The following is a 57671-nucleotide window of genomic DNA, read 5'->3' as shown; positions in this document are numbered from 1 at the left end:
CGCCTGGCGGACGGCGGCGACGCGCGCCCGGCCCACCCGAACGGGTTGCGCACGCGCGTGTGCGTGTCGACCGGGCGGGCCCGGCCACGGCGTGCGCACGCGCGTGTGCGTGACGGCAGCCGGCGGCGGGATGTCTCAGGAGGCCGAGGCGTGGTGCTGGGCCCGGCTCACGTCGTACACGCCGGGGACGTTGCGCATGGCGCGCATCAGGTGGGGGAGATGGGCCGCGTCGGGGAGCTGGAGGGTGTAGGTGTGCCGCACGCGCTGCTGGCTCGGGGGTTCCACGGTCGCGGCGACGATCTCGGCGCCCTCCAGTGCCATGGCCTCGGTGAGGTCGGCGAGCAGGTGCGGACGCCCGAACGACTCGGCGACCAGGGTGACCCGGCACTCGGTGGTGTCGCCCCAGCGCACGTCGACGGCCGGGCGCCCCGCGTCCGCCATGCGCGCCACCGCGGCGCACTCCACGCGGTGCACGGTCACCATTCCCCCGCGCACGGCGAAGCCGGTGACCTCGTCGGCGGGGACCGGGGTGCAGCACCCGGCGAGCCGGACGCCTGCGTCCGGCCGGCCGACGACGGTGATCGCGTCGCCGGACCGGGATGCCGGACCGTCGGCGGAGAAGTCCGGAGCGGGGGCGTCGGCCGCGGGCCGGGCGGTGGTCTCGGCCCCCCGGTCGGACCCGGCCGGAGCCTGGGTGTCGGTCCCCGGCCTCGGGGCGGGCCCGACGGCCTCCTCGGGCTCCGCCGGAGCCGGGTGCGCCGCCAGCCACCGCTGGATGGCGATCCGGGCGGCGGGGGTGTGGGCGTGCTCCAGCCACTCCCTGGAGGGCTCGGAGGCCGGGTCCTGGCCCATGAGGAGCTGGACGGTGTCGCCGTCGCGCAGGACGGTGCTCAGGGTCGCCAGCCGGCCGTTCACCCGGGCACCGATGCAGGCGTGCGCGTCCTCGCCGTACTGCGCGTAGGCGGCGTCCACGCAGGTGGCCCCCTCCGGGAGGCCGAGGGTGCCGCCGTCGGGGCGGAAGACGGTGATCTCGCGGTCCTGGGCGAGGTCCTCGCGCAGGGTGGACCAGAAGGTGTCCGGGTCCGGCGCGGCCTCCTGCCAGTCGAGGAGGCGGGAGAGCCAGCCGGGCCGTGTGGGGTCGACCCGCTCCCCGTCGGCCGCGGCGCCCGGGCCGGCGGCACCGCCGGTGCCGGCCGAGGTGCCGTCACCGCTGTGCTCCTCGGCGGGAGCGGCGTAGGGGTTGCCGAGCGCGACGACGCCCGCCTCGGCGACCTTGTGCATCTGGTGGGTGCGGATGAGGACCTCGGCGACCTGGCCGTCCTCGCGGGCGACCGCGGTGTGCAGCGACTGGTACAGGTTGAACTTGGGTACGGCGATGAAGTCCTTGAACTCCGAGACGACCGGAGTCATACAGGTGTGCAGTTCGCCGAGGACGGCGTAACAGTCCGCGTCCTCGTTGACGAGGACCAGCAGCCGGCCGAAGTCGCAGCCGCGCAGTCGGCCGCGTTTGCGGGAGACGCGGTGGACTGAGACGAAGTGCCTTGGCCGGATGAGGACTTCGGCCTGGATACCGGCGTCGCGCAGGACCACGCGCATCGCGTCGGCGAACTCCGCGAGGGGGTCGTCCGCGCGGGAGGCGTTGTCGACGATGAGCTCGCGCGTGCGCTCGTACTCCTCGGGGTGCAGGATCGCGAAGACGAGGTCTTCCAGCTCGGTCTTGAGGGCCTGGACGCCGAGGCGTTCGGCGAGCGGGATGAGGACGTCGCGGGTGACCTTGGCGATCCGCTCCTGTTTCTCGGGGCGCATCACGCCGAGGGTGCGCATGTTGTGCAGACGGTCGGCGAGTTTGATCGACATCACCCGGACGTCGCTGCCGGTGGCGACGAGCATCTTGCGGAACGTCTCCGGCTCGGCGGCGGCGCCGTAGTCGACCTTCTCCAGCTTGGTGACGCCGTCGACGAGATAGCGGACCTCCTCGCCGAACTGCTCGCGCACCTGGTCGAGGGTCACGTCGGTGTCCTCGACGGTGTCGTGGAGCAGAGAGGCCGTCAAGGTCGTGGTCTCGGCGCCGAGTTCGGCGAGAATCAGGGTCACGGCGAGGGGGTGCGTGATGTACGGCTCGCCGCTCTTGCGCATCTGGCCGCGGTGCGAGGACTCGGCGAGCACATAGGCGCGACGCAGGGGTTCGAGGTCGGCGTCGGGGTGGTGGGCGCGGTGGGCCTCCACCACATGGCTGATCGCGTCGGGCAGCCGGCCCCGGGAGGGCGAGCCGAGCAGGGCGGCGCGGCCCAGGCGGCGCAGGTCGATCCGGGGAAGGCTGCGCCTGCGGGGCGTGGCCGACACCGGGCCGGTCGCAGGGTTCGTGGCCTCCGCACTCATGGGCACCTCCGGCTGCGTGGACCGGCGGACGGGGTGTCCCAGGGCGGACACGGCTCAGGGGACAGGCAACGGTCCCCCGTCCGGGCCGGTGCTTGATGCTACCGAGCCCACCACGTGCGACTGACCGCCTCTCGCCGAGCGTGAAACGGATCACCCATTCGAGCGACGGTTCAGATGTTTACGGTTTTACGCCACCTGAGTTGGAGCGGATCCGCCCTTTCGCACCCGTGACCAGGTCCTGAGTACGTCACCGCACGCCCCAGGGGCCTTCCGGCCTCCGATACCAAGCCGACGCGGCATCAACGGACAGCGTTTTCCAGCCACTCGGCGTCGATCTCGCCTGTGGCGACGATCACTGCGGGTCCCGTCATCTCGATCTCGCCGTCGGGCCGCTCCGTGATCACCAGGCGTCCACCGGGGACGTCCACGGTGTACGTGGCCGGGGTGCCCGTCACGGCCGGGTCGGCGCCGTCCCTGCGGGCGGCGGCCACGGCGACGGCGCACGCGCCCGTGCCGCACGAGCGGGTCTCGCCGGCGCCCCGCTCGTGCACGCGCAGGGCGACGTGGCCGGGGCCGCGGTCCACGACGAACTCGACGTTGACGCCGTCCGGGTACACGGAGGCGGGGGTGAAGGGCGGCGGGGTGAGCAGGTCGCCCGCGTGCGCGAGGTCGTCGACGAAGGCGACGGCGTGCGGGTTGCCCATGTTCACGTTCCGCGCGGGCCAGCTGCGGTCGCCCACGTTCACCGTCACCTCCCCTTCAGGGAGGCGGGCCCTGCCCATGCCGACGGTGACGTCCCCGTCCTTGGCGATGTGCGCGGTCTTGACGCCCCCGCGCGTGGCGATGGCGAGGTCGCCCTCGGTGACCAGCCCCGCGTGCTGGAGGTAGCGCGCGAACACCCGCACTCCGTTGCCGCACATCTCCGCGACGGAGCCGTCGCCGTTGCGGTAGTCCATGAACCACTCGGCCTCGGCCGCCATGTGCCGCGCCTCGGGGTGCGCGGCGGACCGCACGACGTGCAGCAGGCCGTCGCCGCCGATGCCCGCGCGCCGGTCGCACAGGGCGGCCACGGCGGACGAGGGGAGGCCGATGACGTTCTCCGGGTCCGGGACGATCACGAAGTCGTTCTCGGTGCCGTGACCCTTGAGGAAGGCGATCCGCGTGCTCATTCCTCGATCGTACGGGGTGGATCCGGCCCACCCCGCACGCGTGACGTGCGGCTCAGGCCACCCCGCACACGCGCGTACGACGACTCGGCACGTCCCGCACGCTCGTACCGGCGGTCAGCGCAGCCGGGCCACGCGCCAGACGGCGAGGACGGCCACCACGGCGACCACGACGACGTACGCCAGGACGACCCGCCAGTCGGGGCGGCGGCCGGAGCCGCGCGCCGGAAGTCCAGGCCACGTGTAACCGACGCGACGCGCGGCCATCATGCCCCAGCCGGCCGCGCAGGAGCAGATCAGCAGCCCCAGCATGGCGATCACGGCCCCGCTGTCGCCGAAGTCGAAGGCGAGCGGGAACGCGAACATCAGGGAGCCGGTCGCGGACAGGGCCACGATGGGCGCGAGCTGCCAGATCCGCAGCCTGCGCTGCGGGCGCAGCTCGACCTCGACCTCGGGCCCGCTCGCGAACATCTCCTCGGGCTCGGGACCGTCGTCGGTCACGCCGCCGCCCAGGGTGTCGTCCACCACGTCGGGGAGCGCACTCTCCTGCGCGGGCTCCGGTCGCCCACACTCGGGGGTGAGGTCCTCGGTGCCTTGTGCGGTGTCACGAGGGCCGGCCTCCATCGCCACGCGCCCTCCCAACTCGGACTCCACTTGGTCGATCGAAGCTCGATGATGGCACGGCACCGGAGGCACGGATGACGGCCTGGGCGTCCCGATGCCATGACGTGATCAGGCTGTAACCGGTCGTTCCACCAACGCCAGCGCGAGCTCCGGAAGTTCTGTGAGATCCGCCGCAGCCCCACTCAACCAGTGCACCCGCGGATCGCGCCTGAACCACGAATCCTGACGGCGCGCGAAGCGCTTGGTGGCACGGACGGTCTCGGCCCGCGCGTCGGCCTCGGTGCACTCGCCGGCCAGGGCGGCGAGGACCTGCTGGTAGCCGAGCGCGCGCGACGCCGTACGCCCCTCGCGCAGGCCTTGCGCCTCCAGCGCGCGGACCTCGTCCACGAGCCCCGCGTCCCACATGCGGTCGACACGGCGGGCGATGCGCTCGTCGAGTTCGGGGCGCGCCACGTCGACACCGATCTGGACCGTGTCGTAGACCGAGTCATGGCCGGGCAGATTGGCGGTGAACGGCCGGCCGGTGATCTCGATGACCTCCAGGGCACGGACGATACGGCGGCCGTTGCCGGGCAGGATCGCCTGCGCGGCCTCGGGGTCGGCGGCCGCCAGACGGGCGTGCAGCGCGCCGGAGCCGCGCAGCGTGAGCTCCTCCTCCAGCCGGGCGCGGACCTCGGGGTCGGTGCCGGGGAACTCGAGGTTGTCGACGGCGCCGCGGACGTACAGCCCGGATCCGCCGACCAGGATCGGCCAGCGGCCCTCGGCGAGCAGTGCGTCGATACGGGCCCGGGCCAGTTTCTGGTACTCGGCGACCGAGGCGGTGACGGTGACGTCCCAGATGTCCAGGAGGTGATGGGGGACGCCGGCGCGCTCCTCGGGCGTCAGTTTGGCGGTGCCGATGTCCATCCCTCGGTAGAGCTGCATGGAGTCGGCGTTGACGACCTCGCCTCCGAGCCGCTGAGCCAGGAATACGCCCAGATCGGACTTTCCGGCTGCGGTCGGTCCGACGACGGCGATGACGCGGGGGGTGGGGGCTGCGCTGCTCACCGCACCAGTCTCCCAAACCTCCGGGGCCACCCTCGAACGAGTTACGTGACGGGGTCGGTCCGGGGTCGTTTCCCGTTGCGACATTCCCGTCACCCTTTCGCGGCGACGGTGATCCCTGTGGCGCGGACGGACGCACGGGGCAGCGCGGGATTCCGCCCGCACGAGTACCGTATGGAGTTGTTATGGGCGTTTTGGCGCGACTTTTCCGAAGGTCGAGGGCCACGGAGGAGGCGGTTGCGGACACGGCGGCGGAAGCGGCCACGGACACGGGCACCGCCGCCGGCGCGGACGCCGTCACCGGGGAGGTGACGACCGCGCCCGGCGAGGCACCGTCCGGTACGCCGGCGGACGGTGAAGCGGCGGCCGGCACGGCCGGGACCCCCGCCGCCGACGGCGTGGAGATCCCCAGGCAGCAGTCCGCCGGGGACGTGGCCGACAGCGAGGCCGGCGAAGGCGCCCACACGTAACGGATCCGGTAGGGAAGGTGACCCATGGGCCTCATGGACCATTTGAAGGCCAGGCTCGCCCCGGCCAAGGGCAAGGTCTCGCACCTCGCGCACGAGCACGGGGGCAAGATCACGCACGGCCTCGACAAGGCGGCGCAGGTCGTCGACGAGAAGACCAAGGGCAAGTACAGCGAGCGCATCCACACGGGCACCCACAAGGCCAAGGGCGCCATGGACCGGCTCGCGCACAAGGACGAGCCGCCGGCGGGCGGCGGCGACACGTTCACGCCGCCGCGCACACCCCCGCCGGCCTCCTGACCGCACCTCCGCACCGGCGCATCGATCGGCGGACGGCCGCGCAGCGGAAACGCTCGCGGCCGTCCGCCGTTTCGCCCGCTCCCGCCGAAGGACCGTCGGGGCCCGGGCCGCGCCCGCGGTGCCGGAACCGCGAACCGGCGACACCCGGGCCGGGCAACGGCCTTCCGAAAGCCCGGCTCGCGAACGCCCCTTCCGACGGGCCCAACGGCCGCTTCCGACGGGCCCGGACCGCCCAACGGCCCTTCGGCAGGCCCGGACCATGCACCCCCGGGACAGGCCACCGCCGGACCAGGCCGCGAGAAGTCCGGGCCGGGGAACCGCGAGAGCCGGACCGGGTACCGAGACGCCGACAGGACCAGGCCACCAGTCGGCGAGGCCCACCCGCGTCAGACGGCCGGGCCCGGCTTGCCGGAAGGCCGGCCCCAGGCGGGTCGGAAGGCGGGGCGCGGACCCGTCAGAAGGTCGGGCCCAGGCGCCCCAGAAAGCGAAACCCACCCCCATCAGAAAGCCGGCCCCGGCGCGCCGGAAGTCGAGGCACAAGCCCAATCAGGAGGCCGGCCCGGGCGCCCCAGAAGGCGGCCCACCCCATTGAGACGGCCGGCCGGACACGCCGGAAGGCGAGGCGCAGGCGTGTCGAAGGCGAGGCGCAGTCCCGTCGGACGGCCGGGCCCAGGCCCGTCAGGACGCGAAGCCCACCCCCTTGAGAAGGCCGGCCCGGACGCGCCGGAAGGCCGGCCCCAGGCGCGTCGGAAGGCGAGGCCCGGGCCCGTCAGAAGGGCGGGTCAGACGGCGAGGCTCAGGCGCCCGTCGCGCTAGGACCAGGTCGCGACCACGTATCCCACGCCGTACGGGGCGGCCTCGTAGAGCAGCGCGGCCTGCAGTCCCGCGCCCTCGGCGGCGCCCGCGAGGACCTGCCAGGGAGCCCGGCCCGCGGCCTTCAGCTCGCGCGCCAGCCCGGCGTCCAGCGCCTTGATCGCCTCCAGGTCCGCCGCGCCCAGCGCCCGAGCTACCTCCGCGTCGAAGGGAGCCGCGCGCTCGTCGAGGTAGCCGGGAGCCTTCAGGGTCCGGCAGGCGCTGGCGTCGCCCATGACGAGCAGCGCGACGCGCTCCGCCCGTGCGCCGATCTCCCCGCCGGTCTCGACGCACCGCTCGACCCCGAGCGGTTCTCCCACGCCGAGGCCTTCGACGGGGGCGGCCGACCAGCCGGTCCGCTCCAGCAGCCAGGCGGCGACGGCCAGCGAGGCCGGCAGCTCGCGCGCGGACGGGGCGTGCGTGCCGGCCCGGCCCAGCCGTACGGCCATGTCCACCCCGAAACCGCGGAACGAGCCGCGCGCGCCCTCCGGGTGCGCGCCGCGCCCGGCCTCCTCGGCCGGCCCGACCACGACGAGCCGGTCCGGCCGGGCGGCCGCCAGCACGGCGAGCGCGTCGGAGCAGGCCGCGCGCGCCGCGTCCAGCTCGGGTGCGGCGCCCGCGGCGACCTCGGGGACGAGGAGCGGCGGGCAGGGGCAGACTGCTGCGGCGACAAGCATGATCGGCAGGGTAACCCCGCGCGACGGCCGGGTGTCAGTCCCGGTCAGCGGGTCAGTCGCAGCCGCAGCCGCTCGCCGCTACCGGCAGCGGCGCGGGCACGCCGATCTTCGGCAGGCCCAGCATCACACCGGCGGCCCCGGCCGCCTTCTCCGCGGTGCGCTTCTCCCAGGCGTCCCCCGCGCGCGTGCGGCGCACGTCCAGGACGGCGCCCTCGGCGAGGAGGTGGTGCGGGGCGGCGTACGTGATCTCGACCGTGACGACGTCGCCGGGGCGCACCTCCTGCTCGGGCTTGGTGAAGTGGACCAGGCGGTTGTCGGGGGCGCGGCCGGAGAGGCGGTGGGTGGCGCCGTCCTTGCGGCCCTCGCCCTCGGCCACCATCAGCTCCAGGGTGCGGCCGACCTGCTTCTTGTTCTCCTCCCAGGAGATCTCCTCCTGGAGGGCGACGAGACGCTCGTAGCGCGCCTGGACGACCTCCTTGGGGATCTGGTTCTCCATGGTGGCGGCCGGGGTGCCCGGGCGCTTGGAGTACTGGAAGGTGAAGGCCTGCGCGAAACGGGCCTCGCGCACGACGTGCAGGGTCTGCTCGAAGTCCTCCTCGGTCTCGCCGGGGAAACCCACGATGATGTCGGTGGTGATCGCCGCGTGCGGGATGGCGGCGCGGACCTTCTCGATGATCCCGAGGTAGCGCTCCTGCCGGTAGGAGCGGCGCATCGCCTTCAGGACGGTGTCCGAGCCGGACTGCAGGGGCATGTGCAGCTGCGGCATGACGTTCGGGGTCTCCGCCATGGCGGCGATCACGTCGTCGGTGAAGTCGCGGGGGTGGGGCGAGGTGAAGCGGACGCGCTCCAGGCCGTCGATCGTGCCGCAGGCGCGCAGCAGCTTGCTGAACGCCTCGCGGTCACCGATGTCGGAGCCGTAGGCGTTGACGTTCTGGCCGAGCAGGGTGATCTCGCTGACGCCCTCGCCGACGAGGGCCTCGATCTCGGCGAGGATGTCGCCGGTGCGGCGGTCCTTCTCCTTGCCGCGCAGGGCCGGGACGATGCAGAAGGTGCAGGTGTTGTTGCAGCCGACCGAGATCGACACCCAGGCCGCGTACGCGCTCTCGCGGCGTGTGGGCAGCGTGGAGGGGAACGCCTCCAGCGACTCGGCGATCTCGACCTGCGCCTCCTCCTGCACGCGCGCGCGTTCCAGCAGGACCGGCAGCTTGCCGATGTTGTGCGTGCCGAAGACGACGTCCACCCAGGGCGCCCTCTTCACGATGGTGTCGCGGTCCTTCTGCGCGAGGCAGCCGCCGACCGCGATCTGCATCCCGGGCCGGCTCGCCTTCCTGGGCGCGAGGCGGCCGAGGTTGCCGTACAGCCGGTTGTCCGCGTTCTCCCGGACCGCGCAGGTGTTGAAGACGACGACGTCCGCGTCCCCGTCGGATCCCTCGGGGGCGCGCACGTATCCGGCCTCTTCGAGCAGCCCGGACAACCGCTCGGAGTCGTGGACGTTCATCTGGCACCCATAGGTGCGGATTTCATAGCTCTTGGGTGCGGGAACGTCCACTGCGAGGCTCCGGTCGCTGCTGCTGGTCATGCCTCAAGGGTAGGTGCTCGCGCGTGAGCCCCGCCCCGGCTCCCGCGTCACCGGTCAGGTCTCGATGACAGCCGCGCAGTCGGGGCAGACCGAGGACGCGTGTTCCTCCGGGTACCAGGCCGCTCCGGGGTGGTCCGCGGGCTGCCAGCGGGCCCGTGCCATGGCGAAGGTGTCCTTGCCGCAGAGTGTGCGCGGTCCGGTCTCGCCGGGTGTCCCGGGGGCGGCGGGCGCCGCGTGCACCGTGCGGACGCGGCTCTCCGCACCGCCCGGTGTTTCCGGGGCACCGGTGGTCACCGGCTGGTCGAGTTCGTAGACGACGATCTCAGTCATGTCTCTACAGGTACCTCGATGACGGAGAGCACATTGCCCGCAGGGTCGGTGAACCACGCGATCAGCGGGCCACCGCCACGGAAAATGCCCTTGTCGTCGGCTTCGAGGTGGTCGTAGCGCTCGAAGCGCACTCCCCGGCCGGCCAGCTCGTCGACCGCGGCCTCGATGTCGTCGACGGGGAAGTTGAGGATCGTGAACGTCGCCGGGGTGTGGTCGGGCTTGGGATAGACCAGGATGTCCCGGTCCCCGGCGATGTGCAGGGTGAGCATCCCGTTCGCCTCGGACACCCGCAGCCCCAGCGTCTCGCCGTAGAACTTCCTCGCCGCGTCGATGTCGTCCACCGAGAAGCCGCTGAACGCCTTCGTCGTACCGAACATGATCGCCTCCTGGCGTCTCCTGAGAGTGGCGTGGTTCCTTGGAGTCAGGACCCGGAGCCGGGCGGAGACTCATCGGTCCCGCCGTCGTCCGTGACGCGTACGACCGCCAGCGTGATGTTGTCGGGGCCGCCCGCGGCGATGGCGCACTTCCACAGTTCGAAGGCCGCCCGGACGTCGTCGTGCTCGCGCATCACGGCGTCGAGCACGTCCGTCGTCACGGGATCGCTCAGGCCGTCGGTGCAGATGAGGTAGCGCTCGCCGGGGGTCAGGGGCGCGGTCGTCACATGGGGGTGGACGGCGTGGTAGCCGACGGAGCCGCCCAGGCACTGGGTGACGAGAGAGGTGGTGCGCCGGCCCGGTTCGAGCGGTGGGCTGTCGTCCACGCTCACCTGGCGCAATCCGTCCCGGGTGGCCGCGTAGACCCGGCTGTCGCCGACGTTGAACACCAGCGCCGAGCCGGGCAGCACGACGACTCCGGCGACGGTCGTCCCCATGCCGGTGAGGTCGCCTCCCTCGTCGCCGGCGGCCTCGTGGACGGCGCGGTTGCAGGCGTTCAGGGCGTCGCGCACGAGGTCCTCGCCGGTCAGCAGGGAGCCCACGGACGCGATCCGGCGGGCGACGAGGGAACTGGCGACGTTGCCGCTGGGATGTCCGCCGAGTCCGTCGGCGACGGCGACCACGAGGGGTGTGCCGAGCGGGAACACCAGGGTCTGGGGGTTCTCGGTCACGGTGGCGCACAGCGTCCACGGCCCTGCGACGAGGCTGTCCTCGTTGCGCTCACGGAGCAGTCCGGGATGGCTGAGCGCGCTGACGGCGACGTACGGCATCACCCGTCACCGCCGGCTCCGGTCGCTACTGCCGGTCATGCCTCCAGCCTAGGCGGCCCTCCGGGGGTTTCCACCTGGCGTGCCCGCCGGCGAACCGCAGGCCGGTGCCGCTGGCCCGGCGGCGACGACGTCGCTGTGCCCGTCAGCCGGGCGCGGCGACAGCACGCGGTGGTCCATCCGCGTACCGCCCCTACCACCTTTGTTCAACGCACCCGCTTTCCAAGGTGGTTGAAGCGTGACACTGGCAGGAAACCGCCGGTGAGAATGTGTGAAACAGGTTTCGCACGAGAACGGGAACGATAGGTTCCCTGACATGAACGCACGGCTCGCTCTGCTCCACACAGTGGCCCCCGGTGTCACGGAGAGCGAGGTCTTCCGGCTCGCGCTGCAGCACGCGATGGGCGAGCTGGGCGCGCTCGGCGCCGCCATGCACCTGCGTGGCCCGATGTCCGCGTTGCGTCTGGTGTCCGCCGTCGGCCTGCCCCCCGCCCTCGCCCGCTCCTGGGAGATCGTCGACCAGGAGGGACCGCTGGCCCCGGCCCTCGCCCTCCACCGGGGCAGCGGCGTGTGGGTGCCCGGGCCCGCCACCGAACCGGTGCAGGAGTCCGAGCCGGTGCCCGGGGCCGGGTCCGGGCCCGGGCACGGGGTCATCCGGCCCGGTACCGGCCTCGCAGCGCTGCCGGTGTTCAGCGGGCGGCGCAGCATGGGCGTGCTGACCGTACTGGCCGGGGAGCGCGGCGAACCGGCCCCCGAGCACTGGGAGTTCCTGCGGGCCGTCGTCGCCTGGACCGAGGACCGCATGGCCCAGGCGCCGCCCCCGGCCGGGCCCGCGCAGACGGAGCTGAGCGGGGAGCGGCTGCGGCAGGCCCTGAAGGAGGTCCGGGTCGGCTCGTGGGACTGGGACATCCGCAGCGGCGAGCTGATCTGGGACGAGGCGGCGCTGGAGCTGTACGGCACCCGGCCGGCCGACTTCACCGGCAGGATCGACGACTGGATGCGGATCGTCCATCCCGACGACCTGGCGCCCACCCTCGCGGCGGCGCAGCGCGCGATCCTCGACCACTCCGTCTACGAGGCCGCGTACCGGGTACGACGCCTGGACGGCACGTACGGCTGGACGCAGGCGCGCGGCAAAGCCACGTACGACGAGCGCGGCGAGCCCCTGCGGATGATCGGGGTGGGCTGGGAGAGCGACGAGTCGCGGACCGCGCGGGACACGCTCAGCCGGGCCCTGCGGCACATGAGCGACGGCTTCCTGGCGGTGGACGGCGCATGGCGGATCACCTTCGCCAACCTGGAGGCGGAACGGTTCCTCGGCCTCCCGGAGGACGAGCTGTTCGGGCGGCTGCTGTGGGACCTGCCCGCCGCCCGGCAGGTGCCCGGCCTGGAGGGCCGTTGCCGGGAGGCCGCGGCCGAGGAGAAGCCCGCCGGTTTCGACGTGCGGCTGCCCGACTCCGGCTGCCGCTACCACCTGCGGCTGGTGCCGGGGCCGGACGGGCACACCCTGTACTTCACCGATGTCACCGAGAGACGGCGGCTCGCGGAGGAGCGGCAGGCGGACGAGCGCGCCGCGGCCGAGCGGTCGGCGCGGATAGCCGAGCTGACCACTGAGCTCGCCAAGGCCACCACCTCGCAGGACGTGGTGGACGCGGTCGCCCGGCGGGTGCTGCCGCCGTTCGCCGCCGCCGGGGTCCTGGTGCAGGTGATCGAGGACGAGCGGCTGCACTACGTCGGAGCCGTCGGCTACCCGGACGACTTCCTGGAACTCATCGAGGGCCGCCGCCGGCTGCCCGGCGATCCGGCCTGGGAGGCGATCGAGTCCGGCACGCCCCTGTTCTTCTCCTCACCGCTGGAGCTGACCTCGCACTCGCCCTGGCTGACCGGCCTGCCGGAACGTGCCCGCAAGCAGGCGTGGGCGTTCCTGCCGCTGACGGCGTCCGGCCACACCTTCGGGGTCTGCGTCGTGGCCTTCGACCGCAGGCGGCTGCTCACCGCCGAGGAGCGCGCCCTGCTGACCACGATCAGCGCCCTGGTCGCGCAGTCGCTGGAACGGGCCCGTCTGTACGACGCCGAGTACACCCGGTCCCGCGAACTCCAGCGCAGTCTGCTCCCCCAGGCGCTGCCGGACCTGCCCGCGTGCACGGCCGCCGCCCGCTATCTGCCGGCCGGCCTGGGCGCGGACGTGGGCGGCGACTGGTACGACATCATCCCGCTGTCCGGCGGGCAGGTGGCGCTCGTCGTCGGCGACGTCATGGGCCACGGACTGCCCGAGGCGGCCACCATGGGCCGGCTGCGCACCGCCGTCCACACCCTGGCCGACCTGGAACTGCCGCCCGGCGAGATCATGGGCCACCTCAACGACATCGTCGCCGGCATGGGCGAGGGGTCGTACGCCACCTGTCTGTACGCGCTGTACGACTCCACCACCCGGGTCTGCTCCCTGGTCCGCGCCGGACACCCGCCGCCCGCGCTGGTGCGTCCCGACGGCACCGTGCACTTCCCGGAGCCGGACGCCGACCCGCCCCTGGGCGCGGCGGAACCGCCGTTCGAGACGGTCGAGCTGGAAGTGCCGGACGGCAGTCTGCTCGTGCTGTACACGGACGGTCTGGTCGAGTCGGCGAAGCGGGAGATCGACGAGGGGATGGCGGAGCTGGCCCGGTTGCTGAAGGCGGCGCACGCGGGCGGCGCCGGCCCGGCCGTGGATCTCGAGCGGCTGTGCGACACGCTGACGGCCGGTCTCCTGCCCACCGAGGAGCAGGCCGACGACGCCGCGTTCCTCCTCGCCCGGCTGCACGCGCTGCCCGCCGACCGGATGGCCTCCTGGCCGCTGCCCGAGGACCCGAGAGCCGCCGGCCTGGCCCGCCGGCACGTCCGCGAGCAACTCGCCCTCTGGGACCTGGACCACCTGGCCCCCACCACGGAACTCCTGGTCAGCGAGCTCGTGGGCAATGTCGTCCGGCATGCCCGCGGCCCGGTGCGGCTGCGCCTGCTGCGCGGCGCCGAACTGATCTGCGAGGTCTACGACGCGAGCCAGACCATGCCCCGCATCCGTCGCGCCACGGAGACCGACGAGGGCGGCCGGGGCCTGCAGCTGATCACGGCGCTCTCCGGCCGGTGGGGGGCGCGGTACACGCCGAACGGCAAGTGCATCTGGACCGAACAGCCGTTGCGCGGCCCGGACGAGGGGCCGGACCAGCCGGCCGCGGCGCCGGAGCGGATGTTCCTGGCTTCGGCCGGCTTCGACGAGGACTGGGACGCGCTCCTGTGAGGTCCGGGACGTCGCTCAGGGGTCGATGAGCCCCGCGCGGATCGCGTAGCGGGTGAGTTCCAGGCGGTCGCGCATGCCGAGCTTGTGCAGGAGGTTGGCACGGTGACGTTCGACGGTCTTGGCGCTGATGAAGAGAGTCCGGGGTGATCGCCAAGGTGCTCGGCGACCTGGGCCGGGTCGGCAACCGGGAGACGCCGGTCATCCTCAGCGTCCTCGTCCTGGAGGCTGGCGATGGCCGTCTACCTGCCGATCATCACCGCGCTGGTGGCCGGCGCTGGTCTGGTGGCCGGCAGCGTGACCCTGGCGATCGCGCTGGGCGCCGCGGGGCTCGTGCTGTTCGCGGCGGTGCGCCACGGCCGGGTCATCTCCCGGTCCGTGTCGAGCGACGACCCGGAGAAGCTCCTGCTCGTCGTGCTGGGGCTGACGATCCTCGTCGCCGGTGTGGCGCAGCAGCTCCAGGTGTCGGCGGCGGTCGGCGCGTTCCTGGTGGGCATCGCGTTGTCGGGGGAGGCCGCGGAGGGCGCGCACACGTTGCTGAGCCCGCTGCGGGACCTGTTCGCGGCGATCTTCTTCGTCTTCTTCGGGCTGCACACCGACCCGGCGAGCATCCCTCCCGTCCTGCTCCCCGCGCTGCCGCTGGCCGTCGTCACCGCCGCGACGAAGATCGCCACCGGCTACTGGGCGGCCCGGCGCGCGGGCAGCTCCGTCAGGGGCCGCTGGCGCGCGGGCGGCGCGCTGGTCGCCCGCGGCGAGTTCTCGATCGTCATCGCCGGTCTCGCGGTCACCGCCGGGATCGAGCCGTCCCTGGGCCCCCTGGCCACGGCGTACGTCCTGCTGCTGGTGGTCCTGGGCCCGCTCACCGCGCGCTACGCGGAACCCCTGGCCCTGCGCTGGACCCGCCGCAGGGCACCCCGGGAGAACACGGCGGAGCAGTTGCCCGGGACGCGGGCGGCTCAGGAGCCGGTGCGCGACTGAGACGGAGCCGGCGGGCGACCGCGCCGGGATCGGCGGCGACGCAAGGATCACGCGGCGGCCGCGGCGACCACAGGCGCGGAGGGGGCGTCGCCGTGCTCCTCAGGACGCCGCGCCGCCCCCGGGTGTCCAGCCCTGGCGGCGCAGCACCGCCGACACGTCCGGCGCCGCGTAGTGCTCCCCCTTGAGCACCTTGCCGTCGGCCCGGCGGGCGACCTGGCCGTCGGGGCCCAGCTTGGTCATGTTGGAGCGGTGGATCTCGGCGATCACCGCGTCGAGGTCGATCCCGTGCACCAGGGCCGTGCCGTACGCGACGTAGACGACGTCCGCCAGCTCGTGCGCGAGCCGGTCCAGCGGCCCGCTCACCGACACCTCGGCGACCTCCGCCGCCTCCTCGGCGAGCAGCTCCCCACGGTGCGCGGCGAGGCCGGGCGACACCTCCGTCGGCGTACTGCGCGCGTCGAGCCCGAAGGCACGGTGGAACTCACGGACCAGGTCGGCGGGCGAGGAAGAGCTCATGCCCCGACTGTAACGACGCCCACCGACAGCGCCGTCCGCCACCGGCCCCGTGAGCCCCGCCCTGGCCATCGGCGTGCGTGGCCTGGCAGGATCGCCGCATGTCCAAGGTCCTCACCCGTATCGGCAGGCGCCGGGCCCTGCAGGGCGCGGCGGCCGGTCTCGTCGTCCTCGGGCTGCTGCTGTGGTGGCTGCTGCCGCTGGGCGATGAGCCGCCGAGCGGGTCGATCACCTTCAGCACGGGGACGTCTCGCGGCGTCTACCAGGAATACGGCACGCGGCTGCGCGACGAGCTCGCCCAGGACATGCCCGGTCTGAAGGTGACGCTGAAGACCAGCAACGGGTCGCCGGAGAACATCTCGCGGGTGGCGACGGGCGACGCCGACTTCACCATCGCCCAGGCCGACGCCGTGCAGACCTACGAGGAGCAGCACCCCGGCTCGAAGGCCCGGCTGCGCGGCGTGGCCCGCCTCTACGACGACTATGTGCAGCTGGTGGTGCCACGCGACTCGGACGTCCGTTCCGTCGCCGACCTCAGAGGCAGGACCGTGGGGACGGGGCTCCCCCGCTCGGGCGTGCGGCTGGTCGCCGAACGGCTGCTCAAGGCGGCGGGTCTGGATCCCGCGAGGGACATCAAGGCCGTGTCGGAGGGCATCGACAGCGGTCCCGAGCGGTTGAAGGAGGACAGGATCGACGCGTTCTTCTGGTCCGGCGGTGTACCGACGGCCGGTCTGGCGGATCTCGCCGACACCTTCGCCTTCCGGTTCGTGCCGATCGAGGCGGACCTCGTCGCCAAGATGCACGACCAGGACGACTCCACCAGCTACTACCGGGCCACCAACATGCCCGAGTCGGCCTACCCCACCATCCAGAACGGCGACACCGTGCCGACGATCGCGGTGTCCAACCTGCTGGTGACCCGCAGGGACGTGGACACCCGTGTCACCGAGTGGCTGACCCGCACAGTGATCAAGAGCCGCGACGAGATCGGCTCGCACGTGCACTCCGCGCAGCTCGTCGACCTGCGCACGGCCATCTACACCGACCCGCTCCCCCTGCACACCGGCGCCCGGCGCTACTACCGCTCGGTCAAGCCGTAGGCCTCGACCTCGGCACCGCCACCGTCACCGTCAGCCCGGTCGGCTCGTGGTGGGCGTACGAAATCGTGCCGCCGCCGGCGGCGAGCAGGGCCCGGGAGATGGACAGGCCCAGACCGGAGCCCTTGATGTTCTGATGGCGGCCGCTGCGCCAGAAGCGGTCGCCCACGCGCGCGAGTTCCTCGTCGGTGAGGCCCGGGCCGTGGTCCGTGACCACGACGGTGCAGGTCTGGCCGTCGGCCGCGACGGTCACCTCGACGCTCTCGCCCTCCGGCGTGAACTTCACCGCGTTGTCGATCACCGCGTCCAGGGCGCTGGAGAGCGTGACCGGGTCGGCCCAGGCGGTGGTGGGCGGGCAGTCGCCCACCAGCCGGACGCCCTTGGCCTCGGCCGTAGGCGCCCAGGCCGCGACCCGCTCGGCGGTCAGCGCGCCGACGTCGGTGACCCTCAGGTCGGCCTCGGTGTGCTCGGCGAGCGCGAGGTCGAGCAGGTCGTCCAGGACCTGGGCCAGGCGCTTGCCCTCGCTCTGGACGGAGGCGATCTCCTCGTTGCCCTCGGGGAGTTCGTACGCCAGCAGTTCGATGCGCAGCAGCAGCGCCGCGAGCGGGTTGCGCAACTGGTGCGAGGCGTCGGCGACGAAGGCGCGCTGCTGCTCCAGCACGTCCTCGACGTTGTCCGCCATCTCGTTGAACGACCGGCCCAGGCGTCTGAGTTCCGGCGGCCCGCTCGCGACCGCGACCCGGGACTTCAGCCGGCCGCTCGCGATCGCGTGGGTGGTGACGTCCAGGACGCGTACGGGCTTGAGGACCCACCCGGTCAGCCGCAGCGCGGCGCCGATGGCCAACAGCATCGCGGCGATCTCGCCCGCGCCGATGACCAGCCAGCCGTGCAGGATCCGCGACCGCATCGGCCCGGTGGGCGAGTCGGTGACGACGACGGCGACCACGTCGCCGTCCCGGATGACCGGTGACGCCACGACGAGATGACGGCGCTGCCACGGCCACACCTGCTGCGGGTCATGGCTGCGCCGGCTGAGCAGCGCCTCGTCGAAGGCGTCCCGCACCTCACCCGTCTGCGGCAGGTAGGAGTCCTTCGGCGCATGAGCCAGCGGGGTGTCCGTGGGGTAGAAGACACCGGCACGAATGCCGTAGACGTCGTAGTAGCTGGCGAGTTCGCGCTCCAGGGTCGCGCGCCGCTCGTCCGTGGACGCGGACGCGGAGTCGTCCGTCCCCAGCGGCGCGGTGACGAACTGGGCGAGCGCCGCGAAGCGGGCGGTGTCGTCGATCCGGTCGACGACCACCTTCTGCTGCTGCGCCCCGGCCACACTGACGGCCAGCGGCACCCCCAGGGCGAGCAGCACGGCCGCCATCAGCACGATGAGCAGCGGCAGGAGACGGGTGCGCAACGGTCCCCGCTACGCACTCGGGGCGACGAGCCGGTACCCGACGCCGCGCACGGTCTCGATGAGGGCGGGCATGCGCAGTTTGGCCCGCAGGGAGGCGACATGCACCTCCAGCGTGCGCCCGGTCCCCTCCCAGCTGGTGCGCCACACCTCGCTGATGATCTGCTCGCGCCGGAAGACGACGCCGGGGCGCTGGGCGAGCAGCGCGAGCAGGTCGAACTCCTTGCGGGTCAGCTGGACAACCGAACCGTCGACCGTGACGCGTCGGGTGGGCAGTTCGATCTGCACCGGGCCCAGCCGCAGCGCGTCCTCGCCACCCGCGGCCACGTCCTCGGGGACGGTGCGCCGGCTGACGGCGTGGATCCGGGCGAGCAGCTCTCCGGTGTCGTACGGCTTCACCACGTAGTCGTCGGCGCCCAGGTTGAGGCCGTGGATGCGGGAGCGTACGTCGGAGCGGGCCGTCACCATGATCACCGGGGTGGCGGTGCGCTTGCGGATCTTGCCGCAGACCTCGTAACCGTCCTGGTCGGGCAGACCGAGGTCGAGCAGGACGACCCCGAAGCCGGGGCCTTCGGGGACCAGCGCCTGGAGCGCCTCCTCGCCGTTGCGGGCGTGCGTGACGTCGAAACCGTGCCGCTTGAGGACCGCGGACAGCGCGGCGGCGACATGGTTGTCGTCCTCGACGAGGAGCAGTCTCATCCAGGCCCCCTCCGATTCATCGACTGTTTGGTCTGTTTGGATACAAATGCGGACACGCGCGCGTGCGCACCATGGCAGTCACGCTGATGGACGAGGACGCAGTCAAGTGGGTTCCGGTTGCGCGTGGCTTCCGTTACCCGCCCGATACGCACGCAGGTCACCAGTGCTACGACACGTGTCCGATTGCTATCGGATCGTGATGCTCAGATTCCCCTCAGATGTAATGACGCTGGTCGGGGCCGCTCACTACTGTCCTCCGAAACCGAGGAGGACGGAGCCTGAGAGCGATGACCGAAGTATCGATGGCCAAGGAAGACGCCGCCCCGCCCGGCGAACTCGTCGTCCTGAAGAATGTCAACAAGCACTTCGGCGCGTTGCACGTACTCCAGGACATCGATCTGACGATCGCGCGCGGCGAGGTCGTCGTGGTCATCGGGCCCTCCGGGTCCGGAAAGTCGACCCTGTGCCGCACCATCAACCGTTTGGAGACGATCGACGGGGGCAGCATCACGATCGACGGGAAGCCTCTGCCCGCGGAGGGCAAGGCGCTGGCCCGGCTGCGGGCCGACGTCGGCATGGTCTTCCAGTCGTTCAACCTGTTCGCGCACAAGACAGTGCTCGAGAACGTGATGCTCGGCCAGGTCAAGGTCCGCAGGGCCGACAAGAAGCAGGCCGAGGAGAAGGCCCGCGCCCTCCTCGACCGGGTCGGCGTGGGCACCCAGGCCGACAAGTACCCCGCCCAGCTTTCGGGCGGCCAGCAGCAGCGCGTCGCCATCGCCCGGGCGCTGGCGATGAACCCGAAGGTCATGCTCTTCGACGAGCCGACGTCGGCTCTCGACCCCGAGATGATCAACGAGGTCCTGGAAGTCATGCAGCAGCTCGCCCAGGACGGCATGACCATGATCGTCGTCACCCATGAGATGGGCTTCGCACGATCGGCTGCAAACCGCGTGGTGTTCATGGCGGACGGACGCATCGTCGAAGAGGCTGCGCCGGAGCAGTTCTTCAGCAACCCGCGCAGCGACCGTGCCAAGGACTTCCTCTCGAAGATCCTGCACCACTGACGCCTCTCCGACGCGTATCCGCACCGCCCACAGTCCTTCATCACCCTTAAGGAAGTAGACATGAAGCTTCGCAAGGTCACCGCCGCCTCGGCCGTCGTACTCGCGCTCACGCTGTCCGCCACCGCCTGCGGCGGCGACAACAAGGACGAGGGCAGCAGCAGCTCCACCGGTGGCAGCGGCGGCGGCAAGATCAAGGTCGGCATCAAGTACGACCAGCCCGGCCTCGGCCTGAAGAAGCCCGACGGATCCTTCGCCGGCTTCGACGTGGACGTCGCCACCTATGTCGCCAAGCAGCTCGGCTACGAGCCGGACCAGATCGAGTTCGTCGAGACCAAGAGCGCCGACCGCGAGAACGCCCTCGCCCGCGGTGACGTGAAGTTCATCGCCGCCACCTACTCGATCACCGACGAGCGCAAGCAGAAGGTCGACTTCGCCGGCCCGTACCTGCTGGCCCACCAGGACCTGCTGGTCAAGTCCGACTCGAAGATCTCCAAGGGCACGGACCTCAACGGTCAGAACCTGTGTTCCGTGGTCGGTTCGACCTCCGCGCAGAACGTCCAGAAGTCGATCGCCCCGAAGGCGAACCTCAAGGAGGTGAGCTCCTACTCGGAGTGCATCGCCGGCCTGCAGAGCGGCGCCGTGGACGCCGTGACCACCGACGACTCGATCCTCGCCGGCTTCGCCGCGCAGGACCAGTACAAGGGCAAGTTCAAGCTCGCGGGCCTCAAGCTCAGCAACGAGAACTACGGCATCGGCGTCAAGAAGGGCGACACCGCGACCCTCGACAAGATCAACAAGGCGCTGGAGCAGATGGTCAGCGACAACTCCTGGCAGAAGGCGGTCGACGCCAACTTCGGCCCGGCGGGCTACAAGAACGAGCCCGCCCCGAAGATCGGCGTCATCGTCCCGAACGCCTCGTAAGCACAGTCCAGCCCAGCGGGGTTTCCTGCGGCACGCCGCCGTCCGTCGCGATCACGGCGGCGGCGCGCCCCGCCCTCCACATACGCCACCCACCCGGAAGCGCGGGAGATCGTGTTCGACTTTCTTGAAGGTTACGACGTCCTCGGGGCGTTCTGGATGACGGTGAAACTCACCGCCCTCTCCGCCGTGGGCTCCCTGATCTGGGGCACCCTGCTGGCCGCCATGCGGGTCAGCCCGGTCCCGCTGATGCGCGTGTTCGGCACCGCCTACGTCAACATCGTCCGGAACATCCCCCTGACGGTCATCATCCTCTTCTGCTCGCTCGGCCTGGCCGACGTCTTCGGTGTCACCATGGGCTCCGAGGACTTCAAGATCCGGGGCTTCCGGCTGGCCGTGCTGGGTCTGGTCGCCTACACCGCCGCCTTCGTCTGTGAGGCGCTGCGCTCCGGCATCAACACGGTGCCGCTCGGACAGGCGGAGGCCGCCCGGGCCATCGGGCTGAACTTCAGCCAGACCCTGCGCCTCGTCGTCCTGCCGCAGGCCTTCCGCGCGGTCATCGGCCCGCTGGCCAACGTCCTGATCGCGCTCACCAAGAACACCACGGTGGCGGCCGCCATCGGCGTCGCCGAGGCCGCCTACCTGATGAAGACGATGATCGAGAACGAGGCGCAGACGCTGGCCATCGGCGCGGTCTTCGCGTTCGGGTTCGTGGTACTGACCCTGCCGACCGGTCTCATCCTGGGCTGGCTGGGCAAGCGACTGGCGGTGAAGCGATGAGCTCGGTCCTCTACGACACACCCGGACCCCGCGCCAGACGGCGCAACGTCCTCTTCTCGGTGCTCTTCTGTGTCCTCCTCGTCCTGCTCCTGTGGTGGGTGTGGCAGAAGATGGAGGCGAAGGACCTCCTCACGTCCGCGCAGTGGAAGCCGTTCACCGAGTCACAGGCGTGGACGACCTACCTGCTCCCCGGCCTCGCCGACACCCTGAAGGCCGCGTCGCTCTCCATGGTGATCGCCCTTCCGCTCGGCGCGGTCTTCGGCATCGCCCGGCTGTCCGAGCACCGGTGGGTGCGAGCCGCGTCCGGCACGGTGGTGGAGTTCTTCCGGGCCATCCCGGTGCTGCTGCTGATGCTGTTCGCCAACGAGTTCTACGCCCGCTCCACGGACGTCACCAGCGAGGACCGGCCCCTCTACGCGGTCGTCACCGGCCTCGTGCTCTACAACGCGGCCGTCCTCGCCGAGATCGTCCGGGCGGGCATCCTGTCCCTCCCCAAGGGGCAGACGGAGGCGGCGTACGCCATCGGTCTGCGCAAGGGTCAGACGATGAGCAGCATCCTGCTCCCGCAGGCGGTCACCGCCATGCTCCCGGCGATCGTGAGCCAGCTGGTGGTCATCGTGAAGGACACGGCGCTCGGCGGTGTGATGATCGGGTTCACCGAGCTGCTCAACTCGCGCGGCACGCTCGCGGCGTTCTACGCCAACCCGATCCCCAGCTTCATCGTGGTCGCGGCCATGTTCGTCCTGCTGAACTTCCTGCTGACCAGCTTCGCGAGCTGGCTGGAGCGCCGTCTGCGGCGCAGCAAGCGCAGCACGGGCGCGGTGCTCGGCGTCGAGGACGTGGACGAGCTCAACGCGGCCGAGGTCGGCGGCTCCTACGGCTCCGGTGCCGGAGGCGCCGGCATGTGACGCATACTCAGGGGATGTGACCTCACGAAAGGCAGTGGCGCGCGCCACTGCCTTTCGTCGCTTGACGCAAACAACGACAATGGGTTGCATACGTTCTGTGATCGTGCACCCTGCTCCAACCTGTTGTTCACTCACGTCCCCGAGGACACCGTCGAAGGCAGGGAGCGCCACGCCGTGGACCCGGTGATCATCGTCGGAGCAGGGCCGGTGGGGCTCACCCTCGCCCTGGCTCTGGCCCGCCAGGAGGTGCCGTCCGTCGTCCTCGACGAGGGACCGGGCCAGGACGAGCCACGGCTCGCGCGCACGGTCGTGCTGCGCGAGGACACCGCCGCCCTCATGGAGCGGCTCACCGGGATCTCCCTGGACGAGGCGGGCTTGCGCTGGACCGGATGGCGGGCGATGCGCCGCCGCCAGGTGACGCGCGAGGTCACGTTCGGGGACGGCGAACCGGCCCCGCTGCACATCGCCCAGCACGTGCTGACCGGCGCCCTGCGTGCCGCCCTCGCCGGCGAGCGACTCGTGGAACTCGCCGTGGACAGCCGCCTGGACACGATCGAGCAGGAACCTTCCGCTGTCACCGCCCGCACCCGCGGCCCTCAGGGCACCTGGTGGCGCGGCAGCCATCTGATCGGCTGTGACGGCCCCCGCTCCACGGTCCGCAAACTCCTCGACATCCGCTTCCCCGGCCGTACGGCGGTGGAGCGACACGCCGTGGCCGCGCTGCGCGCGGACCTTCCGTGGGACGGCGAGGCGTTGCTCCATCGGTCACCGCCGTGGCGGATGACCGGTCCCTCCGCCGGGGAGGTCACCGCCCGTCCGCTGCCGGACGGCGTCTGGCGTCTGGACTGGCTGCTCCCGCCCGGCAAGGACCTCGTCACCCCCGAGCTGCTGCTGACCCGCGTCCGCGAGACCCTGACCGGCTGGAGCGAGGGCCCGACACCGGAGTACGAACTGCTCGACACCGGCGTGCACACCGTGCACCACCGGCTCGCTCGCCGCTGGCGCGTGGGCCGGGTCCTCCTCGCCGGTGACGCCGCGCACCTGCTCGGCACACTCGGCACGCAGGGGGTCGACGAGGGGCTGCGCGACGCCGACAACCTCGCCTGGAAACTGGCCCTGGCCTGGCATCACGGTCCGCACGAGACGCTGCTGGACAGCTACCAGACCGAGCGCCGCGCGGTCGTCGCCGCCCGGCTGCGCGCGGCCGACCAGGTGCTGCCGCTGCTGCGCGGGGGCGGCGGCATAAGGTCGTACGTGCCCGGCACGGCTCGCGGACACGATGTGCTGCTCAGCGAAGGGCATCTGGGGCGCGGACAGCTGGGCACGCCGGGCGGCTATGCCGGCTCGCCGCTCGCGCCCCGGCTCCTGGAGGCCGAGGTGCCCGTGGGCACCCCTGCCGGCGCGCCGGTCGAGGACGTGCGGGTGACCGCCGAGGACGGTTCCTTCGTACGGCTGCGGGACCGGCTCGGCCGGGGCGCGCTGCTCGTCGTGCTGATCGCGCCGGGTACGGGTGTGTGGGAGCGCCGGCACTGGGTGAGTGCCGGGATCATGCCCCGGCTGGCCGCCGCCGTGACGGCCCTGCCGAGCCCGGCCGAGCTGCTGGTGGCCGAGAGCTACCCGGGCGCGGCCGCCCACACCGTGCTGCTGGTGCGGCCCGACGGGCACCTGGTCACCGCGTTGAACGGGGTGCGCCCGGCCGACCTGTACGCGGCGGCGGAGGCGGCGGTGGGCGGCAAGGCGTCGGAGGAGGCGACGGCAGGCTCGGCGGCGCAGTGAGCGGGACTCGCGCCACCTGCGTTCTTCGGTACGACAACCGGAGGAGGGTACTCATCGTCACCGTGCTGTCCGCATGGTGACGGTCGGTTGACCGGTCACCACCGGCGTGGTGTACTCCCGATCGTGACCGACACCGATGTGCGCCTGTGGCGGAGGGTCCATATGGACCTCGTCCGCTATGCGGGCTGCGTGTGTCGTCCGTCCTGCTGAACTCGCATCCCCTTCCTCCACCGGCGTGCGCCGCCGATGCCGCTGTGCGCTCGTGCGCTGCCGCGCGCTCCCGCGAACGTTCTCAGGACGGTACCCGTGTCTGTCTCCCCCTCCCTGTCCCCGGCCGTGGCCGCGCCCACCCAGGCGGACCTCCTCGACTTCGTCCGGCGCACGGCCGCCGACGCCCGGCTGATCGCCTCCCTCCCCCTCGACCCCGAGGGCCGCACCTGGGTGCGCCTGGAAGGGCCCGGCGGCAGCGAGGCGTGGCTGATCGGCTGGCCGCCCGGCACGGGCACCGGCTGGCACGACCACGCGGACTCGGTGGGTGCCTTCACCACCGCACAGGGTGAGCTCAAGGAGTACTCGCTGGCCGTGCGGCTGCCCACCGACGGCTGGAAGACCCTGGAGCTGACGGACGGCGTGGACCGGGAGCGCACCCTGCCGGCCGGCCGGGGCCGCGCGTTCGGACGCCACCACGTCCACGAGGTCCTCAACGAGTCCACCGAGGAGCACGCCGTCTCCGTCCACGCCTACTACCCGCCGCTGCCGCGCATCCGCCGCTTCAGCCGTACGGGACAGATCCTGCGTCTGGAGCAGGTCGAGCGCCCGGAGGACTGGCAGTGAGCGGCACCAGGGCCCTCGGCACACAGGGGCAGCGTCCTCGGCAGGGGGAGCACGTCGCTCCGGAGCCGGTCCCGAGCCCGGTGATCAGCGGGCTGACGGGGTGACTCATGGGTCTGCGCAGGACTCAGAACCCGTCCTGCGTCAAGGACTCGGTGTCCTCGCCCTCCTCCTCCAGCGCCTGCCGGACCACCCGCAGGGCCATGCCCTCCGAGTAGCCCTTGCGCGCCAGCATGCCCGCGAGGCGGCGGAGCCGCTTGTCGCGCTCCAGACCGCGGGTCGAGCGCAGCTTGCGGGCGACGAGGTCGCGTGCGGTCTCCTCCTCCCGCTCGGAGTCGAGCTGGGAGACGGCCTCGTCGATCAGCGCCGAGTCGACCCCCTTGGTCCGCAGCTCCTGCGCGAGCGCGCGCCGGGCCAGCCCTCGGCCGTGGTGGCGGGACTCCACCCAGGCGTCCGCGAAGGCGCTGTCGTTGATCAGCCCGACCTCCTCGAACCGCGAGAGCACCTCCTCGGCCACGTCGTCCGGGATCTCCCGCTTGCGCAGGGCGTCGGCCAGCTGTTTCCGGGTGCGCGGGGTCCCGGTGAGCAGGCGCAGACAGATCGCCCGCGCCCGCTCAGCCGGGTCTCCCGAAGGCTCCCCCTTCTCGGCCCTCGACGAGGAGAAGGCGCCTCCGTCCTCGGCGGGCGGTTCCCCGGAGCCGCGGCGACGACGTCCGCGCCCGCCGCGCGGACCGCCCTCGCCGCCGCGTCCGGCCGCCCGGCCGCCACGGTGCGGGCCGTCACCGCCCGCGCCGTCACCGCCGTACCGCCCGCCGTCACCATGGCCCGGGCCGCCGCCCAGCCGGTCGTCGCCCCGGGCGGGGCCGTCGTGGCCCCCGCCCCCCGGCTCCCAGGGGGCGCCGGGACGGGCGTCGTACTCGGCCCAGTCCGTTCGTCGTGTCACGGATCAGCTCTTGGCGGTCGCGGCCTTGGTCTTGGCGGTCTTGGCGGCGGGAGCCGGAACCGTCTTGGCGTCGTCCGCGGGCGCGCCCGGGGCTGCCGCGGCGTCCGTGCCCGGCTCCGCGGCGGGCTCCTCGGGACGCACGCCGACGCCGAGCTTCTCCTTGATCTTCTTCTCGATCTCGTTGGCGAGATCGGGGTTGTCCTTCAGGAAGTTGCGGGCGTTCTCCTTGCCCTGGCCGAGCTGGTCGCCCTCGTAGGTGTACCAGGCGCCGGCCTTGCGGACGAAGCCGTGCTCCACGCCCATGTCGATCAGGCCGCCCTCGCGGCTGATGCCCTGGCCGTAGAGGATGTCGAACTCGGCCTGCTTGAAGGGCGGCGCGACCTTGTTCTTGACGACCTTGCAGCGGGTGCGGTTGCCGACCGCCTCGGTGCCGTCCTTCAGGGTCTCGATGCGGCGGATGTCGATACGCACCGAGGCGTAGAACTTCAGCGCGCGGCCACCGGTCGTGGTCTCCGGGGAGCCGAACATCACGCCGATCTTCTCGCGGAGCTGGTTGATGAAGATCGCGGTGGTCTTGGACTGGTTGAGCGCGCTGGTGATCTTCCGCAGCGCCTGGCTCATCAGACGGGCCTGCAGACCGACGTGGCTGTCACCCATCTCGCCCTCGATCTCCGCGCGCGGGACGAGCGCGGCGACGGAGTCGATGACGATCAGGTCGAGGGCACCGGAGCGGACCAGCATGTCCACGATCTCCAGGGCCTGCTCGCCGTTGTCGGGCTGGGAGAGGATGAGGTTGTCGATGTCGACGCCGAGCTTGCGCGCGTACTCGGGGTCGAGGGCGTGCTCCGCGTCCACGAAGGCGACCTGGCCGCCGGCCTTCTGCGCGTTGGCCACGGCGTGCAGGGTCAGTGTGGTCTTGCCGGAGGATTCCGGTCCGTAGATCTCCACGACACGGCCACGCGGCAGACCGCCGACGCCGAGGGCCACGTCGAGCGCGGTCGACCCGGTCGGGATGACCTCGATGGGCTCCCTCGACCGCTCGCCCATGCGCATGACCGCGCCCTTGCCGAATTGCCGTTCAATCTGTGCGAGAGCGGCATCCAGGGCCTTCTCGCGGTCGGTTCCTGCCATGGGTTCCACCCGGTTTGCTTGAGTCGATCGCTTCACGTCAAAGACGCTAACGCCTGCCACTGACAATGCGCCCCGACGCCGGTCCGGCCTGTGGATAACTCGGGTACTTACCTACCCGAACCGGGACGTAGTTCCCGTCGTGAGCCTTGCCGGAGCCCCCATAAGAATAGATGTTCGATTTTCGTGTCAAGCGGCACCCACGTACCGGCATCCGTCCTCCGAGGGCGGGTGCCGCCGCGAGCGCCTCAGCCCGAGCCGTTCTCCGCGTCGTCCCCCTGCCCGGCCCCCCGCCGCTGCCGCGCACCCGCCCACAGACCCCGCGCGCGCCGGAGCAGCCGCGGGCCCTCGCCCCGGCGGTGGTGGCCGTGGACGCGGGGGTCGTCGGTGACGGCGTACCGCTTCACATACGCGCCCAGGAACGCCTGGAGGGTGGCGACGGCCGGGATGGAGATCAAGGCGCCGACGGCACCGAGGAGGGCGGTGCCGGCGATGACCGAGCCGAAGGCGACCGCGGGGTGGATGTCGACGGTCTTGGAGGTCAGCTTGGGCTGGAGCACGTAGTTCTCGAACTGCTGGTAGACCACGACGAAGAGCAGCACCCACAGCGCGTACAGCGGGGAGACGGTGAAGGCGATCAGCATGGGCAGGGCGCCCGCGAGATAGGTGCCGATGGTGGGGATGAACTGCGAGACCACGCCCACCCAGACGGCGAGCACGGGGGCGTACGGGATGCCCAGCGCCTCCAGGAGTACGTAGTGCGCGGCCCCCGAGATCAGTGCCATCAGACCGCGTGAGTACAGGTAGCCGCCGGTCTTGTCGACGGCGATCTCCCACGCGCGCAGCACCTCGGCCTGCTTGGCGGGCGGCAGCACGGAGCACAGCCCGCGCCGCAGACGCGGTCCGTCCGCGGCGAAGTAGAACGAGAACAGGGCGATCGTCAGCAGCTGGAAGAGACCGCCGAGGACCTGTGTGGAGACGTCGAGGACCCCGGCGGCGCTGTTCTGCGCGTACTTCTTCAGCCAGTCCGAGTGGAGCAGGCCCTCCTGGATGTCCACGCGCCGGAGCTCGGTGTGGAACGTGGTGTTGACCCAGTTGATCACGGAGTCGAGGTACTCCGGGAAGCCCTCGATCATCTTGATGATCTGCCCCGCGAGCATCGAGCCGAGCAGCGTGAAGAAACCGGCGACCACGATCAGCAGGCCGAAGAAGACCAGGAACGTGGCGAGCCCCCGGCGCATCCCGCGGGCGGCCATCCGGCTCACCGCCGGTTCCACGGCGAGAGCGAGGAAGAACGCGATGAGTATGTTGAGCAGCAGGCCGATGAGCTGGTGGAAGGCCCAGGTGCCCAGCTGGAACACACCGAGGAGCGCGAGCGCGAGCACCATCGCCCGCGGGAGCCAGCGCGGCATGCGATCGCCCGAGGCGACGGCACCGTCGGCCGGGGGCCGGTCGGGCGGCGTCGTGCCGGACGGGGATGCGTGCCGGGCGGCCTGCCCGGTCTCGTCAGTGGGTGCCACGGGTCAAGTCTCGCCTACGCCACCGACAATGCGGGACCCCGGGTGATCTTCCCCCTGGATCAGCGCCTCTCGTGCGGAACGTTCATCACCGCGCAGACCACGCGCCAGACGTCCTTGGCCTCCCAGCCGTCCGCCAGCGCCTCGTGCACGGTGCGCCCGCCGAGTTCCGTCATCACGTGATCACGTGCGAACGTCTCGGCGTACCCCGCGCCGAAGTGCTCGTCCATCCGCTGCCAGAAGACCGTCAACCGCATGACTCCAGTATCCCGCGCCCGGGGGTGGCCCCCGCTATGAGCGCCTGGCGAGACCGCTTTCCGCCCTACGGTCTGACGCATGGCCGAAACCGGAGCACCCCCACTCCCCCCGACGCCCTCGGCGCGCTCCCCGCTCTTCCGCGCCGAGCACTTCGTGTGGCTCACCGCGCGCGTGCTGGAGCAGCGCCTGTTCGCCCACGACTTCCTGCGCGGCGGCGCCGATGCCGTCGAGGCGGCGCTCGACGCCTACCGCAACGAGGACGGCGGGTACGGCCATGCGCTGGAACCCGACCTGCGGGGCCCCGTGAGCCAGCCGCTGCACACCGCGCACGCCCTGCGCGTCCTGGACTCCATCGGCCGCCTCGGCGGACAGCGCGTGGAGCGGGTGTGCCGCTACCTCACCTCGGTCTCCACCGCCGACGGCGCGCTGCCGGCGATCGATCCGAGCCAGCGCGGATACCCCGCCGCCCCCTTCATCCCGATCGTGGACGACCCGCCCAGCGACCTGCTGGCCACGGCCCCCGTGGTCGGCCTGCTGCACCGCAACGACGTCTGGCACGCCTGGCTGTTCCGGGCCACGGACTTCTGCTGGCAGGCGGTGGACTCCCTACAGCACTCACACCCGTACGAGATCGAGGCCGCCGTCACCTTCCTGGACTTTGCCCCGGACCGCCCGCGCGCGGAGGCGGCCGCCGACCGCCTGGGCCGCCTGGTGCGCGCCCAGCGCCTCGCCGTACTGGACCCGGACCGTCCGGACGCCTGTCCAGTGGCTCCCGGCTACGCCCCGGGCGAGCACCACTTCCCGCACGACTACGCGCGCACTCCGCAATCCCTCGCGCGCGCGTGGTTCACGGACGACGAGATGGCCCGCTCCCTGGACTTCCTCGCGGACGAGCAGCAGGAGGACGGCGGCTGGCCGGTCCGCTGGCGCCAGTGGGCACCGGCCCCCGCCCTGGAGGCGCGCTCCTCGGTGACGATCGAGGCCCTGCGCACCCTGAGGGCCCACGGCCGCGCGATCGGCTGAGCGCGGACAGCGGCGCCTCACCCGGGGCTCCCTCACCCGCCCAGGGCGCGCACCCCCGCCGTGACCACCACGGCTGCCGCGACCACGAGCAGAAAGGGCGCCCGCAGCACCAGCGCCACGGCGGCCGCGGCCAGCCCCGCGGCCCGCGCGTCGAGGACGAGCGCAGGCCCGTCGGCGAAGGTCTGCTGAGCCGTGAGAGCGGCCAGCAGGGCCACGGGAAGCAGGGCGGCGAGCCTTCTGACCAGGGGCCGCTCCAGAACACCCGCCGGCACGAGCAGCCCGGCGAGCTTGACGGCGTAGCAGCCCACGGCGGTGGCGAGTATCGCGATCCAGACGCCCATCACCCACACTCCCCGTCCCGCGCGCTCCTCCGCCGTCCCTGGGCGTACAGAACGGCCGGCGCGGCGAGCGCGGCCACCAGCACGGGCACCCCGGCCGGCACCACGGGCAGCAGTCCGAGCCCCAGCAGCACCGCGAGCCCGGCGACAGTCCGCTCCGTGCCGGTCCTCAGCATGGGCGCGAGCAGCGCCAGGAAGACCGCCGGCCCGGCCGCGTCGAGTCCCCACGCGTCCGTGTCCCCGATCGCCTCGGCCCCGAGCGCGCCCAGCAGTGTGGTGAGGTTCCACAGCACGTACAGGCTCACCCCGGTGACGGCGAAGCCGATCCGGGCCGCGCGCCGCCCGGTCTGCGCCAGCGACACGGCCGCCGTCTCGTCGATCACCCACTGCGCGGCCAGCGGACGCACCGCGCGCGGAAGCACCAGCACCTCCGACAGCCGCAGTCCGTAGAACGCGTTGCGCACCCCCAGGAAGAAGGCGCCCGCGGCCGCGGTGAGCGGATTGCCGCCCGCCGCCAGCGCGCCGACCAGGGCGAACTGGGAGGCTCCGGTGAACACCAGCAGGCTCAGCGCGCAGGTCTGCCACACGGTGAGCCCACTGCCCGCCGAGGTCACGCCGAAGGCGAACCCGGACAGTCCCACGGCGACGCCGACCCCGAGGGCGTCCCGCACCACGGCCGGGTCCGGCTTCCCGACGGGCCCGGCCCCCACCACCGACACAGCTGTCTGTTCTTCTTGTCGCACCCTTCGGACGCTAGAACGGCTCCACGCGCGCGTCTTGTACGTTCTTGCGCTCACGCTGGTACGCGCCCGGGGGCACACCCACGATCCGCGCGAAGTGACGGTTGAGGTGCGGCTGATCGGTGAACCCCACCGCGACCGCCGCCTCGGCGGGGGCCGTCCCCGCGTCCAGCAACCGCCGCGCCCGTCGCACGCGCGCGTCCGTCAGCCAGGTGTGCGGGGGCATCCCGTACACCTCCCGGAACGCCCTCAGCAGGGCGAACGGACCGGTACCGAGGTCTGCGGCCAACTGCTCCAGCGTCGGCGGCTCGGCCATCCGCTCCTCCAGCACGTCCCGCGCGCGGACAGCGAACCGCGCCCCCGCCGTACGCACCCGGCGCTGCGGCAGGGTTCCGCCGTTCAGCCGGAGCAACCGCGTCACCGCCACCCGCAGCAAGGTGTCGGCGGCCAGCGCGTTGCCCTCGTCCGCGGCCCGCAGCACCTGGTGCACCAGCCCCACGGCGTACGGATCGTCGAGCACCGGACGGACGAACCCCACAGTGCCGCGCAGCCCCGTCGTCTCCGCCGCGATCCCCGCCACGACCTCCGGCGAGGGGTACACCGCCCCGTACCGCCACCCTTCGGGCACCCCCGCCCGCCCGGTGTGCGGCGTGTCCGGATTGACCAGGGCCAGCGCACCCGCGCCCGCGTACTGATCCCCACCGCCGTGCTGGAAGACCTCCACCCCCTCGGCGATGGCAGCGATCACGAAGTGCTCGTGGGTGTGCCGCACGAACGTCTTCCGCACATACCGAGCCCGCAACAGATCCACACCCGGCAACTCGGCGTACTGCCAGTGCCGCGCCAGCTCAGCAGACCCGGACCCCACCACACCCCCATTCTCCGCGCACCCCCGCCGGGCGCCCACCCGCACCCGTGCGGACGCCCCGACACGACGACCCGACCCACCCGAGACCACGGCCCGGGGCACATACGCGCAGGTCACAGCCATTGTCACTCCCCGGGTGCAGGATGGACGCATGGCGAGCTCCGCACACGAGGCCCTCAGCGCCTTCTCCCCCGCGACCCGCGGCTGGTTCACGGGCGCCTTCTCCACGCCCACGCCGGCCCAGGCAGGCGCATGGCAGGCCATCGCCGCGGGCTCGGACGTCCTGGTGGTGGCCCCCACCGGCTCCGGCAAGACCCTCGCCGCCTTCCTGGCCGCCCTGGACCAGCTCGCCTCCACTCCCCCGCCGGCCGACCCCAAGAAGCGCTGCCGGGTCCTCTACGTCTCCCCCCTGAAGGCCCTGGCGGTCGACGTGGAACGCAACCTCCGCAGCCCGCTGACCGGCATCCGCCAGGAGTCCGTCCGCCTCGGCCTGCCCGAACCCGAGGTCAAGGTGGGCATCCGCTCCGGCGACACCCCGCCCGCCGAGCGCCGCGCCCTCGCCACCCGCCCCCCGGACATCCTGATCACCACCCCCGAATCCCTGTTCCTGATGCTGACGTCGGCCACCCGCGACGCGCTGACGGGCATCGACACGGTCATCCTGGACGAGGTCCACGCCGTCGCCGGCACCAAACGCGGCGCGCACCTGGCCCTCACCCTGGAGCGACTCGACGAGCTGCTCCCCAGGCCGGCCCGCCGCATCGGCCTCTCCGCCACCGTCCGTCCGGTCGACGAGGTCGCCCGTTATCTCTCCCCGCACCGCAAGGTGGAGATCGTCCAGCCGAAGTCGGGCAAGGAGTTCGACCTGTCGGTCGTGGTGCCCGTGGAGGACCTGGGCGAACTGGGCGCCTCCCCCGTCGCCGACGGCTCCGAGGGAGCGGAACGCCCCTCGATCTGGCCGCATGTGGAGGAGCGGATCACGGACCTCATCCAGGCCCACCACTCCACGATCGTCTTCGCGAACTCCCGCCGCCTGGCCGAGCGCCTGTGCAACCGCCTCAACGAGATCGCCTACGAGCGCGCCACCGGCCAGTCCCTCGAGGAGCACCACGCCCCGGCGGAACTCATGGGCGGCTCAGGAGCGGCCCAGGGCGCCCCGGCCGTCATCGCACGCGCGCACCACGGCTCGGTCTCCAAGGAACAGCGCGCCCTGGTCGAGGAGGACCTCAAGGCGGGCCGTCTCCCCGCGGTGGTCGCCACCTCCAGCCTGGAGCTGGGCATCGACATGGGCGCGGTGGACCTGGTGGTCCAGGTGGAGTCCCCGCCCTCCGTGGCCTCCGGCCTCCAGCGCGTGGGCCGCGCGGGACACCAGGTGGGGGCGGTCTCCACCGGTGTGGTCTTCCCCAAGTACCGCGGCGACCTGGTCCAGGCGGCCGTGGTCACCGAGCGCATGCGCACCGGGTCCATCGAGTCCCTGCGGATCCCCGCCAACCCCCTGGACGTCCTGGCACAGCAACTCGTGGCCATGACCGCCCTGGACACCTGGCAGGTGGACGACCTGCTCGCCACGGTCCGCCGGGCCGCCCCCTTCGCCTCCCTCCCCGAGTCCGCGTTCACGGCCACCCTGGACATGCTCGCGGGCCGCTACCCCTCCGACGCCTTCGCCGAGCTGCGCCCGCGCTTGGTGTGGGACCGCGTCGCCGGTACGGTCACCGGCCGCCCCGGCGCCCAGCGTCTGGCCGTCACCTCCGGCGGCACGATCCCCGACCGCGGTCTCTTCGGCGTGTTCCTCGCGGGCGCCGACCCCAAGAAGGGCGGCGGCCGGGTCGGCGAGCTCGACGAGGAGATGGTCTACGAGTCCCGCGTGGGCGACGTCTTCACCCTCGGCACCAGCTCCTGGCGCATCGAGGACATCACCCGCGACCGTGTGCTGGTGTCACCCGCCCCCGGCGTCCCGGGCCGCCTCCCGTTCTGGAAGGGCGACCAGCTGGGCCGCCCCCTGGAGCTGGGCCGCGCCGTGGGCGCGTTCCTGCGCGAGGTCGGTTCCCTGCCGAAGGACGACGCGCGGCTGCGCCTGCTCACCGCGGGCCTGGACGCGTGGGCGGCCGACAACGTGCTCTCCTACCTGGACGAACAGCGCCAGGCCTGCGGCCATGTCCCCGACGACCGCACGATCGTCGTGGAGCGCTTCCGCGACGAGCTCGGCGACTGGCGGGTCGTCGTCCACTCCCCCTTCGGAGCCCAGGTGCACGCACCGTGGGCGCTCGCGCTCGGCGCGAAGCTCTCCGAGCGGTACGGCATGGACGCCCAGGTCATGCACGCCGACGACGGCATCGTCCTGCGTCTGCCGGACGCCGACCTCATGGGCCTGGACCTGCTCGACCAGGCCCCGGTCAAGGCCGGCACGGAGTACGACGCGGACCAGGCTCCCGTCGGCGCGGCGGACGTCGTCTTCGACAAGGGCGAGGTCGACCAGATCGTCACCGACCAGGTCGGCGGCTCCGCCCTGTTCGCGGCCCGCTTCCGGGAGTGCGCAGCCCGTGCGCTCCTGCTGCCCCGCCGCAACCCCGGCAAGCGCACCCCTCTGTGGCAGCAGCGCCAGCGGGCCGCGCAACTGCTCCAGGTGGCCAGCGAGTTCGGCTCGTTCCCGATCGTCCTGGAAGCGGTCCGCGAGTGCCTCCAGGACGTCTTCGACGTCCCTGGCCTGGTCGAGCTGATGGGCGATCTGGAGTCCCGCAAGGTCCGCCTGGTCGAGGTCACCACCCCCGAACCGTCGCCCTTCGCACGCTCGCTGCTCTTCGGGTACGTCGCCCAGTTCCTGTACGAGGGCGACTCACCCCTCGCCGAGCGCCGCGCCGCCGCCCTCTCGCTGGACTCGCGGCTGCTGGCCGAGCTGCTCGGCCAGGCGGAGCTGCGCGAACTGCTGGACGCCGAGGTCCTCACCGAGCTCGAACAGGAACTCCAGTGGCTCACCGAGGACCGCCGCGCGAAGGACACCGAAAGCGTCGCCGACCTCCTCCGTCTCCTCGGTCCGCTGACCGACGCCGAACTGGCACGGCGCGGCGCCGAACCGCACTGGGCGCAGGAGCTGGCCTCGGCGCGGCGCGCCATCCGCGTCCGCGTCGCCGGCGCCGACCACTGGGCGGCCGTCGAGGACGCGGGGCGGCTGCGCGACGCGCTCGGCACCGCGCTCCCCGTCGGCGTCCCCGAGGCGTTCACCGAGCCGGTGAAGGACCCGCTCGGTGACCTTCTCGCCCGCTACGCCCGTACCCACGGCCCGTTCACCTCGGCCACCGCGGCCGCCCGCTTCGGCCTCGGCGTGGCCGTCACCGAGGGCGCCCTGCAGCGGCTCGCGGCGAGCGGGCGCGTCGTCCAGGGTGAGTTCCACCCGGCTGGCATCGGCCAGGAGTGGTGTGACGCGGCCGTCCTGCGCAGACTGCGCCGCCGTTCGCTGGCCGCCCTGCGGCACGAACTCGAACCGGTGCCGCCGCCCGCCCTCGCCCAGTTCCTGCCCCAGTGGCAGCACATCGGCAAGGGTCACTCCCTGCGCGGCCCCGACGGTCTGGTGCGCGCCGTCGAACAGCTCCAGGGCTCCTCGGTGCCCGCCTCGGCCCTGGAGAGGCTCGTCCTGCCCTCCCGGGTCACCGACTACACCCCCGCCATGCTCGACGAGCTCACCGCCGCCGGAGAGGTCGTCTGGGCGGGCGCGGGCGCGCTCCCCGGCAAGGACGGCTGGGTCTCCCTGTACATGGCGGACGCCGCCCCGCTGCTCCTGCCCCCGCCTCACCCCCTGGAGCTGACGGCACTGCACCAGTCCGTCCTGGACGCCCTCTCCGGGGGCTACGGCCTGTTCTTCCGCCAGATCGCCGACCAGGTCCGCGCCACCACCCACCCCGACGCCACCGATCCGCAACTCGCCGACGCCGTCTGGGACCTGGCCTGGTCCGGCCGCCTGACCAACGACACCCTGACCCCGATGCGCTCCCTGCTGGGCTCGGGCCGCACGGCCGGCTCCACCGCCCACCGCGCCAAGCGCACGATCCCCCGGGGCCGCTACGGCTCCCTGACGGCCGCCGCCCGCCCCGCCTCCCGCAGCGGCCCCCCGACCGTCGCCGGCCGCTGGTCCCTCCTTCCGGCCCTCGAACCCGACCCCACCGTCCGGGCCCACGCCCTCGCCCGCACGCTCCTCGACCGGCACGGCGTGGTGACCCGGGGCGCGGTCGCGGCCGAGGGAGTCGAGGGCGGTTTCTCGGCGACGTACCGCATCCTGTCCGCCTTCGAGGAGAGCGGTCAGGCCAGGCGTGGCTATGTCGTCGAGGGCCTCGGTGCCGCGCAGTTCGCGATGGACGGTGCCGTGGACCGGCTGCGCGCGGTGGCCAACGCCCGCGACCGCGACGAGCCCCTGCCCGGCCCGGCCGGCGCGCGGGCCGCCGTCCCCGACGCGTTCACCCCCGACGCCTTCACCGACGCGTTCACCGACGGCTTCCCGCCCCTGGACACGCAGTGGGAGACCCCCGTGCCCGACGGCCCGGCGGCACCGGGCGAGTACGGCTCACCGCGCGACTTCGCCTCCCCCGGCGCGGGCGGCCCCCGCGGCCGCGGCGACGGTTTCCCCCAGGGCCCGGCCTCCTCGTACGGACCAGCCGCTCCCCACCGCCGCCGCAACGCCCCCTCACCCGCCTCCCGGGCGGTCGTCCTCGCCGCCGCCGACCCGGCGAACGCGTACGGCGCCGCCCTGAGCTGGCCCGAGCCGCCCACGGGGGCGGGACACAAGCCGGGCCGCAAGGCGGGGTCCCTGGTCGTGCTCGTCGACGGCGAGCTGACGCTCTACATGGAGCGCGGCGGCAAGACCCTGCTGGCCTGGCCCTCCGCCCCGGACGCGGCGGACGCGGCGGACACCCCCACCGACGACCCCCGCCTGCGGGACGCGGCCGAGGCCCTGGCCCTGTCCGCCCGCGCGGGCTCTCTCGGCACGGTCACGGTCGAGCGGATCAACGGCGCCTCGGCCCTGACGTCCCCCATAGGCGTCCTCCTGGAAGGAGCGGGCTTCATCGCGACCCCCCGGGGCCTGCGGCTGCGCGCATGACGGCCGAGCCCCGGGTGCGGCCCTCGTGCCACCCTTGACACATGCCCGAGGGTGACACGGTCTGGCAGACCGCGAAGCGACTGCACGGCGCGCTCGCGGGCAAGGTGCTGACCACCAGCGACTTCAGGGTCCCCAAGTACGCCACGGTGGACCTGACCGGCCGCCACGTCCTGAACACGGTGCCGCGCGGCAAACACCTGCTCACGCGCGTCGAGGGCGGCCTGACCCTGCACACCCACCTGCGTATGGAGGGCGCCTGGAAGGTCTACGGCACCGGCGAACGCTGGAAGGGCGGTCCGGCGCACCAGATCCGGGTGATCCTCGGTACGGCCGACCGCGCCGCCGTCGGCTACCGCCTCCAGGTCATGCGGCTGCTGCGCACCACCGAAGAGGAGAGCGTGGTCGGCCACCTCGGCCCCGATCTCCTCGGCCCGGACTGGGACCCCGACCTCGCGCTCGCGCACCTCCTCGCCGACCCCGCCCGCACCCTCGGGGAGGCGCTGCTCGACCAGCGCAACCTCGCCGGCATCGGCAACGTGTACAAGAGCGAGCTCTGCTTCCTGCTCGGCGTCACCCCCTGGCTCCCCGTCGGCGCGCTTCCCGAGGACCGCGCCGCGAAGCTGCCCGGCCTCGCCCAGCGGCTGCTGGAGGTGAACCGCGACCGCCCGGTCCGCCGGACCACGGGCCTGCGCGACCAGGACCTGTTCGTGTACGGCCGCGCACCGCGCCCCTGCCTGCGCTGCCACACCCGGATCCGGGTGGCCGATCAGGGCGACGGGGCCCAGGAGCGCCCCACGTACTGGTGCCCCACCTGCCAGTCGGGTCCCGCCCCGGCGCCGGGTTCCCCGCAGCGCTGGCGCGAGCGCTACCACCGTACGACCAATTGACGACCCGTCAGAAACCCTCGTACCGTCCCCTCATGGGCGTGAAGGCGTACGACCTCACCGGACGCACCGCATTCGTCACCGGCGCCGCGAGCGGGATAGGCCGCGCCTGCGCCCTTCTGCTCGCCCGGGCCGGCGCCACCGTGCACGGCGCGGACCGGGACGCCCAGGGCCTGCACGAGACGGCGACCCTGATCAAGGGCCAGGGCGGCACCGCCCACACCCACCACCTCGACGTCACCGACCGCGCCCAGGTCCGCCGGGCCGTGGAGTCCTGCGAGCGGCTGGACGTGATGGCGGCCGTCGCCGGGATCATGCACCGCAGCCCCGTCCTGGAGACCCGGGACGAAGACCTCGACCGGGTGCTGGCCGTCAATTTCAAGGGTGTGCTGTACGCCTGCCAGGAGGCCGCCCGGCTGATGCTCGCCCGCGACACCGGCGGCAGCATCGTCACCATGGCCTCGGGCGCCGTGGACACCGGTGGCCCCGGCCTGCTCTGCTACGGCGTCGCCAAGGCGGCGGTGGTCCAGCTGACGAAGACCCTGGCGACCGAGGTCGGCCGGCACGGCATCCGCGTCAACGCCGTCGCCCCGGGCTGGATCCGCACCCCCATGACCGACCGCCACGCCCCCGGCGCACAGGCGCACACGGAGGCGCTCATGGCGCGCATGGCGCCCCTGGGACGCGTCGGCGAGCCGGAGGACATCGCCCACGCCGTACTCCACCTGGCCTCCGACGCGTCGGCCTTCACGACCGGCCAGATCCTCCGCCCGAACGGCGGCGTGTCCATGCCCTGGTGAACCCGCGCCCAAGCCCCCGGCTCACCGCAGACCGCGGCACGCGTCAGGTGTCACGCACCCCGCACCAGGTGCTCTGGAGGCTCCGCCCACTCGGCCCGCCCCCACCCCGGCGGACCCACCGCTCACACCCCTCACAGCCCTCCCGGCCGCTCACCCCGGCCCTGCGCCCCGCGCCCCGTCCCCCGCGCCCCATCGCAGTCCCCGCCCCGTCACCCGCGCCCCATCACAGTCCCCGCCCCCGTCATCCACTCCCCGCATCCCCCACCCCGGGCCCCTCCCCCGTCACCCGCCAGGCCGCCCTCCACCGTCCCGCCGCGACCGCTCCCACCGCCTGCGCCTTGGCCACGCAGTGCACCGGCAGCAGACTCAGCCCCCACCCGCCGGCCGCGATCGTCCCCTCCAGCGCCCCCGCACCGGGCGCCACGGCAAGCCTCAGGACGGCCCACCACCACACGGCGCCCAGCCCGAGAAGCACACCCCGGCGCGCTATGCGGCCCGCCACGGCGTCACCTCCAGCCCACCGCCGGGAAGCCCGTGCCGGCCCCCGGGACCCGTCCGCGCGTCCTGCGCGTCATGCGTTCTCCGCCTGGAACATCCAGTGATGCTTCTCCAGGTCGGCGGTGATCCCGATGAAGATGTCCTGGCTGACAGGATCCGCCTCCTCCGTCGCCGATACCCGTTCCCTCATCCGGGTGATCGCCGCGCCCAGAGCCGCCACGAGCGCCCCCACCGCGTCGGAGTCCTTGATCCAGCCCTGGGCCACCACGCCGAGCCCGCTGCCGCCCGCGACCGTGGCGGCACGGCCGTCCGGCGAGACCCCCAGCGCCGAGGCGCGCTCAGCGACCGTGTCGGAATGAATGCGCGCGACGTCCACGACCTCGTCGAGCTGCAGATGGACGGACCGGAACCGGGGCCCGACGACGTTCCAGTGGACCTGCTTGGCCACGAGCGAGAGATCGATCAGATCGACGAGCGCTCCCTGCAACGCCTCCGCGACCGTCTTCAGGCCGGCGTCGGACAACGGGCTCTTCACGACGTTCATCGCTACCTCCGGTGTGGGGCGACCGTCATGCCTCTCCACGATGACCGCAGGGCCCCTCACCGGCAAACGGACGCGAAAAACCCCGACCGCACCCCTCCGGGTCTCCCCGCAGGCGCCCCGGCCGGGGCCTCACACAGTGCCCCGAGCGCGTCCAGTCCAAGGACGCACCCGTGGGCGGAACCTCACGCGGCGACCACGTCCACCGCCTCGGCGGGCGCCTTGATGGTCACCCGCTCCGGTGGCACACCGGTCACCGACACGGAACCCAGCATCGGACGAACCGACGTGGGCACAGGCTCGCTGGGGGTGGCCGCAGCAGACTGGGCCAGCTCGGCGAGGGCGAGTTCGTCGCTCACTTCCCGCATGAGCTCGGACATCCGTACGTCCAGCGCGTCGCAGATCGCGGAGAGCAGTTCGGAGGAAGCCTCCTTCTGCCCCCGCTCCACCTCGGAGAGATAGCCGAGTGAGACTCGGGCGGACGAGGAGACTTCGCGCAGAGTACGGCCCTGGCGCTGGCGCTGCCGACGCAGCACGTCACCCAGCAGGCGACGGAGCAGAATCATCGGTGGCTCCCTCCTCGGACCGCGTAGCCGCATCCTTCACGCCCCACCGTACCGCCTCGCGCTGCGGCCGTGCGGGGAGCGATGTCGTGTTCACTCAGGGCTGCAAACATCAAAACCCCCCGTTCTGTTCCGTATCCTGTGCCCGCTCATTCCCGGTGTGTTCGCCCGCAAGCTCTGTCAGAAGCAGTGCGAGCACGCTCCGTACACTCTCTCTACGAATTTCCGCGCGGTCGCCGTTCAACCGCAGGGCCGCCACTTTTCCGCCAGGGGCGGAACCGGATTCCGGCCCGAAGGGGCCGTCCACGGCCACGAAGACCGTGCCGACGGGCTGACCGTCCTGAGGATCGGGGCCGGCGACCCCGGTGGTCGCGATGCCCCAGTCGGCGCCGAGCGCCTTGCGCACTCCGGCCGCCATCTGGGCGGCGACCTGCGGATCCACCGCTCCGCGTGCGGCCAGCAGGCCCGCGTCCACCCCGAGCAGTTCCTGCTTCAGCTCGGTCGCGTAGGCCGTGACCGAGCCGCGGAAGGCCTGGGAGGCTCCGGGCACCGATGTGATCTCCGCCGCGACCAGGCCACCGGTCAGCGACTCGGCCACAGCGAGCGTCTCACCCTTCACTGTGAGTAGTCGCACCACGTCGGCGGCCCGGGAGTTCACGCTTCCGTCTCCTCCGACGCGGCCCGTCGCTCGGCGATGCCCTGCCTGCGCAGCACAATGGCCTGTCTTACGTAGTCGAGTCCGGTCACCACAGTGAGGACGACGGCCGCCGCCATCACCCACCACCTCAGGGTGGCGAGCCACCCCGTCAGCGCCAGGATGTACATCCCGACGGCCACGCCCTGCGTGAGCGTCTTGAGCTTGCCGCCCCGGCTCGCCGGGATGACGCCGTACCGGATGACGAGGAAACGCATCAGCGTGATCCCGAGTTCCCGGCCGAGGATCACGATCGTCACCCACCACGGCAGATCGCCGAGCGAGGAGAGGCAGATCAGCGCCGCTCCCATGATCGCCTTGTCGGCGATGGGGTCGGCGATCTTCCCGAAGTCGGTGACGAGGTTGTACGTGCGCGCCAGATGTCCGTCGAACAGGTCGGTGATCATGGCGATGGCGAAGGCCGCCCAGGCGAACGACCGCCAGGCCGGGTCGTAGCCGCCGTCGGCCAGCATCAGCATGACGAAGCCGGGCACCAGGATCAGCCTGAGCATCGTCAGCAGATTGGCGATGTTCCAGACACTCGCCTGGTTGACGGCCGCGGCGGCCAGCTTGCCGCCGCGCGGGGACTTGCCCGCGGCACCCTGCGCCTCGGCGTCGGCGGCTCCCGGGGAGCCGCTGCCACCGGCGGCAGTGGCGGGGCCGGCAGCGGCAGACGGGTCGACGGCGCCGGAACCGGCGGCGGACACGTCCGCCGCGCCGGTCCCTCGCGCCCGCGAGGAGCCGCCGGCAGCCGATGCCGGTGCACCCGTCATCTGCCCGCCTCCTCACTACACCCGAACGAGCCCTGCAGGGGCTCGGCCACCAGGTCGACACCTTCCGTACCGACCACCTTCGCCTCGACCATACGACCGACGCTCAGGCCTTCGCCCGATGTGAGCAGCACCTGGCCGTCGGTCTCCGGCGCCTGGTGTGCCCCACGGCCGTGCACGCCGTCCTCGTCCACGGACTCCACGAGCACGTGCACCGTCTCTCCCAGGCGCTCCTCGGCCCGCTGGGACACGAGCTCCTCGGCGAGCCGGGAGACGCGGGCGAGCCGCTCGGCGACGACGTCCTCGTCGAGCTTGTTCTCGTACGTGGCGGCCTCGGTGCCCTCCTCGTCGGAGTACCCGAAGACCCCGATGGCGTCCAGCCGCGCGCCGTTCAGGAAGCGCTCCAGCTCGGCCAGGTCGGCCTCGGACTCGCCGGGGAAGCCCACGATGAAGTTGGAGCGCACGCCCGCCTGGGGTGCCTTGCTGCGGATGGTGTCGAGCAGCTCCAGGAACCGGTCGGTGTCGCCGAAGCGGCGCATCGCGCGCAGCACACCGGGCGCGGAGTGCTGGAAGGACAGGTCGAAGTAGGGAGCGACCTTGGGCGTGGACGTCAGGACGTCGATGAGCCCCGGCCGCATCTCGGCCGGCTGGAGGTAGCTGACACGCACCCGCTCCAGGCCGTCGACCTCCGCCAGCTCGGGCAGCAGGGACTCCAGCAGACGGATGTCGCCCAGGTCCTTGCCGTAGGAGGTGTTGTTCTCGGAGACCAGCATGATCTCCTTGACGCCCTGCTCGGCCAGCCAGCGCGTCTCGTTGAGCACATCGCCCGGCCGGCGCGAGATGAACGAGCCGCGGAAGGACGGGATGGCGCAGAACGAGCAGCGCCGGTCGCAGCCGGAGGCGAGCTTCACCGAGGCGACGGGGGCTCCGTCGAGGCGGCGGCGCAGGGGCGCACGGGGGCCCGAGGCCGGGGCGACACCTTCGGGCAGATCACTCGGTCCGTGCCCGGGCAGCGCCACCGAGGCGGCGGAATCCTGTCGCTCCGCCGGGCTGATCGGCAGCAGCTTGCGCCGGTCGCGCGGGGTGTGGGAGGCGTGGATGCCGCCGTTCAGGATGGTCTGGAGGCGGTCGGAGATGTCCGCGTAGTCGTCGAAGCCGAGCACGCCGTCGGCTTCGGGAAGGGCCTCGGCGAGTTCCTTGCCGTACCGCTCGGCCATGCAGCCCACCGCCACGACGGCCTGGGTTCTGCCGTGCCCCTTGAGGTCGTTGGCCTCCAGGAGGGCATCGACGGAGTCCTTCTTGGCGGCCTCGACGAAGCCACAGGTGTTGACGACGGCGACGTCCGCTTCCTCGGCGTCCTCGACGAGCTGCCAGCCGTCCGCCTCCAAACGGCCTGCGAGCTCCTCCGAGTCCACCTCGTTACGGGCGCAGCCAAGGGTGACGAGTGCGACGGTACGGCGTTCAGGCATGGGCTCAAGACTACTTTGTCCCACCGACACCGAACGTCGACGGGGTTGGCGATCATGGCCAACCCCGTCGGGTCACCTGTGTCTCCCGGGTCTCACCCGGCCTGCGGGTCGCCCTTGGTATACGTCAGACGTTCCACCGCGCCCGGCTGGAAGTTGTCGTCGATCTTCTTGCCGTTGACGAAGAGGTCGATCGCCCCGGCGTCGCCGAGGACGAGGTTGACCTTCTCGCTGTCCTGGAAGGTCTTGGAGTCGCCCTGCTTGAGCAGTCCGTCGAACAGCAGGCGGCCGTTGTGGTCCTTGGCCGAGATCCAGCTGCGGCCGTCGGTCGCGCTGACCTTGACGGTCACCTTGTCCTGGGGCGCGGCCGCGATGGCGCTGTCGGAGGGCTCGGGCGGGGTGTCGGCGGACTTGTCGGTCTTGGGGGTGGGCGAGGCGGTGTCGCCGGCCGCGGGCGTGGTGCCCTCGGCGACCGCGTCCTTGGATCCGCTCTCGTCGCCGCCCTTGAAGGCGGTGAAGCCGACGAAGCCGACCACGGCCACGATCGCGGCGACCATCGCCGCCGTCCAGTTCGGTCCGCGTCGCTCGGGGCGGATGCGTTCCGCCTCGAACAGCGGCGCGGCCGGGGTCGGAGCCGGCCGGCCGCCGTGGGTGGCGTCGTACTGTTCGATCAGCGGGCCGGGGTCGAGCCGCACGGCCCGGGCCAGGGTCCGGATGTGCCCGCGCGCGTACACGTCCCCGCCGCAGGGGGCGAAGTCGTCCGACTCGATGGCGTGGATGATGGTGATGCGGACCCGGGTGGCGGTACTGACGTCGTCGACGGTCAGCCCGGCGGTGATGCGCGCCTGGCGCAGGGCACGACCGATCGAGAAGGGGGCTTCCTCGGACGGGTCTTCGAACGGACGCTCGTCTTCAGGGGAGTTGCCGATGGACACGGGGGCGCCTTTCGAGCGTGTAGCCACCTGTGCTGGAGGTTCAGTCTAGGGGGGGTGCCAAAGGGAGGGGCAACCGGACGGTACGACTTTGTACGCCATCGGCATGGCCGGTCACGCCGATGACGGGCCAGACACGGCCCCGGTTGAAAGCCGTACCTGTCCTCTCGCTCAACTGGACGTACACCAAAGGGAAACGGTTGCCCTGCTGTTTCTAACGGGTGAGTCACGGACGCCCGGGTCCCCGGCATCACGCCTACCCCTCAGACTCCCCCCGGATCACGGCCAGCACGCCATCCAGCTCATCGGGTTTCACAAGAACGTCACGAGCCTTGGATCCCTCGCTCGGACCGACGATGTTCCGCGACTCCATGAGATCCATCAGCCGGCCGGCCTTCGCGAAGCCGACGCGCAGCTTGCGCTGGAGCATCGACGTCGAGCCGAACTGGGTGGACACGACCAGCTCGGCCGCCTGGCACAGCAGGTCGAGGTCGTCGCCGATGTCCTCGTCGATCTCCTTCTTCTGCTTCGTCCCCACGACGACGTCGTCCCGGAAGACCGGCGCCATCTGGTCCTTGCAGTGCTGCACGACCGCCGCGACCTCGGCCTCGGTCACGAAGGCGCCCTGCATACGGGTCGGCTTGTTCGCGCCCATCGGCAGGAACAGTCCGTCACCCTTGCCGATCAGCTTCTCCGCGCCCGGCTGGTCCAGGATGACCCGTGAGTCGGCGAGCGAGGAGGTGGCGAAGGCGAGCCGCGAGGGCACGTTCGCCTTGATCAGACCGGTCACCACGTCGACCGAGGGCCGCTGGGTGGCGAGCACCAGGTGGATGCCCGCCGCGCGCGCGAGCTGGGTGATCCGCACGATCGCGTCCTCGACGTCACGCGGCGCGACCATCATCAGGTCGGCGAGCTCGTCGACGATCACCAGCAGGTACGGGTAGGGCTGCAGCTCCCTCTCGCTGCCCTCGGGCGGCTTGACCTTGCCGTTCCTTATGGCCTCGTTGAAGTCGTCGATGTGCCGGAAGCCGTAGGCGGCGAGGTCGTCGTAGCGCAGGTCCATCTCCCGGACGACCCACTGCAGCGCCTCGGCGGCCCGCTTCGGGTTGGTGATGATCGGCGTGATCAGGTGCGGGATGCCCTCGTACGCGGTCAGCTCGACGCGCTTGGGGTCGACGAGGACCATCCGCACGTCCTCCGGGGTCGCGCGGACCATGATCGACGTGATGAGGCAGTTGATGCACGAGGACTTGCCGGACCCGGTGGCGCCGGCGACGAGGATGTGCGGCATCTTCGCCAGGTTGGCCATCACATAGCCGCCCTCGACGTCCTTGCCGAGCGCCACCAGCATCGGGTGGTCGTCCTCCGCCGCGTCGGCGAGCCGCAGCACGTCCCCGAGGTTCACCATCTCCCGGTCGGTGTTGGGGATCTCGATGCCGACCGCCGACTTGCCGGGGATCGGGCTGATGATCCGCACGTCCGGGCTGGCGACGGCGTACGCGATGTTCTTGGTGAGCGCGGTGATCCGCTCGACCTTCACGGCGGGGCCGAGCTCGACCTCGTAGCGGGTGACCGTCGGGCCGCGGGTGAAACCGGTGACGGCCGCGTCGACCTTGAACTCGGTGAAGACGTTCGTCAGCGAGGCCACGACCGCGTCGTTGGCGGCGCTGCGCGCCTTGCCGGGCCCGCCGCGCTGCAGCAGGTCCAGCGAGGGCAGCGCGTAGGTGATGTCGCCGGAGAGCTGGAGCTGCTCGGCGCGCGGCGGCAGGTCGGCGATCTTTTCCGGCGGCGCCTTGGTCAGGTCGGGGACGGCCCCGGTCCGCAGCTTCTCCTGCTGCGGCCGCGCGGCCGGTACCGGCGTCGGTGTGGTCGCCTCGCGGTCGCCCACGCGCACGCCCTGAGTGAGGTCGGCGACGACCGGCGAGGGCGGCATGCCGTGCATGATGGCGCCGTCGAGGTCGGCAGCGGCGGCTGCGGCGATGTCCACGGCGTCCGGCTCCCGGTCCATCGCGGGCTGCGGCACGGCCGAGCGGCGGGGACGGCCACGGCGCCGGGAGAGAGCCTCTTGCTCGGCGTCTTCGGGTTCGTACGCCCCGGGGGCGCCCGAGCGCCGACGGGGGCGCCCGGGCAGCGCCTCGCGCCACTGTTCGGCGTAGCGCGCGTCGTCGTCGGAGAACGCGTCGTACCCGTCCGCCTCGTAGTCGTGCACGATGCCGAGGCGGACCCCGAGCTGCCGCAGCCGCTGCGGGATCGCGTTGACCGGGGTGGCGGTGACGACCAGCAGCCCGAAGACCGTGAGCAGCACCAGCAGCGGTACGGCGAGCACCTCGCCCATGGCGTACGTCAGCGGGGTCGCCGCGCTCCAGCCGATGAGGCCGCCGGCGTCCCTTATCGCCGGCATGCCGTCGCTTCGGGCGGGCGCGCCGCAGGCGATGTGGACCTGGCCGAGGACCCCGATGACGAGCGCGGACAGGCCGATCACGATGCGCCCGTTGGCCTCGGGCTTCTCCGGGTGCCGGATGAAGCGCACGGCGATGACCGCGAGCAGGATCGGCACGAGCAGGTCGAGGCGGCCGAAGGAGCCGGTGACCAGGATCTCGACCAGGTCGCCGACGGGACCCTTCAGGTCGGCCCAGGTGCCCGCCGCGACGATCAGCGCGACGCCGAGCAGCAGCAGGGCGACGCCGTCCTTGCGGTGGGCGGGGTCGAGGTTCTTCGCGCCGTTCCCTATTCCCCGGAACACGGCGCCCACCGCGTGCGCCAGGCCCAGCCAGAGGGCGCGTACGAGCCGGTAGACGCCCCCGGTGGGGCTCGGCGCCGGCTTGGGTGCCGGCGCCGCCTTCTTGGCCGCGGCCTTCCTGGCGGGCGCCTTCTTCGCCGGGGCCTTTTTCGCGGCGGCCTTCTTCGCCGGAGCCTTCGCGGGAGCGGCCGCCTTCTTGGCGGGCTGCTTCTTGGCTGCGGAGGGACGTGAGGCCATGGGTGTGAGGTTACCGGGGGAGACGACAGTGGACACGCGTGCCCACTGCTTCACCCGTTCGTGTCGGCCCTGCAGAGGCGCGGAACTGACGCTTCCGCACGGCGGGGTCAGCACCCCGGAGCAGCCGCCCGGCGAGGAGCCGGCGCATCAGCCCCGTGACGGCACGGAACTGATCCCCGCTCACCCCCAAGTGCGGCCGCCTCTCGCGTCAGTTCTGCGACGGCACCGAGGCGGCGCCGTTGCCGGTCCCCGGCTCCAGCGCGTCCAGGGCCCGCCGCAGGCCGGTGAGTTTGCGCTCCAGATGCGCGGCCGTGGCCACCGCGGCCGCGTCCGCCGACTCGTCGTCGAGCTGCTTGGACAGCGCCTCCGCCTGCTCCTCGACGGCGGCGAGCCGCGCGGAGAGCTCGGCCAGCAGTCCGGCCGACTCCTTGGCACCGCCGCCCGCCGCGGCCTTGCCGCCGCCCTCCAACTGGAGCCGCAGCAGCGCCGCCTGCTCCCTGAGCTGGCAGTTCTTCATGTACAGCTCGACGAACACGGAGACCTTGGCGCGCAGCACCCACGGGTCGAACGGCTTGGAGATGTAGTCCACCGCGCCGGCCGCGTACCCCCGGAAGGTGTGGTGCGGGCCGTGGTTGATCGCCGTGAGGAAGATGATCGGGATGTCCCTGGTGCGTTCTCGCCGCTTGATGTGTGCGGCCGTTTCGAAACCGTCCATTCCCGGCATCTGGACATCCAGCAGAATGACCGCGAAGTCGTCCGTCAGCAGCGCTTTGAGCGCCTCCTCCCCGGACGATGCCCGCACCAGCGTCTGATCGAGCGCCGAGAGGATCGCCTCCAGCGCCAGCAGATTCTCCGGCCGGTCATCGACCAGGAGGATCTTGGCCTTCTGCACCATGGCCCGCCCTCCTCGCCCCGGCAGTGCACCGGGCGCCGCCCCTGGGGACGACTCCTTTGCGCCGCCCTTCCTTGTGCCGGTCATGGTAGCCGCACCCCGACCGTCGCCACACCCTGTCACCGTGATGTCACTGTGCACATATCAGGAACGCGACAGGAGACCAGAAGGTTCCCCGGATCCCGCCCCTCTACACGGCCGTGAACAGCCTCTGTCGGCAACTTCTCACGACTCCCGCGAGTTCCCGTCACACGAACGGATCCCGTCACGCCTCCCGCATCCACTGCTCCATCACCGTCAGCAGGTGATCGGGATCGACCGGCTTCGTGACGTAGTCGGAGGCACCCGACTCGATCGCCTTCTCCCGGTCGCCCTTCATCGCCTTCGCCGTCAGCGCGATGATCGGCAGCCCCGAGAACTGCGGCATCCTGCGGATCGCCGTCGTCGTCGCGTAGCCGTCCATCTCGGGCATCATGATGTCCATCAGCACGACCGCCACGTCATCGTGCTGCTCCAGCACCTCGATGCCCTCACGGCCGTTCTCCGCGTACAGCACCGACAGGCCGTGCTGCTCCAGGACGCTGGTCAGCGCGAACACGTTACGGATGTCGTCGTCGACGATCAGCACCTTCTCACCGCCGAACCGGATGCCCCGGTGCCCCTGCGGCGCCGACCACTGCGCGGGTTCCCCGACCCGCTCCCCGCCGTTCGACGACCGCCGCCGGCGCCGGAACAGCGCCGCCGCGCCGTTCTGCGTCTCGTGGTACGACTTCACCTCGGCCGGCGTCTCGATCTCCACGTCCGACAGCTCCGACAGCTCGGCCGCCCCGTTCTCCGAGGCCACCAGGTCACCGGCCTCCAGCGCGGGCACCACCTGCTGGTAACCCTGCGGCGGCAGCTCACTGGGGTGCAGCGGCAGGTACAGCGTGAACGTCGAGCCACGCCCCGGCTCGCTCTGGGCGTGGATCTCACCGCCCAGCAGCTGCGCGATCTCCCGCGAGATCGACAGCCCCAGACCCGTACCGCCGTACTTGCGGCTGGTCGTGCCGTCCGCCTGCTTGAACGCCTCGAAGATCACCCGCATCTTGCTGGCCGCGATCCCGATGCCCGTGTCGGTCACCGAGAACGCGATCAGCGGCGCGTCCGGATCCGTCAGCGAACCGGCCTCCAGCAACTGCTCCCGGATCGCCACCGGCACCTCCGCCCCGGCCGGCCGGATCACCAGCTCCACCGACCCCGAGTCGGTGAACTTCACCGCGTTGGACAGCAGGTTGCGCAGCACCTGGAGGAGCCGCTGCTCGTCCGTGTGCAGCGTGGCCGGCAGCTCCGGCGACACCCGCACCGACAGATCCAGGCCCTTCTCCGCGGTCAGCGGCCGGAAGGTCGCCTCCACGTAGTCCACGAGCTGCACGAGCGCGATCCGCGTGGGCGAGACGTCCATCTTGCCCGCCTCGACCTTCGACAGGTCCAGGATGTCGTTGATCAGCTGCAGCAGGTCGGAACCCGCCCCGTGGATCGTCTCCGCGAACTCGACCTGCTTCGGCGAGAGGTTGCCCTCCGCGTTGTCCGCGAGCAGCTTCGCCAGGATCAGCAGCGAGTTCAGCGGCGTACGCAGCTCGTGCGACATGTTGGCGAGGAACTCGCTCTTGTACCGCATCGACACCGCGAGTTGCTCGGCACGCTCCTCCAGAACCTGCCGCGCCTCCTCGATCTCGGTGTTCTTCACCTCGATGTCACGGTTCTGCTGGGCCAGCAGCTCGGCCTTCTCCTCCAGTTCGGCGTTGGACGCCTGGAGGGCCATCTGCCGCTGCTCCAACTCCGCCGACCGCTCGCGCAGTTGCTCGGTCAGCTCCTGCGACTGCTTCAGCAGCTGCTCGGTCTTGGTGTTGACCGAGATGGTGTTGACGCTGGTCGCGATCATCTCGGCAAGCTGGTTGAGGAAGTCCTTCTGGATCTGCGTGAACGGCGCGAAGGACGCCAGCTCGATCACCCCGAGCACCTTGCCCTCGAACAGCACCGGCAGCACGATCACCTGCGCGGGCGGCGCCTCACCGAGCCCGGAGGAGATCTTCAGATAGCCGCTCGGCGCGTTCTCCACCAGGATCGTGCGCTTCTCCTCGGCGGCCGTCCCCACCAGCGCCTCACCCGGCCGGAACGACGTCGGCATCGACCCCATCGAGTAGCCGTACGAGCCCAGCATCCGCAGCTCGTACGACTCCTCCGTGCCCTCGGACGACGGCATCGCCAGGAAGAACGCGCCGTGCTGCGCGGCCACCAGCGGCGGCAGCTCGCTCATGATCAGCGAAGCCACGTCCTCCAGGTCGCGCCGCCCCTGCATCAGGGCCGACACACGCGCGAGGTTGCCCTTGAGCCAGTCCTGCTCCTTGTTGGCGATCGTGGTGTCCCGCAGGTTGGCGATCATCTTGTTGATGTAGTCCTGCAGTTCCTGGATCTCGCCGGCCGCGTCCACGTCGAGCTTCAGGTTCAGGTCGCCGCGGGTCACCGCGGTCGCCGCGCGCGCGATGGCGCGGACCTGCCGGGTCAGGTTCCCGGCCATCTCGTTCACCGACTCGGTGAGGTCCCGCCAGGTGCCGTCGACGTCACGCACGCGTGCCTGGCCGCCGAGCTGTCCCTCCGTGCCCACCTCGCGGGCCACCCGGGTGACCTCCTCGGCGAACGACGACAGCTGGTCGACCATCGTGTTGATGGTCGTCTTCAGCTCCAGGATCTCCCCGCGCGCATCGATGTCGATCTTCTTCGTCAGGTCGCCCTTCGCGATGGCCGTCGTGACCATGGCGATGTTGCGCACCTGACCGGTCAGGTTGGACGCCATGCCGTTCACGGAGTCGGTGAGGTCCTTCCACGTGCCCGCCACACCCGGCACATGCGCCTGGCCGCCCAGGATGCCGTCCGTGCCCACCTCACGGGCCACCTTGGTGACCTGCTCGGCGAACGAGCTCAGCGTCTTCACCATGGTGTTGATGGTGTCGGCGAGCTGCTGGACCTCGCCGCGTGCCTCGATCGTCACCGTCCGCGTCAGGTCGCCGTTGGCCACGGCCGCCGCGACCTGGGAGATGTTGCGCACCTGCATGGTCAGGTTCTTGGCCATCAGGTTGACGTTGTCGCTGAGGTCCTTCCAGATGCCCGTGACCCCCGGCACGTGCGCCTGGCCGCCCAGGATGCCCTCGGTGCCCACCTCACGGGCCACCCGGGTCACCTGCTCCGCGAACGACGACAGCTGGTCCACCATCGTGTTGACGGTGGTGACGAGCTCGAGGATCTCGCCCTTGGCGTCGACGGTGATCTTCTTCGACAGGTCGCCCTTGGCGACGGCGGTCGTGACCTCGGCGATCTGGCGCACCTGGATGGTCAGGTTGTTCGCCATGAAGTTCACCGACTGCGTGAGGTCCTTCCAGGTGCCGGAGACGCCCTGCACCTCGGCCTGGCCGCCGAGCTGCCCCTCCGTACCCACCTCACGGGCCACCCGCGTGACCTCCTGGGCGAACGACGACAGCTGGTCGACCATCGTGTTCAGCGTGTTCTTCAGCTCCAGGATCTCCCCGCGCGCGTCCACGGTGATCTTCTGGGACAGGTCACCGCGCGCCACCGCCGTGGCGACCTGCGCGATGTTGCGCACCTGGGCGGTGAGGTTGCCGGCCATGCCGTTCACCGAGTCGGTCAGGTCCCGCCACACGCCGGCCACGCCGGGCACCTGCGCCTGACCGCCGAGGCGGCCCTCGGTACCCACGTCCCGGGCCACCCGGGTCACCTGGTCCGCGAACGCGGAGAGCTGGTCGACCATCGTGTTGATGGTGTTCTTCAGCTCGAGGATCTCGCCGCGCGCGTCGACGTCGATCTTCTGCGACAGGTCACCACGCGCCACAGCGGTCGTCACCTGCGCGATCTGCCGCACCTGAGAGGTGAGGTTCCCCGCCATGAAGTTGACGGAGTCGGTGAGCTCCCGCCACGTGCCCGACACCCCGTCCACGCGCGCCTGGCCGCCGAGCCGGCCCTCGGTACCCACGTCCCGGGCCATCCGCGTCACCTGGTCGGCGAACGACGACAGCTGGTCCACCATCGTGTTCACGGTGTTCTTCAGCTGGAGCATCTCGCCGGAGACGTCGACGGTGACCTTCTGCGACAGGTCGCCGTTGGCCACGGCCGTCGTCACCTGGGCGATGTTCCTCACCTGACCGGTGAGATTCCTGAACGCCGTGTTGACGGAGTCCGTCAGGTCCTTCCACGTACCGGCCGCGCCCGACACCTGCGCCTGGCCGCCCAGTTCACCCTCGACACCGATCTCCCGCGCCACACGGGTCACTTCGGCACCGAACGCCGACAGCTGGTCCACCATCCCGTTGACGGTGTTCTTCAGCTCCAGCATCTCGCCGGCCACGTCCACCGTGACCTTCTGCGACAGGTCACCGCTCGCCACGGCCGTCGTCACGGCCGCGATGTCACGCACCTGAGTGGTGAGGTTGCGGAACACCGTGTTGACGGAATCCGTCAGGTCCTTCCAGGTACCCGCCGCACCCGGCACATTGGCCTGCCCGCCGAGCCGCCCCTCGGCCCCCACCTCGTTGGCCACCCGGGTGACCTCGTCCGCGAAGATCCGCAGCGTCTCGGTCATCTGATTGATCGTCTCGGCGAGTTGGGCGACCTCACCGCGTGCCGGCACGGTCACCTTCCGCGACAGGTCACCATTGGCGACCGCCGTCGTGACCTCGGCGATCTGACGCACCTGCGCCGTCAGATTGCCGGCCATGGTGTTCACCGAATCGGTGAGTTCCTTCCACACACCGTCGACACCCGACACCTGCGCCTGACCGCCCAGCATGCCGTCGGTGCCCACCTCGCGCGCGACGCGCGTCACCTCGGACGAGAACGCGGAGAGCTGGTCCACCATCGTGTTGACGGTGTTCTTCAGCTCGAGCATCTCGCCTTCGACATGAACCGTCACCTTCCGTGACAGATCACCCTTGGCCACCGCCGTCGTCACCAGCGCGATGTCCCGCACCTGGGCGGTGAGCCGCTCCGCCATCGTGTTGACGGACTCCGTGAGGTCCTTCCACGAACCGGACATGCCGCGCACCTGCGCCTGCCCGCCCAGCTTGCCCTCGGTGCCCACCTCGCTGGCCACGCGCGTGACCTCGTCGGTGAACGTCGACAGCTGGTCCACCAGGTTGTTGACCGTCCGCCCGACCTTCAGGAACTCCCCGCGCAGCGGCTGCCCGGCCATCCCCTCCGGCGTCTGCGTCCGCAGCTCCATCCGCGGCGACAGATCGCCCTCGGCCACCGCCGACAGCACCCGTCCGACCTCGGAGACAGGCCGTACGAGGTCGTCGACCAGCGCGTTGGAGTGGTCGATGGCGGTCGCCCACGAGCCCTCACAGGCGCCCGTCTCCAGCCGCTCGGTGAGCTTGCCCTCCCGGCCCACCATGCGGCGCACCCGCGACAACTCACCCGTGAGGTGGAGATTGCGGTCCGCCACCTCGTTGACCACGGCCGCGATCTCCGACATCACACCGTCGCCGGACACCGTGAGCCGCTTGCGGAAGTTCCCGTCCCGCATGGACACCAGGGCCGAGAGCAGCCGGTCGAGGGCCGCCGTGTCCACGGTGGTGGTACCTCCGCGCGGTGCGCGCCTGCTCAGGGACTGTCCGCCTTTCGCGCGCGCCTTAGTGCTCCGCGTCGCTGCGCCAGACTCCACTTGTCCCTCCCGCAGGGGTCGACCGTTACGCTGTGCATGGGTGCTGCTACTTGCCGTCTGCCAGTTACCGCTCGGTTATCCGCCCGATGTAACCAGGCGGACCCCGGGGGCTGCTGCCCCCTGTACTCAGAAGACACCCAGTCTGCCCGGACCTTCACAAGAAGCTTGCCCAGTGTTTCACCCTCACCGAACCCGGCCATAACAGTTCGGCAGCTTCGCACACCGTCCGCACACTCATGGGGCGGAAACACTGATGACCGGCATCCGCACGGACGGGGAAGGTAAGTAACCTTGCATGCGGCTGTCCAGCCGCGCCGGTCCGTCCGGCCTGGGCGGTGGCACGAGGCACGAGCGGGCATCGGAGGGGCGGCCGCACACATGACCACCGGACTGATCCCGGGGGAACAGCCCCCGGACCCCCGGCCCTCCGGCATGCGCCCGCCGCAGCAGCGGCGCGACCAGGGCGGCCAGGGATCCCCCCACGTCGACAACCGCCCGAGGAGTTCCGTGATCACCGCGCGTGCGGCCGCCAGCTTCGAGCCCGTCGGGCGATCTGTCGCGACCGCCCGCTCGTTCGTCCGCGACACCCTCCAGGGCTGGGGCTTCGCCGACATCGTCGACGACGCCGTGGTCCTCACCAGCGAGCTGGTCACCAACGCGGTCGTCCACGCGGGCACCCACGCCGACGTCCTGTGCCTGCGGTCCGAGGACGGCGTACGGATCGAGGTGGCCGACCGGTACCCGGAACGTGAGATCCCCCTCCAGGGCTCCCCCGCCACCATGGGCAGCCCCGACCGGGAGGGCGGCCGGGGCCTCCAGCTCTGCGCGGCCATCGCGGGCCGCTGGGGCGTCGACTACACCCCCACCCACAAGCAGGTCTGGTTCCAGCTCGATCTTCCCGACCGGCCGGTGGGCACCCGCACCGCCGGCCCGTCCCTGCCCGCCGACCTCCTCCCGCTCGCCGACAGCCGCGTCCGCGTCGCGGTCGTCCAGATCGACCGTACGGGCGCGATCTCGGCCTGGAACGAGGACGCCGAGGAACTCTTCGGCTACGCCGCCGACCAGGTCACCGGCAAACCCCTCACCGACCTCGCCGCCTGGCCGCACACCCCCGGCACCGGCACCGGCATCGCCGAGGCCCTCCAGCTCTCCCGCTGGGAGGGCAGTTACGGCATCCGCGGCGCCACCGGCCGGGTCACCCCGGTGTACGCCTCCCACCTCCGCGTCCGCGACACCCACGGCGAACCCTCCACGGTCTGCCTCCTCGTCCGCGACCACGAACGCGCCGTCCTGCAGACCCCGTCACGCATCCCGACGTCCGACGCGCCGCCCGTCGACGGGCAGAGCAGCGACCCCTTCGAGGTCTTCATCGGCTCACCCGCCCCCGACGACCTCGACGGACTCCTCCAGCGGACCGTGGAACGCGCCCGCGACATGCTCGACGGCGACTCCGCCTTCCTGCTCCTCGCGACCGACGACGAGACGGAGTTGGAGGTCCGCGCCTCCACCGGCCTGCCCTCCGCCCGCCAGCGCTTCGCCCGCGTACCCGTCGAGGCGGGCCCGGGACGCTACGGCTCGGCCCGGATGCCGGCCGTCCACGAGGACCTCCTGGCCGTCCCCGGCGCCGTACCGCTGCTGAACGGCACCGGCATGCGCTCGGTGGTGACGGTGCCGCTGAAGGTCGAAGGCCGTCTCACCGGCTCCCTCGGCGTCGCGGCCGAGGCCCCCGGCCGCTACTCCAACGAGGAGGCGCTGCGCCTGCAGTTCGCGGCCGACCGCATCGCCCTCGCCGTCGAGTCGGCCCGCCTGGGCGAGCTGGAGCGCCTGCGCCGCGGCTCGCTGAGCTTCCTGGTGGAGGCCTCCGACCTCCTGGCCGGCACCCTCGACCGCGACCAGACCCTGGCCCTGATGGCCCAGATGACGGTTCCCACCCTGGCGACCTGGTGCGCCGTCTACACGATCTCCGACCAGGCCTCCGACCCGTACCTGTCCTACGTCCTGCACGAGGACGAGGAGCTCATCGACGGCATCAAGTCGCTGCTCTCGAAGATCCCCCCGCCGGACCCGGTACCCACCCCGGGCGCCCGTGTCTGGTCGGCGCCCGGCGAGGCCGCCCACGAGGCGGCCCTGCGCAGCTCCATGCGCAGCCTCGGCCTCACCGGCGGCCCCACCCACCAGGTGGCCTCGGGCATCGGCCCCACCCTCGCCACGGCCTCCGCGGTCGGCGGCGAGACGGTGGTCCTCCCGCTGGTCGCCCGCAACCGCGTCATCGGCATGCTGACCCTCGGCAAGCCCACCGACGAACACTTCCGCCAGGAGATCCTGGAACTGGCCGAGGACCTGAGCCGCCGGGCCGCCCTCGCCCTCGACAACGCCCGCCTCTACTCCGAGCGCACGGCCATCAGCCAGTCCCTCCAGCGCAGCCTCCTGCCGCCGGGTCTGCCCGGGATCGACGGTGTCGAGGTCGACGTCATCTACCGCGCGGCCGGCGAGGGCAACGAGGTCGGCGGCGACTTCTACGACGTCTTCCCGATCAGCGACGGCGCCTACGGCTTCGCGATCGGCGACGTCTGCGGCACCGGCCCGCACGCGGCCGCCGTGACGGGTCTGGCCCGACACGCCCTGAGACTGCTCGCCAGGGAGGGCCTCAGCGGCCCTGCGGTCCTGGAACGCCTCAACTCGGCCATCCTCGACGAGGGCGACCGCAGCCGCTTCCTGACCCTCCTCTACGGCGAGATGCGCCCGCAGGACGACGGCAGCGCGGAACTGAAGGTGGTCTGCGCCGGTCACCCCCTCCCGCTCCGCCTGCGCCAGGACGGCACGGTGGAACCGGCCGCCGAACCCCAGCCCCTCCTCGGCGTCATCGAGGACCTGGAGCTGTACGAGCAGACGGTCACCCTCGACCCGGGCGACGTCCTGCTCTGTGTCACGGACGGTGTCACCGAGCGCCGTGAGGGCACCCGCATGCTGGGAGACGACGGCCTCGCCGACGTCCTGTCGACCTGTACGGGCCTCACGGCCGGCGCGGTCGCGGCCCGCATCATGCGCGCGGTGGAACGCTTCGCGTCGGACGCCCCGTCCGACGACATGGCGATCCTGGCGATGCGGGTGGCATGAGAGAGAGGGTCACGCGGACATGAGAAAACCCCCGCCCGATAGGGCGGGGGTTTCTTTTCGGAGCCCCCAAACGGAATCGAACCGTTGACCTTCTCCTTACCATGGAGACGCTCTGCCGACTGAGCTATAGGGGCCGGTTGCTTTTCGAGGTTTCCCTCGCGGCAACGGAATAGATCATACCCTGAACGAGTCGGTGTTCCCAAACCCGATCAGAAGGCGGGTTGCAGCAGCCCGCCGAGCGCGTTGCACGCGGCCACGACGCGCTGCATGTCCCGTTTCGTCAACGAGGCGTCCACCGGCAGGGCGAGGGTCTCGTCCGCGGCCAGCTCGGTCTCCGGCAACGACACGCACCGCCGGAACTCGGGCCGCCGGTGCAGCGGGGTCTTCACCGGCACCCGGCACTCAACTCCCCTCCCCCGCAAGGCTCTCGCGAAGGCGTCCCGGTCGGGACGGCCGTTTCCCGGCACCCGCACGACGTACTGCTGATAGGAGTGCCCATGTCCGCCGTCGGGCGTCCGCACCCCACGCAACCGCGCGTCCAGATAGGCCGCCCGCTCCCGCCGCCGGGCGATCTCGTCGTACGGCGCCTCGGACTCCGCCTGTTCCAGCACCAGCAGCCCGTACCGCTGCCCGACCCCGTGCAACCGCGGAACATCGGCCGGCCGCCCGAAGCGGTGTACGACAACGACGGCCGCCGTGCGCGGAGTTACGACCGCCTCGACCGCGGCCGCGTCCAGGCAGTAGGTCACCGGATCCACGTCGGCGAACACCGGCAGCGCACCCGCCAGGGCGACCGCTCCGGCGACTTCGGCGTTCCCGAAGGCCGGCACGACGACCTCGTCACCGACACCGACGCCTGCGGCCCTGAGCATTGCAGCAGTACCCATGCCGTGGATGCTGCGGGCGGAACGTGAACTTCAAGTGACGGAAAACAAAAAAGGGTTGGGCCCTGAACCGAAGTTCAGGGCCCAACCCTTTGAATGATTGTTCGGCGGTGTCCTACTCTCCCACAGGGTCCCCCCTGCAGTACCATCGGCGCTGTAAGGCTTAGCTTCCGGGTTCGGAATGTAACC

General features: G+C 71.8%; 46 protein-coding genes, 1 tRNA gene, 1 rRNA gene and 2 pseudogenes. 17 read left to right on the top strand and 33 right to left on the bottom strand.

Annotation, left to right across the window (positions count from 1 at the left end):
* Nucleotides 1-135: 135 nt before the first annotated feature.
* The 4 genes from ACFY30_RS29255 to miaA all read right to left on the bottom strand — a co-directional run bounded on the left by ACFY30_RS29255 (nt 136) and on the right by miaA (nt 5216).
* Entirely contained in the window at nt 136-2379 is a 2244-nt protein-coding gene (locus tag ACFY30_RS29255; RefSeq protein ID WP_390848152.1) for a RelA/SpoT family protein, read from the bottom strand.
* Between the two features lie 299 nt (nt 2380-2678).
* Entirely contained in the window at nt 2679-3548 is an 870-nt protein-coding gene (gene dapF / locus ACFY30_RS29250) for a diaminopimelate epimerase (protein WP_390848151.1), read from the bottom strand.
* 114 nt (nt 3549-3662) lie between these two features.
* Nucleotides 3663-4169, bottom strand: a complete 507-nt coding sequence (locus ACFY30_RS29245; protein WP_390848264.1) for a hypothetical protein — start codon at nt 4167-4169, stop codon at nt 3663-3665.
* A 108-nt stretch (nt 4170-4277) separates the two neighbouring features.
* Nucleotides 4278-5216 carry a tRNA (adenosine(37)-N6)-dimethylallyltransferase MiaA gene (gene miaA / locus ACFY30_RS29240; RefSeq protein ID WP_390848150.1) on the bottom strand — a complete coding sequence of 313 codons (939 nt, stop codon included), beginning with the start codon at nt 5214-5216 and terminating at the stop codon, nt 4278-4280.
* A gap of 182 nt (nt 5217-5398) precedes the next feature.
* Here miaA and ACFY30_RS29235 point away from each other — a divergent pair, with 182 nt between their 5' ends.
* Nucleotides 5399-5683 carry a hypothetical protein gene (locus tag ACFY30_RS29235; protein ID WP_390848149.1) on the top strand — a complete coding sequence of 95 codons (285 nt, stop codon included), beginning with the start codon at nt 5399-5401 and terminating at the stop codon, nt 5681-5683.
* 24 nt (nt 5684-5707) lie between these two features.
* On the top strand, nt 5708-5980 hold the full coding sequence (locus ACFY30_RS29230; protein ID WP_390848148.1) for an antitoxin: 273 nt from the start codon (nt 5708-5710) through the stop codon (nt 5978-5980).
* Nucleotides 5981-6792: 812 nt separating this feature from the next.
* On the opposite strand, the gene ACFY30_RS29225 is transcribed toward ACFY30_RS29230, so the two are convergent.
* From ACFY30_RS29225 to ACFY30_RS29205, 5 genes are read right to left on the bottom strand one after another with little or no spacing between them, the layout of a single operon-like run.
* Nucleotides 6793-7509, bottom strand: a complete 717-nt coding sequence (locus tag ACFY30_RS29225; protein WP_390848147.1) for a class III extradiol dioxygenase subunit B-like domain-containing protein — start codon at nt 7507-7509, stop codon at nt 6793-6795.
* Nucleotides 7510-7561: 52 nt separating this feature from the next.
* The gene (miaB, locus tag ACFY30_RS29220) at nt 7562-9088 is read right to left on the bottom strand and encodes a tRNA (N6-isopentenyl adenosine(37)-C2)-methylthiotransferase MiaB (protein WP_390848146.1); all 1527 of its coding nucleotides are present in this window, start codon (nt 9086-9088) and stop codon (nt 7562-7564) included.
* Nucleotides 9089-9142: 54 nt separating this feature from the next.
* Complete coding sequence (locus ACFY30_RS29215) at nt 9143-9418, bottom strand: hypothetical protein (protein ID WP_390848145.1); 276 nt, start codon at nt 9416-9418, stop codon at nt 9143-9145.
* Nucleotides 9415-9795 (bottom strand): VOC family protein, encoded by a 381-nt coding sequence (locus tag ACFY30_RS29210; protein WP_390848144.1) that lies wholly within the window; start codon nt 9793-9795, stop codon nt 9415-9417. The genes ACFY30_RS29215 and ACFY30_RS29210 overlap by 4 nt, the downstream gene beginning before the upstream one ends.
* A gap of 44 nt (nt 9796-9839) precedes the next feature.
* Nucleotides 9840-10622, bottom strand: a complete 783-nt coding sequence (locus ACFY30_RS29205; protein WP_390848143.1) for a PP2C family protein-serine/threonine phosphatase — start codon at nt 10620-10622, stop codon at nt 9840-9842.
* A gap of 313 nt (nt 10623-10935) precedes the next feature.
* On the opposite strand from ACFY30_RS29205, the gene ACFY30_RS29200 reads away from it, so the two are divergent.
* A complete protein-coding gene (locus tag ACFY30_RS29200) occupies nt 10936-13890 on the top strand; it encodes a SpoIIE family protein phosphatase (protein WP_390848142.1) in 2955 nt (984 codons plus the stop codon).
* Between the two features lie 15 nt (nt 13891-13905).
* Here ACFY30_RS29200 and ACFY30_RS29195 read toward each other — a convergent pair.
* Nucleotides 13906-14025: pseudogene (locus ACFY30_RS29195) on the bottom strand (response regulator transcription factor); the annotation flags it as partial.
* A 2-nt stretch (nt 14026-14027) separates the two neighbouring features.
* Between ACFY30_RS29195 and ACFY30_RS29190 the strand changes: the two are divergent.
* Nucleotides 14028-14865, top strand: a pseudogene (locus ACFY30_RS29190) (cation:proton antiporter); the annotation flags it as partial.
* Between the two features lie 99 nt (nt 14866-14964).
* On the opposite strand, the gene ACFY30_RS29185 reads toward ACFY30_RS29190, so the two are convergent.
* Complete coding sequence (locus ACFY30_RS29185) at nt 14965-15381, bottom strand: MazG nucleotide pyrophosphohydrolase domain-containing protein (RefSeq protein WP_390661931.1); 417 nt, start codon at nt 15379-15381, stop codon at nt 14965-14967.
* 98 nt (nt 15382-15479) lie between these two features.
* Between ACFY30_RS29185 and ACFY30_RS29180 the strand changes: the two genes are divergently transcribed.
* Nucleotides 15480-16478 carry a TAXI family TRAP transporter solute-binding subunit gene (locus ACFY30_RS29180; RefSeq protein WP_390848141.1) on the top strand — a complete coding sequence of 333 codons (999 nt, stop codon included), beginning with the start codon at nt 15480-15482 and terminating at the stop codon, nt 16476-16478.
* Here the strand turns inward: ACFY30_RS29180 and ACFY30_RS29175 are convergent.
* Both ACFY30_RS29175 and ACFY30_RS29170 read right to left on the bottom strand, forming a co-directional pair.
* A complete protein-coding gene (locus ACFY30_RS29175; RefSeq protein WP_390848140.1) occupies nt 16468-17880 on the bottom strand; it encodes a sensor histidine kinase in 1413 nt (470 codons plus the stop codon). The two genes, ACFY30_RS29180 and ACFY30_RS29175, sit on opposite strands and share 11 nt — an antisense overlap.
* 9 nt (nt 17881-17889) lie before the next feature.
* The gene (locus ACFY30_RS29170; RefSeq protein WP_390661934.1) at nt 17890-18576 is read right to left on the bottom strand and encodes a response regulator transcription factor; all 687 of its coding nucleotides are present in this window, start codon (nt 18574-18576) and stop codon (nt 17890-17892) included.
* Nucleotides 18577-18863: 287 nt separating this feature from the next.
* Here ACFY30_RS29170 and ACFY30_RS29165 point away from each other — a divergent pair, with 287 nt between their 5' ends.
* From ACFY30_RS29165 to ACFY30_RS29135, 7 genes are all read left to right on the top strand, one after another.
* Nucleotides 18864-19640 (top strand): amino acid ABC transporter ATP-binding protein, encoded by a 777-nt coding sequence (locus ACFY30_RS29165; protein WP_390848139.1) that lies wholly within the window; start codon nt 18864-18866, stop codon nt 19638-19640.
* 60 nt (nt 19641-19700) lie between these two features.
* Entirely contained in the window at nt 19701-20561 is an 861-nt protein-coding gene (locus ACFY30_RS29160) for a glutamate ABC transporter substrate-binding protein (protein ID WP_390848138.1), read from the top strand.
* A gap of 111 nt (nt 20562-20672) precedes the next feature.
* On the top strand, nt 20673-21338 hold the full coding sequence (locus ACFY30_RS29155) for an amino acid ABC transporter permease (protein WP_390848137.1): 666 nt from the start codon (nt 20673-20675) through the stop codon (nt 21336-21338).
* Nucleotides 21335-22246 carry an amino acid ABC transporter permease gene (locus tag ACFY30_RS29150; protein WP_390848136.1) on the top strand — a complete coding sequence of 304 codons (912 nt, stop codon included), beginning with the start codon at nt 21335-21337 and terminating at the stop codon, nt 22244-22246. Before ACFY30_RS29155 ends, ACFY30_RS29150 begins: the two co-directional genes overlap by 4 nt.
* 174 nt (nt 22247-22420) lie before the next feature.
* Entirely contained in the window at nt 22421-24022 is a 1602-nt protein-coding gene (locus ACFY30_RS29145; RefSeq protein WP_390848263.1) for an FAD-dependent monooxygenase, read from the top strand.
* Nucleotides 24023-24145: 123 nt separating this feature from the next.
* Nucleotides 24146-24232, top strand: a complete 87-nt coding sequence (locus ACFY30_RS29140; RefSeq protein WP_311605579.1) for a putative leader peptide — start codon at nt 24146-24148, stop codon at nt 24230-24232.
* A gap of 96 nt (nt 24233-24328) precedes the next feature.
* A complete protein-coding gene (locus ACFY30_RS29135; protein ID WP_390848135.1) occupies nt 24329-24856 on the top strand; it encodes a cysteine dioxygenase in 528 nt (175 codons plus the stop codon).
* A gap of 124 nt (nt 24857-24980) precedes the next feature.
* Here the strand turns inward: ACFY30_RS29135 and recX are convergent, their stop codons facing one another.
* The 4 genes from recX to ACFY30_RS29115 form a co-directional block, all read right to left on the bottom strand.
* A complete protein-coding gene (gene recX / locus ACFY30_RS29130) occupies nt 24981-25796 on the bottom strand; it encodes a recombination regulator RecX (protein WP_390848134.1) in 816 nt (271 codons plus the stop codon).
* Nucleotides 25797-25799: 3 nt separating this feature from the next.
* Nucleotides 25800-26927 (bottom strand): recombinase RecA, encoded by a 1128-nt coding sequence (recA, locus tag ACFY30_RS29125; RefSeq protein WP_390848133.1) that lies wholly within the window; start codon nt 26925-26927, stop codon nt 25800-25802.
* 245 nt (nt 26928-27172) lie between these two features.
* Nucleotides 27173-28444, bottom strand: a complete 1272-nt coding sequence (locus ACFY30_RS29120) for an AI-2E family transporter (protein WP_390848132.1) — start codon at nt 28442-28444, stop codon at nt 27173-27175.
* Nucleotides 28445-28503: 59 nt separating this feature from the next.
* Nucleotides 28504-28698, bottom strand: a complete 195-nt coding sequence (locus ACFY30_RS29115; protein ID WP_390661943.1) for a DUF3046 domain-containing protein — start codon at nt 28696-28698, stop codon at nt 28504-28506.
* A 79-nt stretch (nt 28699-28777) separates the two neighbouring features.
* Between ACFY30_RS29115 and ACFY30_RS29110 the strand changes: the two genes are divergently transcribed.
* Nucleotides 28778-29722 (top strand): hypothetical protein, encoded by a 945-nt coding sequence (locus ACFY30_RS29110; protein ID WP_390848131.1) that lies wholly within the window; start codon nt 28778-28780, stop codon nt 29720-29722.
* A 32-nt stretch (nt 29723-29754) separates the two neighbouring features.
* Here the strand turns inward: ACFY30_RS29110 and ACFY30_RS29105 are convergent, their stop codons facing one another.
* The 3 genes from ACFY30_RS29105 to ACFY30_RS29095 are packed head-to-tail and all read right to left on the bottom strand — an operon-like array spanning nt 29755 to nt 31671.
* Nucleotides 29755-30063, bottom strand: a complete 309-nt coding sequence (locus tag ACFY30_RS29105; protein WP_390824269.1) for an AzlD domain-containing protein — start codon at nt 30061-30063, stop codon at nt 29755-29757.
* Nucleotides 30063-30803, bottom strand: coding sequence for an AzlC family ABC transporter permease (locus ACFY30_RS29100; RefSeq protein WP_390848130.1), 741 nt, complete (start codon nt 30801-30803; stop codon nt 30063-30065). Before ACFY30_RS29100 ends, ACFY30_RS29105 begins: the two co-directional genes overlap by 1 nt.
* Before the next feature lie 10 nt (nt 30804-30813).
* The gene (locus tag ACFY30_RS29095; protein ID WP_390848129.1) at nt 30814-31671 is read right to left on the bottom strand and encodes an AraC family transcriptional regulator; all 858 of its coding nucleotides are present in this window, start codon (nt 31669-31671) and stop codon (nt 30814-30816) included.
* A gap of 148 nt (nt 31672-31819) precedes the next feature.
* Between ACFY30_RS29095 and ACFY30_RS29090 the strand changes: the two genes are divergently transcribed.
* The 3 genes from ACFY30_RS29090 to ACFY30_RS29080 are packed head-to-tail and all read left to right on the top strand — an operon-like array spanning nt 31820 to nt 38438.
* On the top strand, nt 31820-36754 hold the full coding sequence (locus ACFY30_RS29090) for an ATP-dependent helicase (protein ID WP_390848128.1): 4935 nt from the start codon (nt 31820-31822) through the stop codon (nt 36752-36754).
* Between the two features lie 41 nt (nt 36755-36795).
* Nucleotides 36796-37641 (top strand): DNA-formamidopyrimidine glycosylase family protein, encoded by an 846-nt coding sequence (locus ACFY30_RS29085; RefSeq protein WP_390848127.1) that lies wholly within the window; start codon nt 36796-36798, stop codon nt 37639-37641.
* Nucleotides 37642-37673: 32 nt separating this feature from the next.
* Nucleotides 37674-38438 (top strand): SDR family NAD(P)-dependent oxidoreductase, encoded by a 765-nt coding sequence (locus ACFY30_RS29080; protein ID WP_390848126.1) that lies wholly within the window; start codon nt 37674-37676, stop codon nt 38436-38438.
* Between the two features lie 241 nt (nt 38439-38679).
* On the opposite strand, the gene ACFY30_RS29075 is transcribed toward ACFY30_RS29080, so the two are convergent.
* The 10 genes from ACFY30_RS29075 to ACFY30_RS29030 form a co-directional block, all read right to left on the bottom strand.
* Nucleotides 38680-38940 carry a hypothetical protein gene (locus tag ACFY30_RS29075; RefSeq protein WP_390848125.1) on the bottom strand — a complete coding sequence of 87 codons (261 nt, stop codon included), beginning with the start codon at nt 38938-38940 and terminating at the stop codon, nt 38680-38682.
* Nucleotides 38941-39009: 69 nt separating this feature from the next.
* Complete coding sequence (locus ACFY30_RS29070) at nt 39010-39480, bottom strand: Dps family protein (RefSeq protein ID WP_390848124.1); 471 nt, start codon at nt 39478-39480, stop codon at nt 39010-39012.
* Nucleotides 39481-39662: 182 nt separating this feature from the next.
* Entirely contained in the window at nt 39663-40043 is a 381-nt protein-coding gene (locus ACFY30_RS29065; RefSeq protein WP_015657463.1) for a helix-turn-helix domain-containing protein, read from the bottom strand.
* A gap of 109 nt (nt 40044-40152) precedes the next feature.
* Nucleotides 40153-40698: a CinA family protein gene (locus ACFY30_RS29060; protein ID WP_390848123.1), complete on the bottom strand. Its 546-nt coding sequence runs from the start codon at nt 40696-40698 to the stop codon at nt 40153-40155.
* Nucleotides 40695-41507, bottom strand: a complete 813-nt coding sequence (gene pgsA, locus ACFY30_RS29055; RefSeq protein WP_390848122.1) for a CDP-diacylglycerol--glycerol-3-phosphate 3-phosphatidyltransferase — start codon at nt 41505-41507, stop codon at nt 40695-40697. Before pgsA ends, ACFY30_RS29060 begins: the two co-directional genes overlap by 4 nt.
* Complete coding sequence (rimO, locus tag ACFY30_RS29050) at nt 41504-42973, bottom strand: 30S ribosomal protein S12 methylthiotransferase RimO (protein WP_390848121.1); 1470 nt, start codon at nt 42971-42973, stop codon at nt 41504-41506. The genes pgsA and rimO overlap by 4 nt, the downstream gene beginning before the upstream one ends.
* Before the next feature lie 92 nt (nt 42974-43065).
* Nucleotides 43066-43905, bottom strand: coding sequence for a helix-turn-helix domain-containing protein (locus ACFY30_RS29045; protein ID WP_390848120.1), 840 nt, complete (start codon nt 43903-43905; stop codon nt 43066-43068).
* 253 nt (nt 43906-44158) lie between these two features.
* The gene (locus ACFY30_RS29040; protein ID WP_390848119.1) at nt 44159-46879 is read right to left on the bottom strand and encodes a DNA translocase FtsK; all 2721 of its coding nucleotides are present in this window, start codon (nt 46877-46879) and stop codon (nt 44159-44161) included.
* Nucleotides 46880-47087: 208 nt separating this feature from the next.
* Nucleotides 47088-47774, bottom strand: coding sequence for a two-component system response regulator (locus tag ACFY30_RS29035; protein ID WP_390848118.1), 687 nt, complete (start codon nt 47772-47774; stop codon nt 47088-47090).
* Nucleotides 47775-48036: 262 nt separating this feature from the next.
* Nucleotides 48037-53481: a HAMP domain-containing protein gene (locus ACFY30_RS29030; RefSeq protein WP_390848117.1), complete on the bottom strand. Its 5445-nt coding sequence runs from the start codon at nt 53479-53481 to the stop codon at nt 48037-48039.
* A 378-nt stretch (nt 53482-53859) separates the two neighbouring features.
* On the opposite strand from ACFY30_RS29030, the gene ACFY30_RS29025 reads away from it, so the two are divergent.
* Nucleotides 53860-56598 carry a SpoIIE family protein phosphatase gene (locus ACFY30_RS29025; RefSeq protein WP_390848116.1) on the top strand — a complete coding sequence of 913 codons (2739 nt, stop codon included), beginning with the start codon at nt 53860-53862 and terminating at the stop codon, nt 56596-56598.
* A 61-nt stretch (nt 56599-56659) separates the two neighbouring features.
* Here the strand turns inward: ACFY30_RS29025 and ACFY30_RS29020 are convergent.
* The 3 genes from ACFY30_RS29020 to rrf form a co-directional block, all read right to left on the bottom strand.
* A tRNA-Thr gene (locus tag ACFY30_RS29020) sits at nt 56660-56732 on the bottom strand.
* Between the two features lie 75 nt (nt 56733-56807).
* Nucleotides 56808-57470 (bottom strand): DegT/DnrJ/EryC1/StrS family aminotransferase, encoded by a 663-nt coding sequence (locus ACFY30_RS29015; RefSeq protein ID WP_390848262.1) that lies wholly within the window; start codon nt 57468-57470, stop codon nt 56808-56810.
* 114 nt (nt 57471-57584) lie between these two features.
* Nucleotides 57585-57671: ribosomal RNA gene (rrf, locus tag ACFY30_RS29010) — 5S ribosomal RNA — on the bottom strand; the annotation flags it as partial.

Source organism: Streptomyces sp. NPDC000345 (genome assembly GCF_042898825.1).
GTDB lineage: Bacteria > Actinomycetota > Actinomycetes > Streptomycetales > Streptomycetaceae > Streptomyces.
The sequence above is the reverse complement of the archived record's forward strand: the minus strand, read 5'-3'. Positions and strand labels throughout refer to the sequence as shown.

What these genes read in the sequence shown, in the direction of transcription:
- ACFY30_RS29210 (WP_390848144.1), bottom strand. Translation starts at nt 9,795, where the DNA reads ATGTTCGGTACGACGAAGGCGTTCAGCGGCTTCTCGGTGGACGACATC.
- ACFY30_RS29180 (WP_390848141.1), top strand. Translation starts at nt 15,480, where the DNA reads ATGTCCAAGGTCCTCACCCGTATCGGCAGGCGCCGGGCCCTGCAGGGC.
- ACFY30_RS29170 (WP_390661934.1), bottom strand. Translation starts at nt 18,576, where the DNA reads ATGAGACTGCTCCTCGTCGAGGACGACAACCATGTCGCCGCCGCGCTG.
- ACFY30_RS29185 (WP_390661931.1), bottom strand. Translation starts at nt 15,381, where the DNA reads ATGAGCTCTTCCTCGCCCGCCGACCTGGTCCGTGAGTTCCACCGTGCC.
- ACFY30_RS29105 (WP_390824269.1), bottom strand. Translation starts at nt 30,063, where the DNA reads ATGGGCGTCTGGATCGCGATACTCGCCACCGCCGTGGGCTGCTACGCC.
- ACFY30_RS29225 (WP_390848147.1), bottom strand. Translation starts at nt 7,509, where the DNA reads ATGCTTGTCGCCGCAGCAGTCTGCCCCTGCCCGCCGCTCCTCGTCCCC.
- ACFY30_RS29205 (WP_390848143.1), bottom strand. Translation starts at nt 10,622, where the DNA reads ATGCCGTACGTCGCCGTCAGCGCGCTCAGCCATCCCGGACTGCTCCGT.
- ACFY30_RS29245 (WP_390848264.1), bottom strand. Translation starts at nt 4,169, where the DNA reads ATGGAGGCCGGCCCTCGTGACACCGCACAAGGCACCGAGGACCTCACC.
- ACFY30_RS29215 (WP_390848145.1), bottom strand. Translation starts at nt 9,418, where the DNA reads ATGACTGAGATCGTCGTCTACGAACTCGACCAGCCGGTGACCACCGGT.
- ACFY30_RS29235 (WP_390848149.1), top strand. Translation starts at nt 5,399, where the DNA reads ATGGGCGTTTTGGCGCGACTTTTCCGAAGGTCGAGGGCCACGGAGGAG.
- ACFY30_RS29025 (WP_390848116.1), top strand. Translation starts at nt 53,860, where the DNA reads ATGACCACCGGACTGATCCCGGGGGAACAGCCCCCGGACCCCCGGCCC.
- ACFY30_RS29160 (WP_390848138.1), top strand. Translation starts at nt 19,701, where the DNA reads ATGAAGCTTCGCAAGGTCACCGCCGCCTCGGCCGTCGTACTCGCGCTC.
- ACFY30_RS29040 (WP_390848119.1), bottom strand. Translation starts at nt 46,879, where the DNA reads ATGGCCTCACGTCCCTCCGCAGCCAAGAAGCAGCCCGCCAAGAAGGCG.
- ACFY30_RS29110 (WP_390848131.1), top strand. Translation starts at nt 28,778, where the DNA reads ATGGCCGAAACCGGAGCACCCCCACTCCCCCCGACGCCCTCGGCGCGC.
- recA (WP_390848133.1), bottom strand. Translation starts at nt 26,927, where the DNA reads ATGGCAGGAACCGACCGCGAGAAGGCCCTGGATGCCGCTCTCGCACAG.
- ACFY30_RS29070 (WP_390848124.1), bottom strand. Translation starts at nt 39,480, where the DNA reads ATGAACGTCGTGAAGAGCCCGTTGTCCGACGCCGGCCTGAAGACGGTC.
- ACFY30_RS29065 (WP_015657463.1), bottom strand. Translation starts at nt 40,043, where the DNA reads ATGATTCTGCTCCGTCGCCTGCTGGGTGACGTGCTGCGTCGGCAGCGC.
- ACFY30_RS29085 (WP_390848127.1), top strand. Translation starts at nt 36,796, where the DNA reads ATGCCCGAGGGTGACACGGTCTGGCAGACCGCGAAGCGACTGCACGGC.
- ACFY30_RS29115 (WP_390661943.1), bottom strand. Translation starts at nt 28,698, where the DNA reads ATGCGGTTGACGGTCTTCTGGCAGCGGATGGACGAGCACTTCGGCGCG.
- ACFY30_RS29150 (WP_390848136.1), top strand. Translation starts at nt 21,335, where the DNA reads ATGAGCTCGGTCCTCTACGACACACCCGGACCCCGCGCCAGACGGCGC.
- ACFY30_RS29165 (WP_390848139.1), top strand. Translation starts at nt 18,864, where the DNA reads ATGACCGAAGTATCGATGGCCAAGGAAGACGCCGCCCCGCCCGGCGAA.
- ACFY30_RS29090 (WP_390848128.1), top strand. Translation starts at nt 31,820, where the DNA reads ATGGCGAGCTCCGCACACGAGGCCCTCAGCGCCTTCTCCCCCGCGACC.
- ACFY30_RS29080 (WP_390848126.1), top strand. Translation starts at nt 37,674, where the DNA reads ATGGGCGTGAAGGCGTACGACCTCACCGGACGCACCGCATTCGTCACC.
- pgsA (WP_390848122.1), bottom strand. Translation starts at nt 41,507, where the DNA reads ATGACGGGTGCACCGGCATCGGCTGCCGGCGGCTCCTCGCGGGCGCGA.
- ACFY30_RS29255 (WP_390848152.1), bottom strand. Translation starts at nt 2,379, where the DNA reads ATGAGTGCGGAGGCCACGAACCCTGCGACCGGCCCGGTGTCGGCCACG.
- dapF (WP_390848151.1), bottom strand. Translation starts at nt 3,548, where the DNA reads ATGAGCACGCGGATCGCCTTCCTCAAGGGTCACGGCACCGAGAACGAC.
- ACFY30_RS29200 (WP_390848142.1), top strand. Translation starts at nt 10,936, where the DNA reads ATGAACGCACGGCTCGCTCTGCTCCACACAGTGGCCCCCGGTGTCACG.
- ACFY30_RS29230 (WP_390848148.1), top strand. Translation starts at nt 5,708, where the DNA reads ATGGGCCTCATGGACCATTTGAAGGCCAGGCTCGCCCCGGCCAAGGGC.
- miaB (WP_390848146.1), bottom strand. Translation starts at nt 9,088, where the DNA reads ATGACCAGCAGCAGCGACCGGAGCCTCGCAGTGGACGTTCCCGCACCC.
- ACFY30_RS29015 (WP_390848262.1), bottom strand. Translation starts at nt 57,470, where the DNA reads ATGCTCAGGGCCGCAGGCGTCGGTGTCGGTGACGAGGTCGTCGTGCCG.
- rimO (WP_390848121.1), bottom strand. Translation starts at nt 42,973, where the DNA reads ATGCCTGAACGCCGTACCGTCGCACTCGTCACCCTTGGCTGCGCCCGT.
- ACFY30_RS29035 (WP_390848118.1), bottom strand. Translation starts at nt 47,774, where the DNA reads ATGGTGCAGAAGGCCAAGATCCTCCTGGTCGATGACCGGCCGGAGAAT.